The 56,603-nt window shown below is 64.3% G+C and carries 53 protein-coding genes, 2 pseudogenes and 1 riboswitch (1 of these 56 running past the window's edge); of the genes and pseudogenes, 23 read left to right on the forward strand and 32 right to left on the reverse strand.

From position 1 onward, the window contains the following. The 4 genes from FJ443_RS00005 to FJ443_RS00020 form a co-directional block, all read right to left on the reverse strand. A partial coding sequence (locus FJ443_RS00005; RefSeq protein WP_140662285.1) for a DUF680 domain-containing protein occupies nt 1-138 on the reverse strand: 138 nt, incomplete at its 3' end. Nucleotides 139-209: 71 nt separating this feature from the next. Then, nucleotides 210-416 (reverse strand): DUF680 domain-containing protein, encoded by a 207-nt coding sequence (locus tag FJ443_RS00010; protein WP_140501220.1) that lies wholly within the window; start codon nt 414-416, stop codon nt 210-212. Nucleotides 417-485: 69 nt separating this feature from the next. Then, nucleotides 486-692 (reverse strand): DUF680 domain-containing protein, encoded by a 207-nt coding sequence (locus FJ443_RS00015; protein ID WP_140501222.1) that lies wholly within the window; start codon nt 690-692, stop codon nt 486-488. A gap of 69 nt (nt 693-761) precedes the next feature. Continuing rightward, the gene (locus FJ443_RS00020) at nt 762-959 is read right to left on the reverse strand and encodes a DUF680 domain-containing protein (RefSeq protein WP_140643974.1); all 198 of its coding nucleotides are present in this window, start codon (nt 957-959) and stop codon (nt 762-764) included. Nucleotides 960-1,437: 478 nt separating this feature from the next. Further along, a riboswitch (cobalamin riboswitch) is annotated at nt 1,438-1,640 on the forward strand. A 130-nt stretch (nt 1,641-1,770) separates the two neighbouring features. On the opposite strand from FJ443_RS00020, the gene FJ443_RS00025 reads away from it, so the two are divergent. Further along, nucleotides 1,771-3,018 (forward strand): aromatic ring-hydroxylating dioxygenase subunit alpha, encoded by a 1,248-nt coding sequence (locus FJ443_RS00025; protein ID WP_140662287.1) that lies wholly within the window; start codon nt 1,771-1,773, stop codon nt 3,016-3,018. 19 nt (nt 3,019-3,037) lie between these two features. Beyond that, nucleotides 3,038-4,138, forward strand: a complete 1,101-nt coding sequence (locus tag FJ443_RS00030; RefSeq protein WP_140567874.1) for a hybrid-cluster NAD(P)-dependent oxidoreductase — start codon at nt 3,038-3,040, stop codon at nt 4,136-4,138. Between the two features lie 95 nt (nt 4,139-4,233). On the opposite strand, the gene FJ443_RS00035 is transcribed toward FJ443_RS00030, so the two are convergent. The 6 genes from FJ443_RS00035 to FJ443_RS00060 all read right to left on the reverse strand — a co-directional run bounded on the left by FJ443_RS00035 (nt 4,234) and on the right by FJ443_RS00060 (nt 9,600). Next, on the reverse strand, nt 4,234-4,632 hold the full coding sequence (locus FJ443_RS00035; RefSeq protein ID WP_140662289.1) for a type II toxin-antitoxin system VapC family toxin: 399 nt from the start codon (nt 4,630-4,632) through the stop codon (nt 4,234-4,236). Further along, nucleotides 4,629-4,862, reverse strand: coding sequence for an AbrB/MazE/SpoVT family DNA-binding domain-containing protein (locus tag FJ443_RS00040; protein WP_140662291.1), 234 nt, complete (start codon nt 4,860-4,862; stop codon nt 4,629-4,631). The genes FJ443_RS00035 and FJ443_RS00040 overlap by 4 nt, the downstream gene beginning before the upstream one ends. A 143-nt stretch (nt 4,863-5,005) precedes the next feature. Continuing rightward, nucleotides 5,006-6,550: a DegQ family serine endoprotease gene (locus FJ443_RS00045; protein ID WP_140558907.1), complete on the reverse strand. Its 1,545-nt coding sequence runs from the start codon at nt 6,548-6,550 to the stop codon at nt 5,006-5,008. A gap of 197 nt (nt 6,551-6,747) precedes the next feature. Next, nucleotides 6,748-7,467 (reverse strand): MBL fold metallo-hydrolase, encoded by a 720-nt coding sequence (locus tag FJ443_RS00050; RefSeq protein WP_140501235.1) that lies wholly within the window; start codon nt 7,465-7,467, stop codon nt 6,748-6,750. 88 nt (nt 7,468-7,555) lie between these two features. Then, nucleotides 7,556-8,722 carry a diphosphate--fructose-6-phosphate 1-phosphotransferase gene (locus FJ443_RS00055; protein WP_140558908.1) on the reverse strand — a complete coding sequence of 389 codons (1,167 nt, stop codon included), beginning with the start codon at nt 8,720-8,722 and terminating at the stop codon, nt 7,556-7,558. A gap of 110 nt (nt 8,723-8,832) precedes the next feature. Beyond that, nucleotides 8,833-9,600, reverse strand: a complete 768-nt coding sequence (locus FJ443_RS00060) for a L,D-transpeptidase (RefSeq protein WP_140517780.1) — start codon at nt 9,598-9,600, stop codon at nt 8,833-8,835. A gap of 389 nt (nt 9,601-9,989) precedes the next feature. Here FJ443_RS00060 and FJ443_RS00065 point away from each other — a divergent pair, with 389 nt between their 5' ends. Then, nucleotides 9,990-10,613, forward strand: a complete 624-nt coding sequence (locus tag FJ443_RS00065) for a LysE family translocator (protein ID WP_140517779.1) — start codon at nt 9,990-9,992, stop codon at nt 10,611-10,613. Between the two features lie 113 nt (nt 10,614-10,726). Here the strand turns inward: FJ443_RS00065 and FJ443_RS00070 are convergent, their stop codons facing one another. Beyond that, on the reverse strand, nt 10,727-13,429 hold the full coding sequence (locus FJ443_RS00070; protein WP_246681184.1) for an autotransporter outer membrane beta-barrel domain-containing protein: 2,703 nt from the start codon (nt 13,427-13,429) through the stop codon (nt 10,727-10,729). 440 nt (nt 13,430-13,869) lie between these two features. On the opposite strand from FJ443_RS00070, the gene xylB reads away from it, so the two are divergent. Then, on the forward strand, nt 13,870-15,324 hold the full coding sequence (gene xylB, locus FJ443_RS00075; protein WP_140563958.1) for a xylulokinase: 1,455 nt from the start codon (nt 13,870-13,872) through the stop codon (nt 15,322-15,324). Nucleotides 15,325-15,521: 197 nt separating this feature from the next. Here the strand turns inward: xylB and FJ443_RS00085 are convergent, their stop codons facing one another. Further along, nucleotides 15,522-15,884 (reverse strand): nuclear transport factor 2 family protein, encoded by a 363-nt coding sequence (locus tag FJ443_RS00085; protein ID WP_140525794.1) that lies wholly within the window; start codon nt 15,882-15,884, stop codon nt 15,522-15,524. A 110-nt stretch (nt 15,885-15,994) separates the two neighbouring features. Here FJ443_RS00085 and xylA point away from each other — a divergent pair, with 110 nt between their 5' ends. Both xylA and FJ443_RS00095 read left to right on the forward strand, forming a co-directional pair. After that, nucleotides 15,995-17,320 carry a xylose isomerase gene (gene xylA / locus FJ443_RS00090; protein ID WP_140491093.1) on the forward strand — a complete coding sequence of 442 codons (1,326 nt, stop codon included), beginning with the start codon at nt 15,995-15,997 and terminating at the stop codon, nt 17,318-17,320. A gap of 308 nt (nt 17,321-17,628) precedes the next feature. Beyond that, complete coding sequence (locus FJ443_RS00095; RefSeq protein ID WP_140491096.1) at nt 17,629-17,838, forward strand: hypothetical protein; 210 nt, start codon at nt 17,629-17,631, stop codon at nt 17,836-17,838. A gap of 57 nt (nt 17,839-17,895) precedes the next feature. On the opposite strand, the gene FJ443_RS00100 is transcribed toward FJ443_RS00095, so the two are convergent. Further along, on the reverse strand, nt 17,896-18,876 hold the full coding sequence (locus FJ443_RS00100) for a GlxA family transcriptional regulator (protein ID WP_140554542.1): 981 nt from the start codon (nt 18,874-18,876) through the stop codon (nt 17,896-17,898). A 79-nt stretch (nt 18,877-18,955) separates the two neighbouring features. Between FJ443_RS00100 and FJ443_RS00105 the strand changes: the two genes are divergently transcribed. From FJ443_RS00105 to FJ443_RS00140, 7 genes are all read left to right on the forward strand, one after another. Further along, complete coding sequence (locus FJ443_RS00105; protein ID WP_140491102.1) at nt 18,956-19,873, forward strand: 3-keto-5-aminohexanoate cleavage protein; 918 nt, start codon at nt 18,956-18,958, stop codon at nt 19,871-19,873. Nucleotides 19,874-19,888: 15 nt separating this feature from the next. Next, nucleotides 19,889-20,512, forward strand: a complete 624-nt coding sequence (locus tag FJ443_RS00110; protein WP_140662295.1) for an HD domain-containing protein — start codon at nt 19,889-19,891, stop codon at nt 20,510-20,512. A gap of 2 nt (nt 20,513-20,514) precedes the next feature. Continuing rightward, nucleotides 20,515-21,609, forward strand: a complete 1,095-nt coding sequence (locus FJ443_RS00115) for a 3-hydroxyacyl-CoA dehydrogenase NAD-binding domain-containing protein (protein WP_140662298.1) — start codon at nt 20,515-20,517, stop codon at nt 21,607-21,609. 4 nt (nt 21,610-21,613) lie between these two features. After that, nucleotides 21,614-22,777, forward strand: coding sequence for an acyl-CoA dehydrogenase (locus tag FJ443_RS00120; protein ID WP_140662300.1), 1,164 nt, complete (start codon nt 21,614-21,616; stop codon nt 22,775-22,777). 3 nt (nt 22,778-22,780) lie between these two features. Then, nucleotides 22,781-24,859 carry an acetate--CoA ligase family protein gene (locus FJ443_RS00125; protein ID WP_140662302.1) on the forward strand — a complete coding sequence of 693 codons (2,079 nt, stop codon included), beginning with the start codon at nt 22,781-22,783 and terminating at the stop codon, nt 24,857-24,859. Further along, nucleotides 24,852-25,634: a carnitinyl-CoA dehydratase gene (locus FJ443_RS00130; protein ID WP_140517770.1), complete on the forward strand. Its 783-nt coding sequence runs from the start codon at nt 24,852-24,854 to the stop codon at nt 25,632-25,634. The genes FJ443_RS00125 and FJ443_RS00130 overlap by 8 nt, the downstream gene beginning before the upstream one ends. Before the next feature lie 216 nt (nt 25,635-25,850). Further along, nucleotides 25,851-26,789, forward strand: a complete 939-nt coding sequence (locus FJ443_RS00140; protein WP_140662304.1) for an alpha/beta hydrolase — start codon at nt 25,851-25,853, stop codon at nt 26,787-26,789. Between the two features lie 64 nt (nt 26,790-26,853). Here the strand turns inward: FJ443_RS00140 and FJ443_RS00145 are convergent, their stop codons facing one another. The 5 genes from FJ443_RS00145 to FJ443_RS00165 form a co-directional block, all read right to left on the reverse strand. Beyond that, nucleotides 26,854-28,512 (reverse strand): FAD-binding dehydrogenase, encoded by a 1,659-nt coding sequence (locus FJ443_RS00145; protein WP_140662306.1) that lies wholly within the window; start codon nt 28,510-28,512, stop codon nt 26,854-26,856. A gap of 60 nt (nt 28,513-28,572) precedes the next feature. After that, a complete protein-coding gene (locus FJ443_RS00150) occupies nt 28,573-29,559 on the reverse strand; it encodes a Gfo/Idh/MocA family oxidoreductase (RefSeq protein ID WP_140625492.1) in 987 nt (328 codons plus the stop codon). Nucleotides 29,560-29,661: 102 nt separating this feature from the next. Further along, complete coding sequence (locus FJ443_RS00155; protein ID WP_140491123.1) at nt 29,662-30,237, reverse strand: YceI family protein; 576 nt, start codon at nt 30,235-30,237, stop codon at nt 29,662-29,664. Nucleotides 30,238-30,305: 68 nt separating this feature from the next. Further along, nucleotides 30,306-30,878 (reverse strand): cytochrome b, encoded by a 573-nt coding sequence (locus FJ443_RS00160; RefSeq protein WP_140625493.1) that lies wholly within the window; start codon nt 30,876-30,878, stop codon nt 30,306-30,308. A gap of 59 nt (nt 30,879-30,937) precedes the next feature. Beyond that, nucleotides 30,938-31,828 (reverse strand): LysR family transcriptional regulator, encoded by an 891-nt coding sequence (locus FJ443_RS00165; RefSeq protein WP_140517767.1) that lies wholly within the window; start codon nt 31,826-31,828, stop codon nt 30,938-30,940. Between the two features lie 96 nt (nt 31,829-31,924). Between FJ443_RS00165 and FJ443_RS00170 the strand changes: the two genes are divergently transcribed. After that, nucleotides 31,925-32,920, forward strand: coding sequence for an aldo/keto reductase (locus FJ443_RS00170; protein ID WP_140625494.1), 996 nt, complete (start codon nt 31,925-31,927; stop codon nt 32,918-32,920). 132 nt (nt 32,921-33,052) lie between these two features. Here FJ443_RS00170 and FJ443_RS00175 read toward each other — a convergent pair. From FJ443_RS00175 to infC, 8 genes and pseudogenes are all read right to left on the reverse strand, one after another. Beyond that, nucleotides 33,053-33,656, reverse strand: a pseudogene (locus FJ443_RS00175) (nucleotidyltransferase family protein). A 48-nt stretch (nt 33,657-33,704) separates the two neighbouring features. Continuing rightward, on the reverse strand, nt 33,705-36,113 hold the full coding sequence (pheT, locus tag FJ443_RS00180; RefSeq protein WP_140662308.1) for a phenylalanine--tRNA ligase subunit beta: 2,409 nt from the start codon (nt 36,111-36,113) through the stop codon (nt 33,705-33,707). Then, nucleotides 36,110-36,532: a GFA family protein gene (locus tag FJ443_RS00185; protein ID WP_140517763.1), complete on the reverse strand. Its 423-nt coding sequence runs from the start codon at nt 36,530-36,532 to the stop codon at nt 36,110-36,112. Before FJ443_RS00185 ends, pheT begins: the two co-directional genes overlap by 4 nt. After that, nucleotides 36,529-37,626, reverse strand: a complete 1,098-nt coding sequence (gene pheS / locus FJ443_RS00190; protein WP_140491135.1) for a phenylalanine--tRNA ligase subunit alpha — start codon at nt 37,624-37,626, stop codon at nt 36,529-36,531. Before pheS ends, FJ443_RS00185 begins: the two co-directional genes overlap by 4 nt. Nucleotides 37,627-37,768: 142 nt before the next feature. Next, complete coding sequence (gene rplT / locus FJ443_RS00195; RefSeq protein ID WP_006201247.1) at nt 37,769-38,170, reverse strand: 50S ribosomal protein L20; 402 nt, start codon at nt 38,168-38,170, stop codon at nt 37,769-37,771. 91 nt (nt 38,171-38,261) lie between these two features. Beyond that, the gene (rpmI, locus tag FJ443_RS00200) at nt 38,262-38,465 is read right to left on the reverse strand and encodes a 50S ribosomal protein L35 (RefSeq protein WP_006201248.1); all 204 of its coding nucleotides are present in this window, start codon (nt 38,463-38,465) and stop codon (nt 38,262-38,264) included. A gap of 206 nt (nt 38,466-38,671) precedes the next feature. After that, nucleotides 38,672-39,298 carry an isoprenylcysteine carboxylmethyltransferase family protein gene (locus FJ443_RS00205; protein ID WP_140524075.1) on the reverse strand — a complete coding sequence of 209 codons (627 nt, stop codon included), beginning with the start codon at nt 39,296-39,298 and terminating at the stop codon, nt 38,672-38,674. A 140-nt stretch (nt 39,299-39,438) separates the two neighbouring features. Next, on the reverse strand, nt 39,439-39,975 hold the full coding sequence (gene infC / locus FJ443_RS00210) for a translation initiation factor IF-3 (protein WP_140491142.1): 537 nt from the start codon (nt 39,973-39,975) through the stop codon (nt 39,439-39,441). A gap of 218 nt (nt 39,976-40,193) precedes the next feature. On the opposite strand from infC, the gene FJ443_RS00215 reads away from it, so the two are divergent. From FJ443_RS00215 to FJ443_RS00230, 4 genes are all read left to right on the forward strand, one after another. Then, nucleotides 40,194-40,964, forward strand: coding sequence for an alpha/beta hydrolase (locus FJ443_RS00215; protein WP_140662310.1), 771 nt, complete (start codon nt 40,194-40,196; stop codon nt 40,962-40,964). Nucleotides 40,965-40,966: 2 nt separating this feature from the next. Next, nucleotides 40,967-42,109, forward strand: a complete 1,143-nt coding sequence (locus FJ443_RS00220; protein ID WP_140662312.1) for a benzoate/H(+) symporter BenE family transporter — start codon at nt 40,967-40,969, stop codon at nt 42,107-42,109. A 117-nt stretch (nt 42,110-42,226) separates the two neighbouring features. Then, nucleotides 42,227-42,709 carry a DUF2852 domain-containing protein gene (locus tag FJ443_RS00225; RefSeq protein ID WP_140625497.1) on the forward strand — a complete coding sequence of 161 codons (483 nt, stop codon included), beginning with the start codon at nt 42,227-42,229 and terminating at the stop codon, nt 42,707-42,709. A 100-nt stretch (nt 42,710-42,809) separates the two neighbouring features. Next, entirely contained in the window at nt 42,810-43,568 is a 759-nt protein-coding gene (locus FJ443_RS00230) for a M48 family metallopeptidase (protein WP_140561794.1), read from the forward strand. A 101-nt stretch (nt 43,569-43,669) separates the two neighbouring features. On the opposite strand, the gene FJ443_RS00235 is transcribed toward FJ443_RS00230, so the two are convergent. After that, entirely contained in the window at nt 43,670-43,888 is a 219-nt protein-coding gene (locus tag FJ443_RS00235) for a hypothetical protein (protein ID WP_140662315.1), read from the reverse strand. 111 nt (nt 43,889-43,999) lie between these two features. Between FJ443_RS00235 and FJ443_RS00240 the strand changes: the two genes are divergently transcribed. The 5 genes from FJ443_RS00240 to FJ443_RS00260 all read left to right on the forward strand — a co-directional run bounded on the left by FJ443_RS00240 (nt 44,000) and on the right by FJ443_RS00260 (nt 49,335). Then, on the forward strand, nt 44,000-44,659 hold the full coding sequence (locus tag FJ443_RS00240) for a phosphoribosylanthranilate isomerase (RefSeq protein ID WP_140491154.1): 660 nt from the start codon (nt 44,000-44,002) through the stop codon (nt 44,657-44,659). Nucleotides 44,660-44,746: 87 nt separating this feature from the next. Next, on the forward strand, nt 44,747-45,997 hold the full coding sequence (gene trpB / locus FJ443_RS00245; RefSeq protein ID WP_140662317.1) for a tryptophan synthase subunit beta: 1,251 nt from the start codon (nt 44,747-44,749) through the stop codon (nt 45,995-45,997). A gap of 2 nt (nt 45,998-45,999) precedes the next feature. Next, on the forward strand, nt 46,000-46,839 hold the full coding sequence (gene trpA, locus FJ443_RS00250; RefSeq protein WP_140554555.1) for a tryptophan synthase subunit alpha: 840 nt from the start codon (nt 46,000-46,002) through the stop codon (nt 46,837-46,839). A 181-nt stretch (nt 46,840-47,020) separates the two neighbouring features. Then, complete coding sequence (gene accD, locus FJ443_RS00255; protein WP_140491161.1) at nt 47,021-47,947, forward strand: acetyl-CoA carboxylase, carboxyltransferase subunit beta; 927 nt, start codon at nt 47,021-47,023, stop codon at nt 47,945-47,947. A 62-nt stretch (nt 47,948-48,009) separates the two neighbouring features. Then, nucleotides 48,010-49,335, forward strand: a complete 1,326-nt coding sequence (locus tag FJ443_RS00260; RefSeq protein WP_140554556.1) for a folylpolyglutamate synthase/dihydrofolate synthase family protein — start codon at nt 48,010-48,012, stop codon at nt 49,333-49,335. A 105-nt stretch (nt 49,336-49,440) separates the two neighbouring features. Here FJ443_RS00260 and FJ443_RS00265 read toward each other — a convergent pair. The 5 genes and pseudogenes from FJ443_RS00265 to addB form a co-directional block, all read right to left on the reverse strand. Further along, a pseudogene (locus FJ443_RS00265) lies at nt 49,441-49,687 on the reverse strand (type II toxin-antitoxin system VapB family antitoxin). Between the two features lie 64 nt (nt 49,688-49,751). Beyond that, the gene (locus FJ443_RS00270) at nt 49,752-50,033 is read right to left on the reverse strand and encodes a cupin domain-containing protein (RefSeq protein ID WP_140524093.1); all 282 of its coding nucleotides are present in this window, start codon (nt 50,031-50,033) and stop codon (nt 49,752-49,754) included. Between the two features lie 134 nt (nt 50,034-50,167). After that, entirely contained in the window at nt 50,168-50,491 is a 324-nt protein-coding gene (gene trxA, locus FJ443_RS00275) for a thioredoxin (RefSeq protein WP_140491167.1), read from the reverse strand. 74 nt (nt 50,492-50,565) lie between these two features. Next, a complete protein-coding gene (addA, locus tag FJ443_RS00280; RefSeq protein ID WP_140662319.1) occupies nt 50,566-54,087 on the reverse strand; it encodes a double-strand break repair helicase AddA in 3,522 nt (1,173 codons plus the stop codon). Beyond that, on the reverse strand, nt 54,084-56,603 hold the 3' portion of the coding sequence (gene addB, locus FJ443_RS00285) for a double-strand break repair protein AddB (RefSeq protein ID WP_140662321.1). It continues 615 nt past the right edge of the window; 2,520 of the gene's 3,135 nt are visible here — the last part of the coding sequence; its start codon lies beyond the right edge, outside the window; its stop codon occupies nt 54,084-54,086. The genes addA and addB overlap by 4 nt, the downstream gene beginning before the upstream one ends.

Below are 56,603 nucleotides of genomic sequence, written 5' to 3' on the forward strand. Positions count from 1 at the left end.
GATCGAAGCCGTGTGCGCATTGTCGACCGAGGTGACGGCAGGCTGGTTGGCGCCATTGGAGCCATAGTTGTCGCTGCTGGCGAAAGCGCTGCCCGAAACGGCCAGGACGGCGGCGGCAGCAAGGATGATCTTTTTCATTTCAAGTCTCCTGAATTCTCAAATTCCACCGCAGAGGCGGGCTTGCCCGCCATCTGCTGCAGGATCGGCTGTTAGTTGTTGCCGAAGAGGTTATGGTCGGCACCCTGAACAGGTGCCTGGGCAGCCGGAGCCGACGTCTTGGTCGAAGCGGTGTATGAGCTGTCGGTCGAAGTGGCCGCGGGCTGGTTGGCGCCATTGGAGCCATAGTTGTCGCTGCCGGCGAAAGCGCTGCCCGAAACCGCCAGAACGGCGGCGGTAGCAAGGATGATCTTCTTCATTTCAAGTCTCCTGAATTTTCGAATTTCACCAGGACGGCGGAAGGCCCGCCGTCAACTGGAGATCGGCTGTTAGTTGTTGCCGAAGAGGTTGCGATCAGCACCCTGCACAGGCGCCTGGGCAGACGGCGCCGACTTCTGGACCGAAGCCGTGTGCGCGTTGTCAACCGAGGTGACGGCAGGCTGGTTGGCGCCATTGGAGCCATAGTTGTCGCTGCTGGCGAAAGCACTGCCCGAAACGGCCAGGACGGCGGCGGCAGCAAGAACGATCTTCTTCATTTCAAGTCTCCTGAATTCTCAAATTTCGCCAGGACGGCGGAAGGCCCGCCGTCAACTGGAGATCGGCTGTTAGTTGTTGCCGAAGAGGTTGCGATCGGCACCCTGGACAGGCGTCTGGGCAGCCGGTTCCGACTTCTTGGTCGAAGCGGTGTACGAGCTGTCGACGGCGGTGGCCGCAGGGGCATTCGAACCATAATGGTCGCTACCAGCGAAGGCGCTGCCGGAAACAGCCAGAAGGGCGGCGGCAGTGAGAATGATCTTTTTCATTTTTTGATACTCCAGTATTTTTCCGTCCGTCTAGCGGCGTGTCTTGGGAGGAAATCGCGTCGTTCGGACAGCCCCGATGTGGGAAAGCCATACCGCCATTTCCAATCACGAAGTTTTTCCGTGTGGACCAAGTTTCCACCACTTGAAATTGTGCCAGGGCCTTCTACATTCGTTTTTTCCATTTGTTATCAAATAGTTATTCTAACAGACCGCGCGATCACCAACTGTGTCGAAGGCCCAGTGTTCACACCGTCCTGCACGCATCGTCAACAGAAACGAACCGTTCGGTTCGATTTTAGAGGGCGCTAATAGTCACTTTTCGAAACCGTTAACCTTTTTGGGCTCCGCCACGAGACGGAATCCGAGGCGGCGACCTGAGGCTTTCTGCCCTGCAACGGCGGCCGCGCCGTTTCCAATGCGTGTCGCGCGGCATGGATGCGATGTCGTTTTCATGCCGACGACAAGTCGGCGATCATGGTTAGATCCTGCCATCTCAGGTGCCGCCGCGTGACGACGAGGCGGAGAATTGGGAAGCCGGTCAGAATCCGGCGCTGCCCCCGCAACGGTGGTGGAGTTCAGGTCGCAACGGGAGACCACTGGGCAAAGGCCTGGGAAGGTGTCGCGACAGTCCGCAAGGACAGCTCCAGAGCCCGGAAACCAGCCCGAGATGTTGGACTCGACTGATCGCGGCGGGCGGTCAAGAGGCGGATGGTGCATGTCCGGCGCAAGCCGGCGCGCGGCTTGATCCTTCCTCTCTCCCCTCCGTTCAGTCCTTCGATGCGAGGACAGGACTTCAATGCGAGGACAGGACATGGATGCGCGCAACGACATGCTGAAACGGCTGCAAGGCCGCAGGGACGGCTTCTCGCTCGAGCAGCCCTTCTATACCGATCCCGACTACTTCAAGCTCGACATGGAGCTGATCTGGTACCGCGACTGGCTGTTCATCGGCCATGATTGCGAACTGCCCCGGCCCGGCAGCTTCATCACCGTGCAGATCGGCGACTATCCTGTGGTGCTGGTGCATGACCAGAAGGGCAACATCAACGCCTTCCACAATTCTTGCCGCCATCGCGGCAGCCGCGTCTGCAACACAGACAAGGGCACGGCGGCGAAGCTCGTCTGCCCCTACCATCAGTGGACCTATGAACTGGACGGCAGGCTGCTGTTCGCCAGGCAGATGGCCGAGGGTTTCGACAAGAGCCAGTTCGGCCTGAAGCCGGTCGCCTGCGAAAGCGTCGGCGGCTACATCTTCATTTGCCTCGCCGACGAGCCGGCGGATTTCGCGCCGATGCGGACGATGATCGAACCCTATTTGCTGCCGCATCGGCTGCGCGAAGCAAAGGTCGCCTTCGAGAGCACCATCGTCGAGAAGGGCAATTGGAAGCTGGTCTGGGAAAACAACCGCGAATGCTATCATTGCGCCGGCAACCATCCGGAGCTCTGCAAGACCTTCCCGGAGGCGCCGACCGTGACTGGCGTGCAAGACGCCGACAGCGACCCGGAGATGCTGGTGCACTGGGCCAAGTGCGAGGCGGCAGGCCTGCCGAGCAGGTTCCGCATCGACCCGGCCGGACAGTACCGTGCCACCCGCGCGCCGCTGCTGCGCGATGCCGTCAGTTATACGATGACGGGAAAACGCGCGGTCAAGAAGAACCTGTCCGACGGCGTTGGCACCGACCGCATCGGCTCCTTGCTGCTCTATCACTATCCGACGACCTGGAACCACATCCTCGGCGACCACGCCGTCACGTTCCGCGTGCTGCCGATCAGCGCCACCGAGACTGCGGTGACGACCAAATGGCTGGTTCACAAGGACGCGGTCGAGGGCGTCGACTACGACCTCGCCGAACTCACCCATGTCTGGACCGAGACCAACGGCCAGGATCGTCGCATCGTCGAGGAAAACGCCTTCGGCATCCTGTCGCCGGCCTATGAACCCGGCCCCTATTCCGAACTGCACGAAGGCGGCGTCATCCAGTTCGTCGACTGGTACGCGCGTTTCATCGGTCCGCGCCTCGCCGAAGACGGCCGGCCGGCCCTGCGCAGCGTTGCTTGAGAGGTGAGGGATGAATGCGATGACGGATCTCGGCCTCTATCGCCATCTCGATCAGATGGCGCCCTGGAACGACAGGCTCCAGGTGCTGGAAGTGATCGGCGTGAGCGACGAGGCGCCTGATGTAAAGACTTTCACCTTCCGCTCCGACAACCAGACCTGGTTCCGCTACAAGCCGGGCCAGTTCGTGACGCTGGAACTGCCGACAGCGGATCGGTTGCTGATGCGCACCTACACGCTGTCGTCTTCGCCTTCACGGCCATTCTCGATCGCGGTGACGGTGAAGGCGCAGGCCGGCAGCACCGGCACACGCTGGATGTTCGACCATTTGAGGCCTGGTTCGCACGTCAAGGCGTATGGGCCGGCCGGAGACTTTTCGCTGCACAGCCACCCGGCGGCCAAATATCTGTTCATCTCGGCCGGCTCCGGCGTGACGCCGATGATGTCGATGCTGCGCTGGCTGAATGACTGCGCGCCATGGACCGATGTCGGCTTCGTCAACTGCGCACGCCGCCCCGAAGAGATCATCTTCCGCAAGGAGCTGGAATTGCTCGGCAGCCGCATGCCCGGCCTGTCGCTCGGTTTCATGATCGAGGAGCGGTCGAGCCGGGAAGGCTGGTTCGGCCATATGGGCCGCATCGACGCCATCCGGCTGCCGCTTCTGGCGCCCGATTTCCGAGAGCGCGAAATCTTCTGCTGCGGCCCCGACCCCTTCATGCGTGCCGTGCGCGGCATGCTCGAAGCCGCCGGCTTCGACATGGCGAGATACCATCAGGAGAGCTTTGCAGCGCCGCTGGTGGAGGAAATCCCGGCGCCGTTCGCCTCGCCGACTGGAGACGGCGCAGCCATTCCTGTCGAAGCCGCGACGCCGATCCGGTTCTCGATTTCGGATGTCGATGCCGCATGCGTCGCCGGCCAGACGGTGCTGCAGACGGCGCGCGCCTCGGGAGTCAGAATCCCCGCCGCGTGCGAATTCGGCCTGTGCGGAACCTGCAAGGTCAAGAAGCTCTCGGGCGAGGTCGAGATGAGCCACAATGGCGGCATCCTCGATCACGAGATCGAGGATGGCTTCATTCTCGCCTGCTGCTCCAAGCCGCTTTCGGCGCTTGAGATCGAGGCGTGACCGGCGGCTGGCTGCGAGCCTCCGACGCCGCTTAGTGAGCGTCGCCTGAGTCCGTTTCGCTGCGACACGCTTTTGGAGCGAAATCCGACGGCCATTCAGGGAGTGATCAGCTTCACAGAAGGGAAATAAGTCCGGTAGCGGCCGACATCACGCGTCAGCAGCGGAAGGCGTCCGACGGCTGCGTGGGCGCCGATGAAAAAGTCAGGCAGTACGCCGGTCCTGGATCCTCCCGATCTGCGATATTGTGTAAATGCTTTTCCGGCAAGGAAGAGGGCTGCTCTTGGCATCGGAACCATTTCTAGACCGGCCGCCTCGACAAACGCCTCCAGATCCTCGATGCGTGCGTAGCGGACGGCAAGCTCGGCATAGACCGCATCATTGATCAACAACGGCCCATCAAGGCTCGCTGCCTCGAGATGGGCGACCGACCAATCCGCCCAGCTCGAATCGTCCGTAACAACGTCGAGCAGAACGTTGGTGTCGACGAGCGTCACCGTTCGGAACGCGTCAGCGCCATGATCGCGTCCGTCGTGAGCCCCTCGCCGGCATGACCTCGCAACTTGGCGAAGCGGCTCGCCGGCTGCTTTTTGTCAGCACGGGTCAGCACCACGCTGCCATCGGCAGCGCGCCGGAAATCGACCTTGCTTCCCGGGACGATCTCCAGGAGATCGCGAACCGGTTTGGGGATGGTCACTTGTCCCTTCGCTGTAACGGTCGTCGTCATCTTCGTTCCTCGGTAATACCATGTCTCCCGAAGGTATTACCTTGCGGTCCGGATTTCAAGGCCTGAAGCGTCAATCCCCGGCCGGGAGGCGGGCTCGTCGACCGACAAGCCCGCCATCCCTGCATTCATGTCAACGCGATGTCTCAGCCATTGGCGAAGGGCACGGCGACATAGATCTGGGCATCGCCTCGTTCCACCAGCAGCAGCACCGATTTGCGGCCTGACTTGCCGGCCTGCGCGATCGCCTGCGTGGCCTGCCTGGCGCTCTTCACCGGCATCTGGTTGACGGCGATAATGATGTCGCCGGGCTGGACGCCGGAAGCCGCCGCCGCCTTGTTGGGATTGACCGCGGCGACCACCGCGCCACGCTGGTTGTCGGGGAGGTTCATCTGCTGGCGAATATCGGGCGTGATGTCCATCAGGCCGAGCCCGATCGCCGGCAGGCGGGCGCCCTGCCCGTTTCCCGGCGCGCCGGAATCACCAGATACCGACGCGGTCTGCGCATCGTCGCCATTGCGGCCGACGTCGACGGAAAGCTGCATGGTTTTGCCATTGCGCCAGACGTCGAGCGTTTCCTTCTTGCCGGGCGAGACATCGGCGACGGCACGCGACAGGTCCTTGGGGTCCTTTATCTCCTGGCCGGCGAAGCCGGTGATGAGGTCCCCCGTCTGGATGCCGGCCGCGGCCGCCGGCGAGCCCTCGGTGACCGAGGAGACCAATGCGCCGCCGGGGTGATCGAGACCTATGGCACTGGCAACGTCCGGGGTCACCGGCTGGATCTGGACGCCAAGATAGCCGTATTCGATTTCGCCGCCCTTCATCAGCTTGGCGACCACCTTTTGCGCCTGGTCGGACGGAATGGCGAAGCCAACGCCGACGCTGCCGCCATTCGGCGAATAGATCGCGGTGTTGATGCCCACGACGTTGCCGCTCACATCGACCAGCGGACCGCCAGAGTTGCCGTGGTTGATCGGCGCATCGATCTGGATGAAATCGTCGAACGGCCCGCTGTGGAGATCGCGGCCGCGCGCCGAGACGATACCTGAGGTGACCGTGGTGCCGATGCCGAACGGATTGCCGAAGGCCAGCACTTGATCGCCCGGCATCAACTTATCAGAATCTCCCCATTTTACCGTCGGCAGGGGCTTGTCGGCCTTGATCTTGATCACCGCAAGGTCGTTCTTGGCGTCGCGGCCGACCAGCTTGGCGGGAAGCTCTGAACCGTCGTCAAGCGTCACCTTGATCGAGCTCGCGCCGTCGATGACATGGTTGTTGGTGACGATGGTGCCGTCGGCGCCGACGATAAAGCCGGATCCGAGCGCTTCGGCGCGCTGCGACTGCTGCGGCGGCGCTTTCGGCCCGGGCATGCCCTGGTCGCCGAAGAACTGGCGGAAATAATCGTCGAAAGGCGAGCCGCCGCCGTCCAGGGGCGAGGCATCGCTCATGGCGTCCGGTTGCCCCTTCATGACGGTCGTAACCGTCACCACGGCCGGCTTGTCGGCTGCCACGATGGGGGCAAAGGAGCCGTTCGGGGCCGCTACGCCGGCTACGGGGGTCTGTGTCGTACCGACGGCGTTGTGGACCTCGTTCGGGCTTTCGGCGAAGGAGGCCACGATGGGAGAGATGATCAGCGCAGCGCCCAGCAGGGCCGCGACGCGATGTCTACGAAGAATGCTTATGGGTGACATGGTCGTTCTGTCCGGGCGAGAGTTGAACCTGGGCCGCGGATGGTTCGGGGGAAAACACCCGTCGGCTGTCGACAGCCGGATTGCCTGTCTCGCCGCGCATGGCAGCCGGCCGGATCGACAAACCAGCATCTAGGGCGCGGATTGGCCCGATTTAGGGTTTTCGGGCGACCTTACGAAGATTTAATTTTAGAGCCGGCTTATGGACCAGCCGCTCGGCTGAGATAGGCCGAGGCGATCTCGCGCATGCGCTCGCCGTCGAAGCTCGGGCCGTGACCGCCATGGCCGATGCGGATCGGCAGGTCGAGCAGACGCCGCATGGTGAGGCAATAGGCCGACTTGTCGGAGTCTGGCAGGTCGTCGATCAGCCGGTCGTCATAGATGGCGTCGCCGCTGAAGAACAGGCCGTCTGCTTCGTCGAACAGCGCGATCGAATCCGGCGAATGCCCGGGCAGATGCAGCACGCGGAAGCGGCGGTCGCCGAGATCGACGACATCACCCTCGTCGAGGGTGCGCGTCAGCGGCGCTGGCGGGATCTTGTAATCCGCAGCCTTCCAGCCCGGTGCCGGCAGTCGCGAGACGGCGCCGTCGAGGTCGTGGAACATGTAGGCGTAGGTCGCCGCCTCATCCATGTTCTCGAACTGCGCGGCACTCACCCTGGGTCCCGCGCGCAGCGCGAATTCATGCAGCGAGCCGACATGATCGAGATGGATGTGGGTGGCGACGACGATGAGCGGTTTGCCGGCCCGGGTTTCGATCTCCGGCGCCAGCGGGCAGATGCCCATGCCGGTATCGACCAAAAGGTCGGCGTCGCGGCCGGTGAGATGCCAGATGTTGGCGCGCACATAGTCATGCACGAACGGCTCGGTCAGCATCGTCGTCTTCTCGTCGACGATGCTCCTGCTGAACCAGTTCTCCATCAGAAGCGGCCCGGCATCAAGCGTGAGCCCGGCATCAGGTGTGAGCCTCGCATCAGGTGTGATCCTGGAATCAAGTATGGTCCCGACATCAGACGAAGGGCTTTCCGACCTTGTATTTTTCCGGCACCAGCCGCTTCAGGTAAGCCATGCCGGCGTCGGACAGATGGTTGGCGTCCGGCTTCATGAAGTTCTCGGGCATGTGACGGGTCTTGCCGGCCACGTTCTTCAGCGGCACCTTCTTCAGCACGGTTTTGGTGCCGTCATATTGCAGCGCCACGGAGCCGCCGCCCTGTTCGGCCACGGTGACCGCGAACGCTCCCGCGTCGAACGCCTCCTGCGCGTCGACGGCGCTGATGGCGCCGACATAGCCGCGCGGCATGTAGCCCAGCGCATCGACGCGGGCGCGCTTGCCCGGCAGCCCTTCGGCGAGCGCCCGCTCGAGTGCCGCCGGCAGGTCGCTGCCCGATAGCTTGACATTGCCATGCTGGTCGCGCTCCAGCTTCTCGGGCGGGACCAGGCTTTCAACCAGCGCCTTGCCGTCGGCGGTGCTCACCCCTTCCGAAACGGCGACGATGCAGCGCTTGTGGCGGTCGAGCGTGGCGCGCACGTCCTCGATGAAGGCTGTGGCCGAGAACGGCCGCTCCGGCACGTAGACGAGATGCGGACCACTGTCGGGATCGAGCTGCCAAGCCGCGGCCGCGGCCGTGAGGAAGCCGGCGTGCCGGCCCATGACGATGCCGACATAGATGCCGGGCAGAGCGCGGAAATCGAGATCGACGGACAGGAAAGCGCCGGCGACGAACTCGGCCGCCGAGATGAAACCCGGCGTGTGGTCGTTCTCCTCGAGATCATTGTCGATGGTTTTGGGCGCATGCACGAACGCGATCTTGCCCCCGGCGGCATCGGTCAGGATCTGCTGCGTGCCCGACGTGTCATTGCCGCCGATGTAGATGAAGGCATCCGCGCCGGCCTTCTTCAGGCCGTCGAGGACGACCTCGCAATAGGCTGCATCCGGTTTGTCGCGCGTCGAGCCAAGGGCCGCGCTCGGCGTTCCGGCGATCAGCCGCAGGCGGTCTTCCGGGACGGCGGAGAGGTCGATATAATTGCCGTCGCGGATACCGCGCACGCCGTGGATGGAGCCCAGGACCTTGGCGCCGGGATGCCGCTTGCGGATCTCCAGCGTCGCCCCGACCACGGTCTGGTTGATGACGGCCGTCGGGCCGCCGCCCTGCGCGATGACGAAAGTTCCGGCCATTGGTGAAATTCTCCCGGGCGATTGGATTTCAGGCACCTTCGCCTGTCTTTGGCCATCGCGCAACGGCAGAAACGACCGGCCGCGCCAGCGGCCGCGAGGTGAGGCTTGAGCTAGACGACGACGACCGGGTTCTTCTTGGAAACGCGGCTGTAGAGGTCGATGATGTCCTGGTTGATCAGGCGCACACAGCCCGACGACATGGCCTGGCCGATGCTCCACCATTCGGGCGAGCCATGGATGCGGTAGCCGGTGTCCTTGCCGTCCTGATAGATGTAGAGAGCGCGCGCCCCGAGCGGGTTGGTGAGGCCGCCGGGCTGGCCGCCCTGCCATTTTACCAATTCCGGCTTGCGGGCGATCATTTCCGGCGGCGGGGTCCAGGTCGGCCATTCCCGTCCGTACTGGATGTTGGCGCGGCCGGACCAGCGGAAGCCGTCCTTGCCGATGCCGACCCCGTAGCGGATGGCGTCGCCCCCCGGCTGGACGAGGTAGAGCATGCGCTCATTGAGATGAACGACGATGGTGCCGGGCGCTTCGCCCGTCTGGTCGACGACGATCTGGCGGCGGAATTCCGGCTTGATCTTGAGGTAGGGCACCTCGGGCACGTTGAAGCCGCCGTCGCTCAGGGACGCGTACATCAGGTCGGGGCTGGTGACGTTCTTGTCGACGCTGATGCTCGGCCGGATCGGCCGCACAGAGCCGGTGACCGTGTCGTCGAGCTCAAGCGCCGGCAGGCCGCCGCCCGAAGTCGAGCAGCCGGCGGCGCCAAGCAAGGCCAACGCCCCTGCCCCGGATAAAACGGCGCGGCGGGAGACAAGACTATCGGTTTCGATTGCGTCGCCGTTTCGCGGCGGCCTCAGACCTTGCGGCAACTCACGCATGTACCCAAACCCTACGCTGTCGGCGGGAAGCACGGTCCGGCCGGATGACGAGCATTTTCATCATTCATGGTTGATAAAGCGTGAAGGCCTTGCGCTGCCTGCATTTGCGAACAGGCTGGGCGCCATTGCGCCCTCTCCGGTATCGCCAACCAGCGTGCCCTGCACGAAATCACCTCGGGCGGGTCATGATCCCGGCGCCAGCGTGTCAAAAGCGGGGGCCCCCATGTGCAAGACCTGAAAGATCAACCTCGAGCTTCTCGCCGAGATCGTGAACCTGTCGGGCGGCTCGACTGACGCCGAACTGCCGTTGGCGGGGGTAGAAACAAACCGCTTTACATTCTCCTGGACCGAAGGATTTATCCTCTTCTTTGAGCTCAAAGGAGACGAGCATGTCCTTCGAAAACTGGGCCGCCTTCGCTGCCGCGTCGACCATCCTCCTAGTCATTCCGGGACCGACCATCCTTCTGGTCGTGTCCTATGCCCTCGGCCAGGGATGGCGCACCGCACTGCCGATGGCTGTCGGTGTGGCGCTGGGCGACTTCACGGCGATGACCTTGTCCATGCTGGGCATCGGCGCCCTGCTGGCAGCTTCGGCCACCGTCTTCACGATCCTGAAGCTGATCGGCGCTGCCTATCTGGTCTATCTCGGCGTAAAACTGTTCCGGGCCGGCGGCGCGCTCAAGGCCGAGCCGCGCACCGATGCCGTGTCCTCCGCCAGGATGATGGGGCATGCCTGGCTGGTCACCGCGCTCAACCCGAAAAGCATCACCTTCTTCGTCGCTTTCCTGCCGCAGTTTCTGGACCGGCACGCCGATTTCTGGACGCAGATGCTGATCTTCGAGACGACCTTCCTGGCGCTCGCCTTCGCCAACGCCTTCGGCTACGCACTGATCGCGTCGCGAGCGCGCAACCTTGTGCGCAACCCCAGGGCGATCCGCGTCTTCAACCGCACCGGCGGCACGCTGCTGGTTGGCGCCGGCATCGCCACAGTGGCGATGCGTTCAGGGAATTGAACAAGGGGAATTCGCTCAACGCACAGCGTTATCGCTGCCCCTCACCTGCCTGCCGGCGGATGAGGGGCAGCGCCGATTTTACGCACGAAAACAGCGCCGCAACCCTCCGCGTCTCACCACTTGATGCTGACGCCGAGATTGCCCTCAAGGATGCGCCGCTTGTCGCCGCCGAGATTGGTGGTGTAGTCGCCGGTGGCGAAGAGGCTGACCTTGTCCGTCACCTTGGCGATCACGCCGCCGCCGAATTCGAACGAGGTCGAGCGGCTTTCGGTCGAGATGTCGGTGGTGTCGAAGTTGACGTGATCCGTGCCACCGAAACCGTGCCAGAGATTGGCCTTGAGGTAAGGTTGCAGCGCGGTGCCGTTCAATTTCGTCTCGCCCTGCAGGCGCAGGCCGAGGCGTCCGGTGACGTTGTCGTCGAGATCGAAGGAAACCGACGCGAAGCGATCCTCGGCATCGTCGAGCGATAGATGCTGCCAAATCAGTTGCGCCTGCGGTTCGAGCGTCCAGCCTTGCGCCAGCGCGATCGGGTAGCCCCCTTCCAGCGAAGCGGTGACGCCGGTTCCCTTGACATCGATGCCGATGTCGCGGGTCGAGGTCGCATCGCCGCTGAAAAAAGTGGCCATGACGACCCCGTCCAGGTACCAGCCACCGGGACCGATACGGGTCCAGTAGCCGCCGACGCTGGTGCCGCCGAGATCGATGTCGCCGACGCCCAGATCGTTCTGCCCCAGCGCCTGGCCGCGCACATCGCCGTTCATGGTGGCATAGGCGATGAACAGGCCGGCACGATCGACGCCACCTGAAGCGGTTTCCTGGCCAAACACGTCGAAGCCGCCCTGGAACCCGAACAAGGTGCCGTCGAACGACGGCGAAACCGTTCCCGACCAGCCCATCTTCGCGTCCTGGCCGAAGATACGGCCCCAGACCGGAGAGAGTTCGGTGTTTGACAACAGGCTCTGTTCGCCTCGCCGTTCATGGAAAGTGCCAAGTGTCGTCATCGCCAGATGCTCGGCCACCGGCGGAACCGCCGAATAGACCGGGACCTCGACACGGTAGAGCAGGATCTCCTCCCCTGCCGCGGGCGTCGGAAGATCGGGTACCGCAGTCGGGACGGGCGGGGGCGGCGGTGGCGGATCAGCCGCCGGTGCCGCCGGCGGGGGTGGCGGGGGCTGGAGCTCCGGATCGCCGGCCTGCACCGGCGGCGTCGGATCGACCGGCGGATTGTTGACGTCGCCTTCGGACGGCACGGGCACGTGCGGCAGTTGGGAAGGCGGCGGCGGCGGCTCGGCTGCCGGAGGTTCGGGCTCGGGCGCCGCCGTCGGTCCGATCCCCGGCGGCGCTGCGGCCGGCGATGTCGGCGTTATCAACGACGAGCGCAGATACCAGTTCTCCGCGCTGCCTGCGGTGACGCCACCCTTGAACAGATAATATTCGAAGGCGCCCGCCGCGACCGGCGCGTCGAGCGCGAAGGCGCTGGCGCTGGAGGTGGCGCCATTGACCGCCTGGACGACCATGATGCCGTCCTGCGTCGTCTCGGCACCCGTGCCGCCGACATTGACCACCCCGATGCCGGTCGAGCCGGAAGCCGTGCCGCCCGACAGCACCAGCCTGTCCGAGGCCGAGGAATCATCGCCGAGTTCCGTCTGGATGAGCAGCAGGCCGCCAAGCCCGGTGTAATTGCCCGAAATCGTCAGCCGATCCATCGCGCCTGTACTGCCATTGGTCAGGTCGATGCGGCCGGCATTGACGACGTCCGCAAGCTGGCCCGCCGTAAAGGCCTGTATCGACGCGTTGAAGCCGCCGCCATAGAGCGTGCTTGCCGCATCGACGCTGAGCGAGCCCGTGCCGGTGCCGCTGTCTCCCAGCACCAGATTGCCGTCCAGCGTGAGTTCGGTGTCATTGGTGGCGTCGATGCTCTCCCAGTTCTGCACCCGGCTGATGCCTTTGAGCTTGACGTTGTCGAAACTCAGCGTGTCGGTGCCGAGGCCGCCATTCAGCGCGTCGGCGCCGCCCATATTGGAATTGGTCAGGTTGCTCAGCTTTGCCGTGTCGTTGTCGGCGCCGAGGTCGACGGCGCCATAGATGATGCCGCCGCCGTCCCAGACGAAACTGTCGGCGCCGAAGCTCATCAGCACGTCGCCGCCGACCGTGCCGCCGGTAATCGTCACGCTGTCATTGCCGCCGCTGACACTGATGTTGCCGCCGATCGTGCCGCCCGAAAGGATGATCGTGTCCTTGTCGAAGCCGGTGACCAGGTTGCGGTCGATGGTGCCGCCGGACATGTTGAAGTAGTTCTGGTCGAGCTTCATGTTGACGCGGCCGATGCGGCCGCCCGTCATCACCGCATGGTCGCCGTCGTCGAAGAAATCGACGATGCGTCCGTCCGTCATGGTGAAGGTGTCGAGGCCATCACCCTGGTTAAGTGAACCGATCTGGCCGCCGCTTATGTTGAAGTCGTCTATGCCCGAGCCCTGCTGCACATTGCCGATGACGGTGCCAGCGCCGATGGTGAAGAAATCGGCGCCACCGCCCTGGTCGACCGTGCCGGTGATGGTACCGGATTGCATGTCGATGCGGTCCGAACCAACGCCGAAGGTGACATTGCCGCTCACCTGGCCGGTGCCGCCGGCGGGAAAGGTGAGCGTGTTGTCGCCGTTCAGATCGTTGAGGCTGCCGCCCGAATCGCCGCTGTCGCAGATGAAGGTGTCGTTTCCGGCGGTCGGAACGAGCAGGCATGCGGCGAAGGCGGCGGAATTGGGCAGCAACGCCAGCGACGTCGCGGCAAAAACGCCAAGCATTCGAGGAAGAAACATCACCGGCATATGCCGTTTCAGAACAACTAATTTAGCGATGTCTTCCGAATCGCCATTCGGAAGCCTGTTTTCAAAGCGCCGCACCGCGTCCCTCCAAGATTCGCGATTGCAAGCCCCCACCCTACGCCGCAATGAAGACACAATTCGTTCCGTTTTACAAAGCCTAATCTGCCCGTCATGGTTGATGAACTGGAAAACGGGCCGGACAGAGCTGTGCTTTGATTGAGCCAGAATTGGTGCTTGGCGTGCGTCTCGCCAACCCTCCAAAGCGTGTTGGTGGCGGCGCGTACGCTGGCGCGGCCACACAGCCCGCCGTCGGCGTTGTTTTCGTGATGCGCGGCCGATTGTCAGAGAATTGACCCGCGGCGGATCTTGGCTTAAAAACTGCCTGGGCCAGATTTTTTCGAGTTCCGAAAAAAATAATGGCAAGGGAGGAAAACATGTATGTCGGCCTCGACCTTGGCACGTCGGGCGTCAAGGCGCTGCTGATCGATGCCGAACAGACCGTCATCGGTTCCGGCCATGGCGCGCTCGACGTTTCGCGGCCGCATCCCGGCTGGTCCGAACAGGATCCAGCCCACTGGCTACGCGCCTGCGAAGACGCGATTGCCGAACTGAAGGCCTCCCATCCCTGGCAGTTCGCGGCGGTGAAAGGCATTGGCCTATCCGGTCAGATGCATGGCGCCACCTTGCTCGATGCCTCTGACAAGGTGCTGCGCCCCTGCATTCTGTGGAACGATACGCGCAGCCATGCCGAGGCAGCCGCGCTCGACGCCGATCCGCGGTTTCGCGAGCTGACCGGCAACATCGTCTTTCCCGGTTTCACCGCGCCGAAGCTCGCCTGGGTGAAGAACAACGAACCCGCCATTTTCGCCAAAGTGGCCAAGGTGCTGCTGCCCAAGGATTTCCTGCGGCTGTGGCTGACCGGCGAACATATTTCGGAAATGTCGGACTCGGCTGGCACTTCCTGGCTCGACGTTGGGAAGCGGCGCTGGTCCGCCGACCTGCTCGCGGCCACGTCGCTCGACGAAAAGCACATGCCATCCCTGGTCGAGGGTACGCAGAAGGCCGGTGGGCTGCGCGGCGAGCTGGCGTCGAAATGGGGCGTCGAAGCCGGCATCCCGATTGCCGGCGGCGCCGGCGACAATGCGGCTTCCGCCTGCGGCATGGGCACGGTCCGTGCCGGCCATGCGTTCGTGTCTCTGGGCACGTCAGGCGTGCTGTTTGCCGCCAATGCCTCCTATCTGCCCAACCCGGCAAGCGCGGTCCACACTTTCTGCCATGCGCTGCCTGACACCTGGCATCAGATGGGCGTCATCCTGTCGGCCACCGATTCGCTCAATTGGCTGTCCGAGATTACCGGCAAGGGCGCAGGCGAGTTGACATCGGAACTGGGCGATACACTGAAGGCGCCGACCGGCGTGTCCTTCCTGCCCTATCTCTCGGGCGAGCGCACGCCACACAATGATTCCGTCATTCGCGGCTCCTTTACCGGACTGGCGCATGAATCGAGCCGCGCCGTCCTGACCCAGGCCGTGCTGGAAGGCGTGGCCTTCGCCTTTCGCGACAGCCTCGAGGCGTTGAAGACTGCGGGCACGAGCTTGATGCGTGTGACGGCGATCGGCGGCGGCTCGCGCTCGCGCTACTGGCTGAAGGCCATCGCCACCGCGCTTCAGCTGCCTGTCGACATTCCCGCCGACGGCGATTTCGGCGCCGCCTTCGGCGCCGCCCGGCTCGGCCTGATCGCAGCGACGGACACTGATCCGCTCGATGTCTGCACGGCGCCGAGGACCGATGCAACGATCGAACCGGATGCCGGCTTGGATGGTGCATTTGCCGATGCCTACCAGCGCTACCGCGGGCTTTATCCGGCGATCAGGGCGGCAACGGCGTGAGCAGGCGCCACGCGCCCCCCTCTGCCCTGCCGGGCATCTCCCCCTCTAGGGGGAAGATCGGCAGCTTTGGCGGCTACGCTAGCCTTGCAAGGCCGGAGGTTGGCGAAGGTATAAAAATCAGCCAATCTCCCCCCTTGAGGGGGAGATTGCCGGCAGGCCAGAGGGGGGCGCCTGGCGCCTACCTTAGCCGTGAAGCCTCACTGCGCCGGCACCTTGTCGAGGAAGCCGGTGATGCTCTTCAGGCGGCCGTTCTCGATGACGCCGATATCGGTGCCTTCGATGATGGACGGTGTGCCCTCCGGGCCGAGGTTCCAGGAAAAGCGGATTTTGTCGGCAAACCCGTCCGGTGTGCCTTTCAGCGAGAAGCGGAAGCCGGCAAAGCGCTGCTGCACGCCGTCGATCAGCGCCGCGACGCCTTCATGGCCGTCGCCCTGCATGATGGGATCGCGATAGCTGACGTCTTCGGTGAAAGTCGCCTTGAGCAGCGCCTGACGGCGCGCGGCGTCGCTCTCGTTCCAGGCGGTGATGTAGCTTTCGGCGATCTTGTTGAGATCGGTCATGATCTGTCTCCTTCGTTGGCTTTGACATGACCCTTTTCACCCAACGGACGAACGGAACCAATTACGCCTGAGGTAATCAGGCGGAGCCATTTCGGAGAGGAAGGAAATCCATGAGCAGCGGCTTTTTCGGCGACATCCAGAAGATCAAATATGAGGGGCCGGATTCGGCCAATCCGCTGGCTTACCGGTTCTACAACCCGGACGAGCTGGTGGCCGGCAAGCGGCTGGAAGACCATCTGCGCTTCGCCGTCGCCTACTGGCATTCTTTCGCCTGGCCGGGCGGCGATCCGTTCGGCGGCCAGACCTTCGATCGGCCGTGGTTCCCCAAGGCCGGCGGCATCGACACGATGGAACTGGCAAAACTGAAAGCAGACGTCGCCTTCGAGATGTTCTCGCTGCTCGGCGCGCCCTATTTCTGCTTCCACGATGCCGACGTGCGGCCCGAAGGCAAGGATTTTTCGGAAAGTTCCGCGCGCCTCGACGAGATCGCGGACTATTTCGCCACCAAGATGAAGCAGACTGGCGTCAAGCTCTTGTGGGGCACGGCGAACCTGTTCTCGCACCGCCGTTTCATGTCGGGTGCCGCGACAAACCCCGATCCGGATGTGTTTGCCTATGCGGCGGCGACGGTGAAGAGCTGCATCGACGTCACCAAGCGGCTGAAGGGCGAGAATTATGTGCTTTGGGGCGGACGCGAGGGCTATGAGACGCTGCTCAACACCGACCTTGCCCGCGAGCAGGAGCAGGCCGGCCGTTTCCTCAACCTCGTCGTCGACTACAAGCACAAAATCGGCTTCAAAGGCACGATCCTGATCGAGCCGAAGCCGCAGGAACCCACAAAACACCAGTACGACTACGATGTCGCGACCGTCTATGGCTTCCTCAAGCGCTTCGGCCTGGAGAAGGAGGTCAAGCTCAACATCGAGCAGGGCCACGCCATCCTCGCCGGCCATTCCTTCGAGCACGAGCTGGCGTTGGCCAATGCGCTCGGCATCTTCGGCTCGATCGACATGAACCGCAACGACTACCAGTCGGGCTGGGACACCGACCAGTTCCCCAACAATGTGCCGGAGATGGCCCTGGCCTATTACCAGGTCCTGCAGGCGGGCGGCTTCAAGACCGGCGGCACCAATTTCGACGCCAAGCTGCGCCGCCAGTCGCTCGATCCGCAGGACCTGCTGATCGGCCATATCGGCGGCATGGATGCCTGCGCGCGCGGCCTGAAGGCAGCCGCCAAGATGGTCGAAGACAAGGCGCTGTCGGCTCCACTCGCCGAGCGCTACGCAGGCTGGAACAGCGGCGAGGCCAAGGCGATGCTTGCCGGCAAGCGCACGCTGGAGGACATCGCCGAGCGCGTGGTGAAGAAGAAGATCGAACCGCAGCCGCGCTCCGGCCGTCAGGAACTGCTCGAAAACATCGTCAACCGCTACGTGTAAGGGATGAAAGGCGGGCGGCGGCTTGTTCAGCCGCCGCTCCGCTTACCCACGCCGCTTCGCGGGGAGAAGTTCCCGGCGTCGCGCTTATTTGCCTGCCGCCCTGTTCGCCATTGAACGGAAAAGGTGCCGGCGGGCGGACGAGGGTGGCGCCGAGACCGGGTGAAAGGGCTTTGCGCCAGTGCGGAATCGACGACAAGGTTTTGCCCACTGACGCCCCTCAATCGCCTCTCTCTTGCCTTCAAACTGCCGTCACGAATCTCCTATAAGAAGGTGCTCGTGGCGGGAGAGGAAGAAGGAGGCGAACCGATATGCAGAACGAACGTGAAATCGACGCCCTGCTCTCAAATGGCGAGGCCGGGTCGATTATCGACCGGCTGATGGCAATGCCGCATCCGAAGGATGGTGCGCGCCGCTCCAACGAATGGGACCGCGCCGTTGCCAGCCGTTTCGAGACCCATCTGGCAAGACAGATGCGCTCGCAGATCGATAGTGGCGGCGACCGGCAGAACGCTGCCTGATCAACCGCTTCCCACCCTCGGGTCAAGCCCGTGGGCATGCTTTGGACGACATGTACATCAACCCCGGCGTAGCCTGACCGGGGCTTCACCGAAAGTTCTTGAAAACGCCCTCGAAAATGCCGCGGCGGATGAAAATCCGGTCCGCCCGGCAATGTCGGCCATGGCCACTCTGGTGTCGATCACCAGCCGCCGCGCAGCGCCCAGGCGCAGCCTGAGATAGTAGGCGCCGGGCGTCTCGCCGATCGACTTGCGGAAGATGCTCTCCAGTGTCCGTGCCGTAACCCCGGCGCGCTTTGCCACGGCGGCGACCGTCAACGGCTGGTCGACATGCGCTTCCATCAGCCGGATGGCTTGCGCCAGGCGCGGATCATAGCCGTCGAGCCGGCCAAGCGAGACCAGGGGCTGAGCGTCGGTGGCCGCACGGGCCTGATCGTAGATGAAGACGCTGGCCACATCGAGCGCCACGGCCATGCCGAGGCGGGTGCGAACGAGGTGCAGCATCAGGTCGAAGGTGGGCGAGGCGCCACCGGAGGTGAAGACCGGCCCGTCGATGACGTAACGGTCCGGGCGGACGTCGACGCCCGGAAAGGCCGACGAGAAATCCTCCATGTCTTCCCAGTGGGTGGTGGCGCTGCGGCCTTCGAGCAAGCCGGCCCGCGCGACCAGCCATGTACCGGCCTCGACGCCGCCGCAGGCGCGCGCCGAACGGGCGGCGCGGCGCAGGCCCGAGAGCAGAGCCGACGTCGCATAATTCTGCGTGCCGAAACCGGCGACGACGACAAGAACGTCGGTCGGCTCGGCCGCATCGAAGCGGCCGCTGACAGCCACTGGCAGGCCGCAAGTGGTGACCGGCGCCTCGCCGGTTACGGAAACCAGCTTGAAATCGAACAATGTCTCGCCGGAGATGCGGTTGGCGGCGCGCAGCGGGTCGACCGCCGAGGCCACGCACATGATGGACGAGCCGGAAAACACCAGCATCGTCACCTTGAGCGGCAGACGCTCGGCGCGAAAGATCGTCAGTTTTTCGCCTTTAGTCATGGAAGCTTCGTAAAACGCAAAGCAGTTTTCGGCAAGTCGGGCGATGCTTGGCGCCTGTTTCGACTGGGAGGAGAGTTCCATGCCGCTTGCGATGAACCGTGAGGTTTTCATTACCTGTGCCGTGACCGGGTCCGGCGGCACGCAGGACCGCAGCCCGCATGTGCCGCGCTCGCCCAAAGAGATCGCTGATTCGGCCATCGACGCGGCCAAGGCGGGGGCGGCGATCGTGCATTGCCATGTGCGCGATCCCGAGACCGGCAAGCCCAGGCGCGACGTTCATCTCTACCGCGAGGTGACCGAGCGCATCCGCGAGGCAGACGTCGACGTGGTGCTGAACCTCACCGCCGGTATGGGTGGCGACATGGTGTTCGGCTCGCCCGAAGCGCCGCTGCCGCTGAATGAAAAGGGCACCGACATGGGCGGCGCCACCAACCGCATGGAGCATGTGCGCCAGTGCCTGCCGGAGATCTGCACGCTCGACTGCGGCACCATGAACTTCGCCGAGGCCGACTATGTCATGACCAACACGCCCGGCATGCTGCGTGCCATGGGCGGCATGATGACCGCGCTCGGCGTCAAGCCGGAGATCGAGGCCTTCGACACAGGCCATCTGTGGTTCGCCAAGCAGTTGGTCGAGGAACAGGTTCTGAAGCCGGATGCGCTTGTGCAGCTTTGCATGGGCGTGCCATGGGGGGCGCCTGACGACCTCAACACCTTCATGGCCATGGTCAACAACGTGCCGTCGACCTGGAGCTGGTCGGCCTTTTCGATCGGCCGCAACCAGATGGCCTATGCCGCCGCCGCGGTGCTGGCCGGCGGCAATGTCCGCGTCGGTCTCGAAGACAATCTCTGGCTCGACAAGGGCGTGCTTGCCACCAACGCGCAGCTGGTCGAACGTGCCGCCAGCATCGTCACCAATCTCGGCGCCAGGATTCTGGGGCCGGAGGAAGTGCGCAGGAAGCTCAACCTCACCAAGCGGCCGCCGATCGCGGCATAGAGAGGGGAGCTTCAGATGGCCACCGTCAAATTCACCGCAATGAAGGATGGCGACAAGGACGACTACGAATTCCTGACCGCCCATGAAATCGACTATGCCGCCAAAACCGGTGATCGGTTGCTGGAAGCCCTGGTTCAACTCGACGAGGGCCTTTCCGGCTACAAGATCACCCGGCTCGGCCATTCGCTGCAGGCGGCAACACGCGCCTGGCGCGACGGCGCCGACACCGACTGGATCGCCTGCGCGTTGCTGCACGACATCGGCGACATCTACGCACCCTACAACCACGACGAATACGCCGCGTCGATCCTGAAGCCTTTCGTGCGCGAACAATGCACCTGGGTGGTGGAGAAGCACGGCGATTTCCAGCGCCTCTACTATGCCCATCATCTTGGCGGCAACCGCCATGCGCGTGACCGCTTCGCCGGTCATGCCTATTTCGACGATTGCGACCAGTTCTGCGAGCGCTGGGACCAGTCGAGCTTCGACCCAGACTACGAGACGCTGCCGATCGAGTTCTTCAGGCCATTCGCGCTCGAAGTCTTTGCCCGCAGGGCCTACGACCCCGCCATTATCCGCGCCGGCGAGCGCGTGCCGCTCACCGATCCCGAAACAGCCAAGACAAGAACCGGAGCCTGACCATGAGCATCATCAACAAGGCGGCCGCCATCGGCGGCGGTGTCATCGGCGCAGGCTGGGTGGCGCGCCTGCTCTTGAATGGCATCGACGTGTCGATCTTCGACCCTGATCCCGAGGCCTCGCGCAAGGTCTCAGAAGTGATGAAGGGCGCGCGCCGCGCCTACAAGCAGATGGTTCCGGGCGGCCTGCCGAAAGAAGGCAGGCTGACCTTCGCCAAGACCATCGCCGAGGCGGTGGCCGATGCCGATTTCATCCAGGAGAGCGTGCCGGAACGGCTCGCCCTCAAGCATAAGGTCCTGTCCGAGATCGATATCCACGCGCCGGCCAACGCCATCGTCGGCTCGTCCACATCAGGCATCAAGCCGACCGACATGCAGGTGGCGATGAAAAAACACCCGGAGCGGCTTGTCGTCGGTCACCCGTTCAACCCGGTCTATCTCCTGCCGCTGGTGGAAATCGTCGGCGGTGACCAGACATTCCCCGAGGCGGTCGAGGTCGCCAAGGAGATCTATGCCTCGATCGGCATGAAGCCTGTCGTCATCCGCAAGGAGATTGAAGCCTTCGTCGGCGACCGCCTGCTGGAAGCCGCCTGGCGCGAGGCGCTGTGGCTGATCAAGGACGGCATCTGCACCGTCGAGGAACTGGACGACATCATGCGCTATGGCTTTGGCCTGCGCTGGGCACAGATGGGCATGTTCCAGGTCTATCGCGTCGCCGGCGGCGAAGCCGGCATGCGCCACTTCATGGCGCAGTTCGGCCCCTGCCTGAAATGGCCGTGGACCAAGCTGATGGACGTACCGGAGTTCAACGACGAACTGGTCGACCTGATCGCCACGCAGTCGGACGACCAGGCGCATGGCCTGTCGATCCGCGAACTGGAAAAGATCCGCGACGACAATCTGGTCGCCATCATGGATGCGCTCTCGAAGCAGAACAAGGGCAAGGGCTGGGGAGCCGGCGCCCTGCACAGGGACTATACGAAGCAGTTGGCCAAGCTGGCGGCGAAAAAGCCGGCCGCCTCCAAGGCGGCCGAGAAGGCGAAGGCATCGAAGCCGGTGAAGAAAGCCGAAAAACCGAAGAAAAAGAAGAAAGGCTGAGACCATGGATTTCGGTCTGTCAGAGGAACAGAAGCTCATTGTCGAGACGACGCGCGCCTTCGTCGAGAATGAGCTTTACCCCCATGAGCGCGAGGTCGAGCGCACCGGCGTGCTGCGCCGCGAACTGATCGAGGAGCTAAAGGCCAAGGCGATCGAAGCCGGTCTCTATGCCGCCAACATGCCGGCCGATGTCGGCGGCGCGGGGCTCGATACGGTGACCTGGCTGCTCTACGAGAAGGAACTCGGCCGCGCCAACTACGCGCTGCACTGGACCTGCGTCGCGCGCCCCTCCAACATCCTTTTGGCCGGCACGCCGGAGCAGCGCGAAAAATATCTGTTCCCGTGCATCCGTGGCGAGAAATGGGATTGCTTGGCGATGACCGAGCCGGGCGCCGGCTCCGATCTGCGCGGCATGAAGGCGACCGCCGTGCAGGACGGCGACGACTGGGTATTGAACGGCACCAAGCACTTTATCTCCCACGCCGACCTCGCCGACTTTGCCATCGTCTTCATGGCCTCGGGCGAAGAGGATTCGCCGCGCGGCAAACGCAAGAAGATCACCGCCTTCTTCGTCGACAAGGGCACCAAGGGTTTCACGGTGCGCGAGGGCTATCGCAACGTCTCGCATCGCGGTTACACCAACGCCATCCTCGAATTCGACGATTGCCGCCTTCCGGCAAGCCAGGTGTTGGGTGAAGTCCACAAGGGTTTCGACGTCGCCAATTCCTGGCTCGGCGCCACCCGCCTGCAGGTCGGCGCCACCTGTCTCGGCCGCGCGGAACGCGCGCTCGGTCACGCGGTCGAGTACGCCGCGCAGCGGCAGCAGTTCGGCCAGCAGATCGGCAAGTTTCAAGGCGTGTCGTTCAAGCTCGCCGACATGGCGACGGAGCTCAAGGCCGCCGACCTGATGGTGTTCGAAGCCGGCTGGAAGTACGATCAGGGCACCGTCACCGACCAGGACATGGCCATGGCCAAGCTGAAGGCCACCGAAATGCTCGCCTTCGTCGCCGATGAGGCGATCCAGATCCATGGCGGCATGGGGCTGATGGACGACCTGCCGCTGGAGCGCATCTGGCGCGATGCGCGCGTCGAGCGTATCTGGGAAGGCACATCGGAAATCCAGCGCCACATCATTTCGCGAGCGCTGCTGCGCCCGTTCGGGGCCTGATCCATGCATAAACTCGAACGTCTCCTGCGCCCTAAATCGATCGCCGTGTTCGGCGGCGCGCAGGCCGCCGCGGTCGTGGCGCAGTCGATCAAGATGGGCTTTGCCGGCGAGATCTGGCCGGTGCACCCGAGCAAGGACGAGGTCGCCGGCCGCAAGGCCTATCGTTCGGTCGCCGACCTGCCCGGCGCACCGGACGCCGCCTTTGTCGGCGTCAACCGACACTTGACCATTGACGTGATCAAGGCCCTGGCCGAACGCGGCGCTGGCGGCGCGGTCTGCTTTGCCGCTGGTTTTCTCGAAACCGAAGCCTATGACGCGGATGGCGAGCGCCTGCAGGCCGAACTCGTCGCCGCCGCCGGCGAGATGCCGATCATCGGGCCGAACTGTTACGGCCTGATCAACTATGCCGACGGCGCGCTTTTGTGGCCCGACCAGCATGGCGGCATAAGATTGGCCGACGGCGGCAAAGGGGTGGCCATTATTACCCAGTCGTCCAACATCGCCATCAACATGACGATGCAGAAGCGCGGCCTGCCGATCGCCTTCCTGATGACCGCCGGCAATCAGGCGCAGACCGGCCTCTCCGAAATGGCGCTCGGCCTGATCGAGGACGAGCGCGTCAGCTCGCTCGGCCTGCACATCGAGGCTTTCGATTCGGTAGCCGGCTTCGAGCGGCTGGCGGCACGGGCGAGGGAATTGAAAAAGCCGATCATCGCCATGAAGGTCGGCCGCTCCGAACAGGCCAGGCAAGCGACCGTCTCGCACACCGCGTCGCTCGCCGGCTCGGACGCAGCGTCCGGGGCCTTCCTGAAACGGCTCGGCATCGCGCGCGTCGATTCCATCCCCGCCTTCATCGAGGCGCTGAAGCTGCTGCATGTCACCGGCCCGCTGCCCGGTTACCGCCTGTCGTCGATGAGCTGTTCGGGCGGCGAGGCTTCGGTCATGGCCGACAGCGCCGAAGGCCGCTGGGTCAACTTCCCGGTGCTGACGGAAGAACACCGTGCCCACGTCAAGTCGACGCTCGGGCCGCTGGTCGCGGTCGCCAACCCATTGGACTACCACACCTTCATCTGGAACAACGAGCCGGCGATGACCGCCACCTTCACCGCCATGGTGTCGGGCGGCTTCGACCTCAATATGCTGGTACTCGACTTCCCGCGCCCGGACCGCTGCTCGGTGACCGACTGGTGGGCGACGCTGCGCGCCTTCGAATCGGCGCTCAAGACCAACAAGGCGCATGGCGCGATCGTCTCGTCGCTGCCCGAGAACCTGCCCGAGGAATACACCGCCGAGCTGATGGCGCGGGGCATGGTGCCGCTGTTCGGCATTTCCGAAGCGATGGATGCCGCCCAGGCGGCCGCCTTCATCGGCTGGGCCTGGCGCGAGCCGCAGGCGCAGCCGGTCGACACCTCCGCTTCCGGCGCTGCCGGCGGCGAGCATGTCACGCCTGACGAGGCGCAAGCCAAGGCGCGGCTGATCAAGGCCGGGCTGCCGGTGCCCAAGGGCGAGCGCGCCGACAGTGCCGTCGAGGCGGTGATCTCGTCCATGGCGCTCGGCTTCCCGGTGGCGCTGAAGGCCCTGGGTGTCACCCACAAATCCGAGGTCGGCGCTGTCAGGCTCAACCTCAGGGACGCCGAATCCGTCAGCACCGCCGCGCACGACCTTTTGCCGCTCGGCACCGGCCTTTATGTCGAGCGCATGGTGCGCGACGGCGTCGCCGAGCTGATCGTCGGCTTCACCCGCGATCCGATGTTCGGCGCTGTCATGACGCTGGGCACCGGCGGCGTGCTGGTCGAATTGCTGCGCGACAGCGTCACCTTGATGCTGCCGGCGACCCGCGACGACATCGAGGCAGCACTTCGCGGTCTCAAACTGTTCCCGCTGCTCGAAGGCTATCGCGGTCGGCCGAAGGCCGACGTCCAAGCTGCCATCGACGCCATCGCGGGCATTGCTGCCTTCGTGCAGACGAATGCCGGCGAGATCGAGGAACTCGACATCAATCCGCTGATCGTCTGCAGCGAGGGCAAGGGCGCCTGGATCGCCGATGCGCTTTTGGTGCTGGGAGAGAACAAGAATGCCTGACGTCGTTTCGACCCGCCGTGAAGGCTCGATCCTCGAGGTCACGCTCGATCGGCCCAAGGCCAACGCCATCGACCTGAAGACCTCTCGGCTGATGGGCGAGACCTTCAAGGCGTTTCGCGACGACCCCGGCTTGCGCGTCGCCATCGTCAAGACCGCCGGCGACAAGTTCTTCTGCGCCGGCTGGGACCTGAAGGCCGCCGCCGGCGGCGACGCCGTCGACGGCGACTATGGCGTCGGCGGCTTTGCCGGGCTGCAGGAACTGCGCGACTTGAACAAGCCTGTCATCGCGTGCGTAAACGGTATGGCGGTGGGGGGCGGCTTCGAGCTGGCGCTGTCCTGCGATCTCATCTACGCCTCCGATCACTCCTCCTTCGCATTGCCCGAGATCCGCGCCGGCACGCTTGCCGACGCCGCGACCATCAAGCTGCCGAAGCGCATTCCCTATCATGTCGCCATGGACCTTTTGCTCACTGGCCGCTGGATGGACGTTGCCGAGGCGCATCGCTGGGGCCTGGTCAACGAGGTGCTGCCGAAGGAGAAGCTGGAGGACCGCGTCTGGGAGATCGCCCGCCTGCTCGCCAGCGGCCCGCCGCTTGTCTTCGCCGCGATCAAGGAAACCGCGCGGGTGGCCGAAGCGCTGACTTTCCAGGACGCGATGAACAGGGTGACGCGCCGGCAGTTGCCGACGGTCGATGCGCTGTACGGTTCCGAGGACAATATGGAAGGGTTCCGGGCTTTTGCGGAGAAGCGGGAACCGGTGTGGAAGGGGAAGTAAAGCAATGCCAGAGATGACGGCGCGAGGCACCCCCCTCTGGCCTGCCGGCCATCTCCCCCGCAAGGGGGGAGATTGGATGTCATTTCCGCTTTCGCCAATCGTCAACGCTGCAATAAGGGCGATGTCGATTGAACTGCCAATCTCCCCCCTTGCGGGGGAGATGTCCGGCAGGACAGAGGGGGGTGCCTGGGCTCGCCGTTCACAGTCGGCGCGGCCATGACCGACTACAGCAAACTCATTGATGCCGAGACCCGGGCCTTCATCGAGCGGACCAATTCCTATTACCCGCCGGATACGATCGACTACACGATTGCCGAGCAGCGCGAGATCTACGCCCGCATGTGCCGGGAGTTCTTTGCCGGCTATCCCGAGGGGGTGACAGCGGAAACCACCGCTATTGCCGCACAGGCGTGCAATATCCCGATCCGCATCTATCGCAGCGCCCCGCAGGCAGTGGCAACGGTGCTCTATTACCACGGCGGCGGGTTCATCCTTGGCGGGCTCGACAGCCATGACGACGTTTGCGCCGAGCTTTGCGGCCGCACCGGCTATGACGTCCTCTCGGTCGACTACCGGCTGGCGCCGGAGCATCTGCATCCGGCTGCGTTTGACGATGCGATGAACGCCTTCGAGTGGGCGGCAGCCACCCGCGATCATCCCGTCCTGCTCTGCGGCGACAGCGCCGGTGGCAATCTCTGCGCCGCAGTCAGCCATGCGACGCGCGGCCATGCGAAGAAACCGATCGGGCAGGTGCTGATCTATCCCGGGCTCGGCGGCGACCGTTCGCGTGGCTCCTATCTGAAGCATGCCGAAGCGCCTATGCTGACCACGCGCGACCTCGAATTCTACAAGCACATCCGTACCGGCGGCGTGGACCAGACCGGCGACATCACGCTTCAGCCGCTGGCCGACGCCGATTTCGCCAACCTGCCGCCGACCGTGCTGATCACCGCCGAGTGCGATCCGCTGTCGTCGGACGGCGAGGCCTATCGCGACCGCATCGTGGCGGGCGGCGGGCGAGCCACTTGGTTCGAGGAAAAAGGGCTTGTGCACGGCTATCTCAGGGCGAGGCACACGGTCGGCCGCGCCCGCGCCAGCTTTACCCGCATCGTCGAGGCGGTGTCGGCGCTCGGCAAAAGCGAGTGGATCTGGTGAGGGCCTCCTCGCATGACAATCGACAGAAGATGATCAACCCAGCGACTGCCAAGCCGTTCGGCGCTCAGCCTACCGAACGAGCCGCCGCCCGGCCGGCGCTGCGGCCGGAGAAGATACAGCCGCCCAGGAACGTGCCTTCGAGCGCCGCATAGCCATGCACGCCGCCGCCGCCGAAACCGGCGGCTTCGCCGACCGCATAGAGGCCCTGAACCGGCTCGCCATTGCTCCCCAGCACGCGGCTTTCGAGATCGGTCCGCAGGCCACCCAGCGTCTTGCGGGTCAGGATGTTGAGGCGAACCGCGATCAGCGGGCCGTTCGCGGGATCGAGCATCTTGTGCGGCCTGGCCGTGCGGATCAGCCGGTCGCCGAGATAGGCCCGCGCTCCGCGCAGCGCGGTGACCTGCATGTCCTTGGAGAAGGGATTGTCGAGTTGCCGGTCGCGGGCGCGGATCTCGCGCTCGACATGGGCGACGTCGAGCAGCGGTTCGCCGCCGGCCAGCTTGTTCATGCGCGCCACCAGATCGGGCAGTTCGGCCTCGATGATGAAATCCTCGCCCTTCTCCATGAACGCCTTGACCGGGCCCGGAATGCCCGACGTGGCGCGGCCGAGCACCTGGCGCCAGCTCTTGCCGGTCAGGTCCGGGTTCTGCTCGGAGCCCGAGAGCGCGAACTCCTTCTGGATGATTTTTTTGGTCAGGATGAACCAGGAATAGTCGAAGCCGGTGCTCATGATGTGGCTGAGCGTGCCGAGCGTGTCGAAACCGGGGTAAAGCGGCACCGGCAGGCGCTTGCCCCTGGCGTCGAGCCACAGCGACGACGGACCGGGCAGGATGCGGATGGCATGATCGGTCCAGATCGGCGCCCAGTTCCTGATGCCCTCGACATAGTGCCACATGCGGTCGCGATTGATGACGCTGCCGCCGGCCTGTTCCGTGATCGCCAGCATGCGGCCGTCGACATGGTCGGGCACGCCGGTGATCATGGACTTCGGCGCCGCGCCCAGACGCTTCGGCCAGTTTTCCCGGACCAGCTGGTGGTTGCCGCCGATGCCGCCGGAGGCGACGATCACGGCCTGCGCATGAACCTCGAAATCACCTGATATCTCACGCGAACTCTTGTGGCCGCGCTCGACGGTGCTTGGTTGCAGGATGTCGCCGCGCACCCCGTCGATCCTCGTGCCGGTGCGGATCAATTCGTTGACGCGGTGGCGGAACTTGAAGCGGATCAATCCGCGCTTCTCGGCCTCGCGCACGCGCAGCACGAAGGGCTCGAGCACGCCGGGACCGGTGCCCCAGGTGATGTGAAAGCGGGGCACGGAATTGCCATGGCCAATGGCATTGCCGCCGCCGCGCTCGGCCCATCCGACCACGGGAAAGAATTTCATCCCGCGCTCCAGCAGCCAGGAGCGCTTCTCGCCGGCGGCGAAGCCGACATAGGCCTCGGCCCATTTGCGCGGCCAGTGATCCTCCGGCCGGTCGAAAGCGGCGGTGCCCAGCCAGTCCTCGAGCGCCAGCTCGTGCGAATCGCGGATGCGCATGCGCCGCTGCTCGGGCGAATCGACGAGGAACAGACCGCCGAACGACCAGAAGGCCTGGCCGCCCAGCGACTGCTCCGGTTCCTGGTCGACGATGACGATCTTCTTGCCGGCCTCGGCCAGTTCGGCGGCGGCGACCAGCCCGGCAAGGCCGGCGCCGACGATGATGACATCCGCGTCGTCAGCCAATTTCCCCTCCCGTTAGCTGGCTACCGTATGAATCTCGAACCGGAATTATATCAATGATGGTCAGACCGCCTCCCAGCCGTCCTTGCCGCCGGCGCGGAAGATGGCGTCGATGACCTTCTGGTTGAGCACGGATTCCTCCAGCGTAAAAACGCGCTCCTTGCCGCCCTGGGCCGCCCGCGCGAAGGTCTCGACCTCGAGCCGGTACTGCTGCGTACCGGGAAAGCGGAACACCTGCGCCTCCGTGTGGTTCTGATTGTGCAACTCGACGCGGTGGTGATCGTAGAGCCCGGCATTGAACGGCGAAAACACCTCGATGAACCCGTTCTCGCCATGGAACACCATCACCTGGCGCGCGGCCATCTGGGTCGAGAGATAGAAGGACAGTTCGAAGTCGCCGAAATCGGCGCGGATCGAGGAATAGATGTCGGTGCCGAATTTTTTGCCGCGCTCGATCGTCGCCTGCACGCGCAGCGGCTCCTTGCCGGTGGAAAAGCGCGTCGACACGGTCGGGTAGACGCCGATGTCGGGCAGCGCGCCGCCGCCAAGGTCGAGCTGGTTGCGCATGTTGTTGGGATCGACATTGTAATAGGAGAACGCGCCCTGCACATGGCGCAGCCGGCCGATGACGCCGCTGGCGATCAGGTCGCGCACCTTGATCCATTGCGGATGGTAGACGACCATGAAGGCTTCGCAGACCAACACCTTGCTGGCATCGCGCAGCTTGATCAGCGGCGGAATGTCCTTGGCGTCGAGCGCCAACGGCTTTTCGACCAGCACATGTTTTCCCGCCTGAATGGCCTTGGCCGTCCATTCGACATGCTGCGATGTCGGCAGCGGGATATAGACGCCGTCGACCTCGTTCGAGGCGAGCAACTCCTCATAGGAACCGAAAGCATGCGGCGCGCCGAAGCGATCGGCCAACCCACGGGCCTTCGACTGATCGCGGCTGGCGATTGCGGACAGCACGCCATTTTCCGCCTCCACGATCGCAGGTAAAAGCTGCTCGCGACCGATCTTGGCCGTCGATAACACACCCCATCGGAACATCAGGCTTCTCCTCTCGATTACAGGCGAGGAGGTTTGCCTGAAATCGGGGCAAAAGCCAATGCGGGGGCCAAGTTCCTCGCCCCACGAGCGGGGAGCGATGGCTCAACCCCTCTTCCCCGTCAGCCTCATGTCGAAACCGACGACGTTGGAATAGATCGGCGTGCCGACATCCATTCCGTAGCGCGACCGCAGCACCTTGCCGGTGACGTGGAACCCGATCGTGCCGGACTTCAGGCCATCGAGCTCGGCGGTGAACTTTTCCGCAAACGTCTTGCCGCGCGCCGTCAGCCGGCCGGTGACAAGCGCCGTCGTATCGCCGGTGCGGGTCACGCTGGTCGAGCGGAACTGGATTTCGGGGCTGTTGGCCGCATCGAACACGGCGTCTGAACGCAGGAAAGCGTCGATGCGGCCCTGGCCGGTGCCGACGCTTTCGGGAAAAATGGTGAGGTTGACCTTCGAGCGGCTGACGTCGTCATTGTCGATGCGGATCGTGCCCTTGAAGTGAGCAAACGCACCATCGAAACCGCCGCCGCCGGCCTTGCCGATGGTGAAGCGGATCGAGGAGTCAGCCTGGCTGATCGTGTAACTGCCGGCGGCATCATCGAGGACAACTGCTGCCCAGACAGGCACGGCAAGGCAAGCGGCAAGGGCCGCCGATCCGAGGAGTCGCGCATACATGAGATTATTTCCTTCTTCGGAGGCAACGCTCTTCGCGTCCTCGCTTACAAACGAGGCCGAACCCCGTTCTATTCCCCGCCTGAGGAAGGCGTGACGATGCGTGTAAGCACATTGTCCCTCAGTCGGAAATGATGGCGCAGTGCCGCCGTGACATGCAGCGCCACAAGTGCTGCGCCGGCATAGGCAAGGTACCAGTGCGCTGCCGCCCAAAAACTCTCGGCGGCATGGGATTCCGCAAGCGGCAGGTTGGGCATCACGAACAGGTTGAACGGCATGCTTGGAATTTCCAGCGTCGAGACCGAAACCAGCGCCCAGCCGGACAGAGGCAAAGCGATCTGGAAGGCATAGAGCGCCAGGTGAGCGAGCGGCGCCGCCCGGCGCTCCAGGGATCCGACCGAGGATGGCAAGGCCGGCGCGGCATTGCCGAGCCGCCAGGCGATGCGCAGGATGATCAGGCCGAGCAGCAGGAAGCCCAGCGATTTGTGCAGCTGGATGAGCTCGAAAGCCGTGCGCTGGCTGCTGATGCGGACCATCGCGAAACCGAGCGCGAACTGGCCGATGAAGGCAAGGCCGATCAGCCAATGAAGCAGGATTGCCGCCCAACCGTAGCGGGTCGGGGTATTTATGATCGAAGCTCGCATGGAAGGTGAACGAATGTCGCGTCGGCTTTCTTCCACCCTCCCACAAGGGAGAGGGCAGCCTATCCGCTCACCCTGAAGAAATCGATGAAGGCCCTGAGCGCAGGCCGCATCTGGCGGCGACTCGGATAGTAGACGAAGAAACCCTCGAAGGACGGACACCAATCCTCCAGCACGCGGATCAGCCGGCCATCGCGGAGCGGCTCGCGGACATAATCCTCGAAGACGAAGGCAAGCCCGGCCCCGTCGACCGCCGCCTGGGCGATCAGATGGTCTTCGTCGAGAATCAATGGTCCTTGCGCGGCAATCTCGATCTCCTCGCCATCCCTGGCGAATTCCCAGCGGTAGAGGATGCCGCTGGAGAAGCGGAAGCGGATGCAGCGATGGTCGGACAGGTCACGCGGGTGGCGAGGCCTCGGCATGGTGTCGAAATAGGAGGGCGAGCCGACCACGGCGCCGCGGATATCGGGCCCGATGCGCAGCGCGATCATGTCGCGCTGCAGGCTTTCGCCAAGCCGCACGCCGGCGTCGAAACCGCCTTCCACGACGTCGGTGAAGCGGTCCTCGATGACGATCTCCAGCACGATATCGGGGTAAGCCGCGGCAAAGGCGCCGAGCCGCGGGGTCAGCACCAGATGGGCTGCCGTGCGCGGCACGCTGAGCCGCAGATTGCCGGCCGGCCGGTCGCGCGCCTCGACCGCCGTCTCCAGTGCCAGGTCGATCTCCGACAGCGCCGGCCGCAATCGTTCCAGCAACCGCGCGCCCTCTTCGGTCGGGGCAACGCTGCGGGTGCTGCGTGCCAACAGCCGCACGCCAAGCCGCGCCTCAAGGCTGGACACGGCATGGCTGACCGCCGACGGCGCGATCGCCAGTTCCCTGGCCGCGCCGCGAAAGCTGCCGCATTGGGCAACAGTTGCCAGCACCGCAAGCTGTGAAAGATGTGCTCGGTTCATTGATCTATTTTCTAGAACGCCCCGTGCACAGATGAGCCGATTATCGAACATAAGGCAAGGCGCTATTTCCTGGGCATCGCAACAAGGAGACGCGTGATGAAAACCCGCAAACTCGGTACTGAACTGGAAGTTTTCCCGGTCGGCCTCGGCTGCATGGGCATGAGCTTTGGCTATGGGGGCCAGCCGGAAGCCGAGGCGATCGCCACCTTGCGCCGCGCCGTCGAGATCGGCGTCAATTTCTTCGACACGGCAGAGGTCTACGGGCCCTACGAGAACGAGATCCTGCTCGGCAAGGCGCTGAAGCCGGTGCGCGATCAGGTGACGATCGCAACCAAGTTCGGCTTCAAGATCCTGGAGGAAGGCACCGGCACCGACCGCATGGCGGGCGTCGACAGCCGCCCCGAACACGTCAAGGCCGTCGCAGAGGCGTCACTGAAGCGGCTGGGCACCGACGTGATCGATCTCTATTACCAGCACCGCGTCGACCCGAACGTGCCGATCGAGGACACGGTCGGCGCCATGGCCGAGCTGGTGCGCGAGGGCAAAGTGCGCGCGCTCGGCCTTTCGGAAGCAAGTGTCGCCACCATCCGCCGGGCACATGCCGTACATCCGATCGCGGCGGTCCAGAGCGAATATTCACTGTGGAGCCGTGACCCGGAAGACGAGGTGTTCGCCGTCTGCCGCGAACTCGGCATCGGTTTCGTTCCCTATAGCCCGCTCGGCCGTGGCCTCTTGACCGGCACGATCGCCAAGCCCGAGACGCTTGATGACGACGACTGGCGCCGCACCTTGCCGCGCTTCCAGGCCGACGCCATGGAAGCCAATGCCAAAGTCGTGGCCACGCTGGAAAAACTGGCGACCGAAAAGGGAGTGACCTCGGCACAGCTGGCGCTCGCCTGGGTACTGCACCAGGACGATTTCATTGTCCCCATCCCGGGCGCCCGAAAGATCCGCCATCTGGAGCAGAACACGGCGGCGGCTGATATCGAGCTGAGTGCCGCAGAGGTACAGACCATCGGCGATGCACTGTCGCCTGATAAGGTCATGGGCAAGCGCTACACAGAGGAGCTGCTGGCGCTGGTGAATGGGTGAGCTTTCACCCTCCCCTGTGCGGAGGTCGGCTCGCTGTCGCAGCGAAGCGAAGACAGGGTGGGGTGGCGATGCGCGATACAGAAGATCACGGGTGTCCGCGCGAGGCACCCCCCTCTGTCCTGCCGACATTTCCTACCATGGCACGACCGTAATCTCCGGCCAGTAATCCCGCGCCCGCTGGCCCTTCGCCTCATGCGTCCGCTGATTGTCCATCGCCCGGTTCGGCGTGACGCGGAATGAGAAGACGTCGTCGAGACCGAACGGCGCCAGCAGTTCCAGTTGACAATCCGCGTCGTATCGCACCCCGACCGCATGTGTCTTCGACGCAAAAAAACCGGACCGACTCGCTCGAACTCGTGTAGCGCGGACAGGGCCGCCCGAACTTCTGCGGGTACCACAAATGCACCCGCGCTTGGTTGCGCACCTCGACCGGCAGGGGCAGCCCCTGGAAATGCTTCGCCGCCCGGCGGATGACGGCGTCCTCGGCCTCGTAGGACAGGTCGCTATCGTCGAAATAGAACAGGTCGACATCCTTGATGCCATAACCCGACGGCTTCCCCGTCAGATGGTTCCAGACCGAGTTATAGAGCACGCCGGAGACCACCAGCCAGTCCGGAAGATCGAGCGTGCGGGCACATACCAGCGCCTGGCGCACGAGCGCATCCGACAGCAGGATGTCGAGAAACGCAGCGCGTTGTGCTTCGAACGGGAGCCCGGAATAGTGCAAATGGTCCATCGCCCTTTGGAGGGCGATTCGCCGTGCTCCCGCAATCCCGGAAAGAGGCTATGCCCTGAGCACGCCTCCAGTCTGCTTGCCGACATTCTCGACGACGCGCCTGGCCAACGCCTCGAAATCCTCGTCGGTCAGCGTCTTCTCGACCGGCTGGATCGACACTTCGATGGCGATGGACTTCCTGCCCTCGCCGAGCGCCGCACCTTCGAAAACATCAAAGACCGAGACGCCGGTGACCAGCTTCTTGTCCGCGGCGAGCGCCGCGCGTACCAGCGTGCCGGCCTCGACCGCCTTGTCGACGACGAAGGCGAAGTCGCGCTTCACCGCCTGGAAGGCGGAGAGATCCAGCCTGGGCTTGGTTTTCGTCGGCTTTGCCTTGGGCTCGGGCACGGCATCGACATACACTTCGAAGCCGCAGAGCGGGCCGGAGACGTCGAGCCCTTCCAGCGTTTTTGGATGAAATTCACCGAACGTGCCGAGCACCGTCTTCGGTCCGAGCTTGATCGTTCCGGAACGACCAGGATGGTACCAGGACGGGCCGCCGGCCTCGATCTGCAGCCGCTCGACCGGCGCGCCGCAGGCTTCGAGTGCGGCGATGGCATCAGCCTTGGCGTCGAACACGCCGACCGGACCGGAATTGCCAGCCCAGTTGCGGCCGGAACCGTCGAGCTTGGCGGTGCCGCGCCGCACGCCGGCGGCAACGCGCCGTTGCTGGTCGGCGCCGTCGCCCTCATAGGTGCCGGAGACCTCGAACAACGCCACGTCGCCAATGCCCTTGTCGGCATTGCGCTGGGCGGCTGCGATCAGGCCGGGCAGCAGTGAGGGCCGCATGTCGGACATGTCGGCGGCGATCGGGTTGGCGAGCTTGAGCGAAGCCTGCCCGCCGCCGAACAGTTCGGCGTGCCTGGCGGGGATGAACGACCAGGTGACTGCCTCCATCATGCCGCGCACGGCCAGCGCCCGCTTGGCCGCGCGGGTGCGGATCTGCAGCGTCGTCAGGATCTTGCCGTTGACCGCGTCATGCGCGCCGAGCGGCTGCGAAGCGATGTTGTCGACGCCGTGGATGCGCATCACCTCCTCGACCAGGTCGGCCTTGCCGTCGACATCGGGACGCCAGGACGGCACGGCGATTTCGACGACATCGCCCGAACCCTCAGGCTTGAAGCCGAGGCGCGTGAGAATATCGAGGCTTTCCGCCTTCGGCACTTCTATGCCGGTCAGCCGCTTCACTTCCGACAGCGGGAAGGAGACGATCTTGGGCTGATGGCCGGCATAGCCGGCCACCTCGATTTCCGTCGGCGTGCCGCCGCAGAAATCAAGCACCAGCCGGGTCGCAAGCTCAACGCCCGGCACCATGAATTCGGGGTCGACCCCGCGCTCGAAACGATAGCGGGCATCGGTGATGATGCCGAGCGCGCGCCCGGTGCGGGCCGTGGTGATCGGGTCCCAGAGTGCGGATTCGATCAGCACGTCGGTCGTGTTCTCGTCGCAGCCGGAACGCTCGCCGCCCATGATGCCGGCGATCGATTCCACGCCATTGTCATCGGCGATGACGCACATCTCCGGCGTCAACGTGTATTCGCGGCCGTCGAGCGCCAGTACCTTTTCGCCATCCCTGGCGCGACGCACGACAAGATTGCCGGCGACCTTGCCGGCATCGAAGACATGCAGCGGCCTGCCACGATCGAAGGTGACGTAGTTGGTGATATCGACCAGCGCGCTGATGGGCCTCAGCCCAATGGCGATCAGCCGCTGCTGGAGCCATTTCGGGGACGGGCCGTTCTTGACGCCGCTGACCAGATTGAGCGCGAAGCCGGGGCAGAGTTCCGGCGCTTCGATCGTCACCTTGACGGGGCACATTCCATTGCCGACATGCGGCATGATCGCGCCGCCGACGAGGCGGCCGAGACCGCTCGCCGCGAGATCCCGGGCGATGCCGTAAACGCTGGTGGCATCAGGCCGGTTTGGCGTCAGATTGATCTCGATGACCGGATCGTCGAGATGCGCGTAAGCGGCGAAGCTGGTGCCGACCGGCGCATCTTCGGGCAGGTCGATGATGCCGTTGTGCTCGTCGGAAAGTTCCAGCTCGCGCTCGGAACACATCATGCCGTGGCTTTCGACGCCCCTGATCTTGCCAACCGTCAGCGTCACATCGATGCCGGGCACATAAGTGCCGGGCGCGGCGAAGGCGCCGATCATGCCCGCCCGCGCATTGGGTGCGCCACAGACGACCTGCACCGGCGGCTTGCCGTCGCCGGTGTCGACGGTCAGCACCCGCAGCCGGTCGGCGTCGGGATGCTGCACCGCCGTCAGCACCCTGGCGATGACGAAGGGTTTCAGGCTCGCCTTGTCGTCGACATGCTCGACCTCGAGGCCGATCGAGGTCAGCCGCTCGACGATCTCGTCGAGCGAGGCGTCGGTCTCGAGATGATCCTTGAGCCAGGAGAGGGTGAATTTCATGATGCTGTTCCGTCTGGTCTTTTGACGCTTGTTTTCAGATGTCTCGGCAGGTCGTCGGACATGTGCAGGAAGGGAAGCTGCTCGCTGAGATAGGCATGCAGCGTCGGCTTGAAATCGGCCGGAATGTCCATGGCGCCGAGCATGAAATAGATGTCGTCCTCCAGCCGCTCGTCGACATAGGCGATGGGTGAGCCGCAGACGCCGCAGAACGAGCGCGTCACCGGCCCGTTCTCGAACATCTTCAGCGCCTTGCCGGTGAACGCGACCTGGCCGGCAGGGAAGCCGACAAAGGCCGACACCGGCGCGCCGGTCGCCCGCCGGCAATCGCCGCAATGACAATAACTGACGTGGTGCGGTTCGACTGACGCCTCGAACCGCACGGCGCCGCAGCGGCAGCCGCCGGCGTGGGGCGCTGTCATGCGCTCAGGCCTCCGAACAGCGTCGGCATGTCGAGCGGCCGGAAGCCGTAATGCGACAGCCAGCGCACATCGGCGTCGAAGAAGGCGCGCAGGTCCGGCATGCCGTATTTCAGCATGGCGATGCGGTCGATGCCCATGCCCCAGGCAAAGCCCTGATATTCATCGGGATCGAGCCCGCCAGCGCGCAGAACGTTGGGGTGCACCATGCCGCAGCCAAGGATCTCCATCCAGTCCGAGCCTTCGCCGAAGCGCACCTCGCCTGGCCGCGAGCGGTCGCACTGGATATCGACCTCGAGGCTTGGCTCGGTGAACGGGAAGAAGGACGGCCGGAAGCGCATCTTGACCGACGGCACCTCGAAAAAGGCCTTGCAGAACTCTTCCAGCACCCACTTCATGTTGGCGACGTTGGCCGATTTGTCGATCACCAGCCCTTCGACCTGATGGAACATCGGCGAGTGGGTGGCGTCGGAATCCTGCCGGTAGGTCTTGCCCGGAATGACGATGCGGATCGGCGGCTTCTGCTTCTCCATGGTGCGGATCTGCACCGGCGAGGTGTGGGTGCGCAGAAGCTTGCGCTCGCCCTTCTCGTCCGGCTGGAAGAAGAAGGTGTCATGCATCTCGCGCGCCGGATGGCCTTCCGGGAAATTCAGCGCGGTGAAATTGTAATAGTCGGTCTCGATGTCGGGCCCTTCGGCGATGGCGAAGCCGAGATCGCCGAAGATCGCCGCGATCTCGTCGATGACCTGGCTGATCGGATGAATGCGGCCGCGCTCGGCCGGCGACTGCCGCACCGGCAGCGTCACGTCGACCTTCTCCGCGGCGAGGCGGGCAGTGATGGCAACATCCCTGAGTTCCGCCTTGCGCGCGGTGAGCGCATCGGTGACGCGGTTCTTGAGGCCGTTGATGGCGGGGCCTTTGACCTGGCGCTCCTCAGCGCTCATCGAGCCGAGCGTCTTCAGCATTTCCGAGATCGACCCCTTCTTGCCAAGGGCTGCCACGCGCACGGCTTCTATCGCGGCCTCGTCAGCAGCCGACGCTATGTCGGCGAGCAGCGAAGCTTCCAGGCTTTCAAGATTTCCAGCGGTGGCGTTCACGGCGAAACTCTCTCGATCGGGCAACCCACCATCACCGGGCGTGTCACCAATTTGGTTACATCAGGCATAAGAAAAACCCGCGCCAGCCGTGCCAGCGCGGGTTCCCCAAATCAGAATTTCGAATGCTTGGGAAGCGCTGGTCTTAGGCGACAGCGCTTTCAAAAGCATTCGGGGTGGTGTTCTTGAGGTACTCAAGAGCAACCTTGGCCTTGGCCACGAGCGCGGCGAAAGCCTGCGGCTCGTGGATGGCCATATCCGACAGGATCTTGCGATCGATCTCGATGCCAGCCTTGTTGAGGCCGTCGATGAAACGGCCATAGGTCAGGCCGTGCTCGTGCGTCGCGGCGTTGATGCGCTGGATCCACAGCGCGCGGAACGAGCGCTTGCGGTTCTTGCGGTCGCGATAGGCGTATTGCAGCGACTTTTCCACCGCCTGCTTGGCGATGCGGATGGTGTTCTTGCGGCGGCCGTAGAAGCCTTTCGCGGCTTTCAGGACCTTCTTGTGCTTGGCGTGCGAGGTGACGCCTCTTTTTACGCGTGCCATGTCATGATCTCCTTAAAAGCAATTCCAGGAAAAGTGCCTTGCGGTCTTCCGTTCGGAATTGCGTAAAACAAATTCGTGTCCGGCCGAATGCTCAGAGGCCGTTCGGCAGAAAATTCTTGATGACCTTCTTGCCATCCGGTTCAGCCAGAACCATCGTGCCGCGGGCATTTCGAATGAACTTGTTGGAACGCTTGATCATGCCGTGACGCTTGCCGGCCGCAGCCGACAGGACTTTACCCGTACCGGTGATCTTGAACCGCTTCTTGGCGGCCGATTTGGTCTTCATCTTGGGCATTTTGCTACTCCGTATTGTGGCGCACCATCGCGCTTCTTGTTCGCTTCGGGCCGACCAAAGCCCGAAAAGCAAATGAAACCGCCACGGCATGCCCTGCCGGGCGGTTTTCTTGGAACGGCGGTCCTATACGTCAAAGCAGGCGACTGTGCAACACCCACCGCGCCGCGCGTTTCCCCGAACGCCCGGATGCGGCGCCCGGTCCTTCATCAGGGGAGCGTAAACAACACCGGCAACATACCCGACTGCTGGGCGCCGTCGATCAGTTCGAAGGCCGGCAGCGCGATGAGGAACACCAGGCCGTCGAGAAGCGTGGTCAACAGCAGGCGCGGCTTGAAGCTGCCGGTGTCGCCTTCCTGGTAGAGGGAAAGCTTCGGAAAGAAGCGCGGCACTCTTGCCAGATAGGCCTGATAGGGCTCGCCGAGCGCTTCCTTGAGGAATTTCTCCTCGCGCAGGATGACGATATGGAAGGCGCCCGCACACAGGACAGCGAACAGAATGATGCCGGAGAACGAGCCGATCTGCGCGCCGACGCCGGCCGCGGCCACAGTCGAGAACACATAGAGCGGGTTGCGGGTGATCGAATAAGGCCCGCCCGTCACAACTTCGGAAGATTTGCGCCCACCTATGTAGAGCGTCGACCAAAGGCGGCCGCAGATACCCAGGAAAATCAGCAGCACGCCGAACATCTCGATCGTTTCATGCATCGCCGTATCAGGCGGAAAGCTCGATTGCCCGAACAGCAGGGCTGCGAACAGCACCACCACGAGCACGGCAAGCACCAGCCTGCGCGTGCGCTGGTAGCTACCCAGCCCGTATTTGAGTTTTTTGTCCAAGGGAGGAATCCGATCGTCGAGAACTTAGCCGGCGACCGCAGCTATGGCCGAGAAATGGGCGTCCCGCCGATCGCCGGGACGCCCTGTAGCACAATTCAGGCGGAATTGGAGCGCGTCGGTCGCGCTAACCTTATCGTGATCTAGCGCGGCGCCAGCACCATCATCATCTGGCGGCCTTCGAGCTTCGGCTCCGCCTCGACCTTGGCGATGGTAGCCACTTCCTCACGCACCTTGTTCAGAAGCTGCATGCCAAGCTCCATATGCGCCATCTCGCGGCCACGGAAGCGCAATGTCAGCTTGACCTTGTCGCCTTCCTCGAAGAAGCGGCGCACCGCCTTCATCTTGGTCTCGTAGTCGTGGCTGTCGATGTTCGGGCGCATCTTGATCTCCTTGATCTCGATGACCTTCTGGTTCTTGCGCGCCTCGGCCGCCTTCTTCTGGTTGGCGTATTTCAACTTGCCGAGATCGAGGATTTTTACGACGGGCGGCTGCGCGTTGGGCGATATCTCGACGAGATCGAGCCCTGCCTCTTCGGCGAGCAGCAATGCGTCGTTGATGGAAACATCGCCACGGTTCTGGCCTTCGGCGTCGATAAGCTGGACCCGGGGAACCCGGATGTCACGATTGGAGCGCGGCCCATCCTTGGTCGGCGCCGCTGCTTTGAAAGGTCTGCGAATGGTCGTGGTCTCCTTGGCCGTTTCGTTCTGGATTTGCAGGTGTTGATATGTGGACGCGCCAATGTGGTGAGCGCGCGGGCGGAGTCAATAGCACAGCATTGACAGAAAATCACCTGATCGCTGCCTGCACCAAACAAAGAAAGATCACGAGCACTTTTCGCCACACCACCGGCTGTGTCACAAGACCTGCGCTGAAAGACGGCGCGAGGAAAAAAGCCATGACTGCCACACCGCCAACCTTTCTGGATGTCGACGGATTGAGCATCGCGGTGCGCCATATTGCGGGCGCGACGCCTGGCATCGTCTGGCTCGGCGGCTACAAATCCGACATGCTGGGCACCAAGGCCGAAACGCTTTCGGACTGGGCGGCAAAAGAAGGACGTGCCTTCCTGCGCCACGATTATTCCGGCCACGGCGAATCCGGCGGCGCCTTTGCCGACGGCACGATCTCAAAATGGCTTTCGCAAAGCCTGGCCGTGTTCCGGCATTTCACCAGCGGCAGCCAGATCCTGGTCGGCTCGTCGATGGGCGCCTGGATCGCCCTGCGCATGGTGCAGGAATTGCGCAAGGCAGGCGACGCAAGCGTCGTCGGTCTGGTGCTTCTGGCGCCGGCGCCGGATTTTACCGCAGAACTGGTCGAACCGGTGCTGACCAAAGCGCAGAAGCGCGACCTTGCCAAAAAAGGCTTCTTCGAGGAGCCGTCGGACTATTCCACCGAGCCCTACATCTACACGCGCGCGCTGATCGAGGATGGGCGCGACAACCTGGTCATGACAGGCCCGCTCGACACGCACTGCCCCGTACACGTCTTGCAGGGCCTGGCCGATCGGGACGTGCCGTCGAGCCATGCGCTGAAGCTGGTCAGCCTGCTGCCGGCCGACGATGTCACGCTGTCGCTGATCCCGGACGGCGACCACCGGCTGTCGCGGCCGCAGGATCTCGACATGCTGGTGCGGGCGGTCGGCGACATGGCTGCGCGGGGCAAGTGACGATGCGCCTTTCCATCCCGATCTCAGCCTTCGTCGCGGCCATCGTCGGCTTCGGCGGCACGCTGGCCATCGTCATTGCCGCCGCCCACGCGGTCGAGGCCACGCAAATTCAGACCGCGAGTTGGGTGACCACGATCTGCCTGGCCATGGCGGTCGAAAGCCTGTGGCTGTCCTGGCGAACGAAAATGCCGGTCATCACCGCCTGGTCGACGCCGGGCCTGGCGCTGATGGCGGCGTCGAGCGGTTTTTCGATCGGCGAGGCCGTCGCCGCCTTCATCGTTACCGGCATTCTTTTGGTCGCCACCGGGCTGTTCCGGCCGCTGACGAAACTGATCTCGGGGATACCGCCCTCGGTCGCTTCAGGAATGCTGGCCGGCATTGTCGTCACCTTCGCGCTTAATGCGGTCAAAACTGTTCCCGCCGATCCCTGGCTGATCCTGCCGTTGATCGCCGCCTTCTTCGTCATCCGCCTGTTCAATCCGGCGCTGTCGGTGCTGGCAGTGCTGGTCGGCGGCGGTCTCGCCGCGTTTCTCACCGGCCGCGTCGGCGGTTTGCCCACTCCTGAACTGTCGACGCTCACTCTGATCGCGCCTGTGTTCACCGCCAAGGCGATAATCGGCCTGGCAGTACCGCTCTACCTGGTCACCATGGCTTCGCAGAACCTGTCGGGCCTCGCCGTGCTGCGCGCCGCCGGCTACCACCCGGAACCCGGTCCGCTGATCGGCATCACCGGCCTGTTTTCGCTGCTTTCGGCGCCGTTCGGCGGCTCGACCACCAATCTGGCGGCAATTTCGGCGGCTATCTGCACCGGGCCCGACGTTCATCCAGACCCCACCGAGCGCTGGAAGACAGGGCCGTTCTATGCCCTTGCCTACCTGATCTTCGCGATTTTCGGCGCCTCCCTGGTGGCGATCTTCGCCGTCCTGCCGCAGAGCCTGATCGTGCTGGTTGCGGGTCTTGCGCTGATGGCCTCGCTGGCCAACGCGCTGGCGATCGCGCTCAAGGACGAAAGCGAGCGCATGGCCGCCACCGTCACTTTTGTCGTCACCGCCTCCGGGCTGACCTTGTTCGGCGTCGGCGCCGCATTCTGGGGACTGATTGCCGGGCTGGTCGTGCTTTTCCTCGATATGCTCAAAAAGCGATAATCATTTCAGCAGCTTGTCCGGTTTTAGCCGACATTGTCTTGAATCGCCGTTTTTGCCTTCCCATTTCGATTCCACGCAGCCGGTCCTGGCTGTCTCCAACCGAAGGAATGGGAGAAAATGAACACATCTGCATTGATCCGCCCGGCCTGGACGCCGGCAACCATCGCGTTGATGGTGATCGGCTTCATGGTGTTCTGGCCGCTCGGCTTCGCCATGCTCGCCTACATCATCTGGGGCGACCGGCTCGAGGGCTTCAAGCGTGACGTCAACCGCGCGACCGACGGCATCTTCGCCGGCTGCCGCCGCGGTTCCGACAAAGCCGCGCGCTGGGGCCACGGCTCCGCCCGGACCGGCAACGTCGCGTTTGACGACTGGCGCGAAAAGGAGCTTGAACGCCTGGCCGAGGAACGCCGCAAGCTCGACGATATGTTGACCGAGTTCGACGACTACGCCCGCGAATTGCGTCGCGCCAAGGACCAGGACGAGTTCGATCGCTTCATGGCGAACCGCAACAAGTCGACCGCTCCGGCAAAGAGCGACCCGAGCACAGGCACGACCTCCACCAAGCGTGGCAAAGGCTCGAACCTGCTTGACGACTGAGGCCGAGCGACAGGCCCGATCGTGAAAAAACGGCGTCGCGCGAGCGGCGCCGTTTCTTTTTTGTTCTATTCGTTTTTCTCGAATCGCGTATCGTCCGGCCATGACCCTCGGATTCTTCCGCAATCTGACGAAGCCCAAGCCCACGCCTGTCGTGGAGCGAGAATACTGCGTTGCCGGCCGCACGCTGCCGCTCAAGATCGTCGAGAGCGCCAGGGCGCGGCGTCTGACGCTGCGCATCGATTCCGGCGGCCAGGGCCTGCGTATCACCGTGCCGCCGGGCCTGCGCCGCGGCGAGGTGGAGCGGTTCCTCGATCGTCATCAGGACTGGCTGGAGCAGCGGCTGGCCAAGGTGCCAACGCGGCCGCAGGTACGGCCCGGCATCAAGATCCCCATACGCGGCGTGCCGCACCGCATCGTGCATGAGCCGTCAAGGCGCGGCACCGTCACCGTGTCGCGCGACGAACGCGGCCCGCTGCTGATCGTGCATGGCGAGCGCATCCACCTGCCGCGCCGCATCGCCGATTTTTTGAAGCGCGAGGCCAAGAAGGAGATCGAGAAGCTGGTGGCCAGGCACACCGAGGCGCTTGGCAAGCGCGCCAAGGCGATCCGCTACAAGGACACGTCCAGCCGCTGGGGCTCGTGCACTTCCGAAGGCAATTTGTCCTTTTCCTGGCGCATCATGATGGCGCCGCCACCCGTCATCAACTACCTCGTCGCGCATGAAGTAGCGCATCTGAAAGAGATGAACCACGGCCCGAAATTCTGGAAATTGTGCGAAAAGCTCTGTCCCGACACCGACCGCTGCAAGGACTGGCTGAAGCGCAATGGCGGCGCCCTGCAGGCGATCGTTTTCGAGTAGCGCAATGAAGCGTCGTACGGCGCCAGAAAATAAGCTTTTCCGCGGTGATGCTTCACACCTCCGGTCCCGCCAGCGTCTACGTTCTTACTGGGCGCACGAACTCAATCGTCATTCGCGGCGTTGAGTTCTTCAGGCCGCAGCCCTTCTTCGCCATGATGCGGCCACGGTAAAAAATTCCGGTCGAAGGCGTCGGTGTCGAAGTAGTCGAGCGCCCGATGCGCCTCGGCGCCGTTGAAGGCGGCCTTGTCCATCAAATGCGCGATCACCTCGCGCGCCTGCGCGATCTTCTGCCTGAGTTCGGCAACGGTTCTGTCAGTCATGATGTTCTCCCGCCTTGCATGCTTTCCCATGATAGGTAGCGCCTTTGGCCCTGCCGGCAAACAACATGCTTTTTCTCGACTCTGCCTCGATTTCATGTCAATTCCCGCGCCATGGCACTCGACGTCAAAATCTGCGGCTTGAAGACCGACCAGGCAATGGCCGCGGCGCTGGCCGGCGGCGCCAGCCATGTCGGCTTCATTTTCTTTGCCAAGAGCCCGCGTTACATCGAACCGGCTGCAGCCGGGCGGTTGCGCGAAGCGGCGCGCGGCAAGGCTTTGGCGGTTGCCGTTACCGTCGACGCCAACGACACCTTCCTGGACGACATCATCGACAGCATGCGCCCGGACATGCTGCAGCTGCACGGCTCGGAAACGCCCGAACGGGTGGCCGAACTGAAAGCCCGCTATGACCTGCCGGTCATGAAGGCGCTGCCGCTCAGCGAAGCCGCCGATCTCGAGCGCATCAAACCGTTCGTCGGGGTCGCGGACCGGTTCCTGTTCGACGCCAAGCCGCCGAAGGGCTCCGAGTTGCCGGGCGGCAATGGCGTTGCGTTCGACTGGCGCATCCTGACCGGCCTTGACGCCGGGCTCGATTACATGCTTTCCGGTGGGCTCAACGCCGCCAATATCGGCGATGCCCTTCGGCTTGCCAGCCCGCCCGGAATTGATATTTCCTCCGGCGTGGAAAGCGCGCCGGGCATCAAGGATCCGGCGCTGATCGAGCAGTTTTTCCGGGCCGTCAAGGCAGCGCGAGACGACCGCGCCGCCTGACCGGCTCAAACCCGAGCATGTCCCGAAAGTGGAAAACGGCTTTCGACAGGACATGCTTAAGAAAATCGAGATGCCAGGAGATCGGCGATGAACAAGCCGGCGACACTCAATTCCTTCCGCACCGGACCCGACGAACAGGGCATGTTTGGCATTTTCGGCGGTCGTTTCGTGGCCGAAACGCTGATGCCGCTGATCCTCGACCTCGAACGGCACTGGAACGAGGTCAAGGACGATCCGGATTTCAGGGCCGAGCTCACCGATCTTTCGACCCATTATGCGGGGCGGCCGTCGAAGCTTTATTTCGCCGAAGGACTGACCAGGCATCTTCGTGAAGTTTCCTCGGCGAAGGGCCTCGGGGGCGGCGCAAAAGTCTATTTCAAGCGCGAGGACCTGAACCATACCGGTTCGCACAAGATCAACAATTGCCTCGGCCAGATCCTGCTGGCCAAGCGCATGGGCAAGACGCGTATCATCGCCGAGACCGGCGCCGGCCAGCATGGCGTGGCCTCAGCCACGGTCGCTGCCCGTTTCGGCTTTCCCTGCGTCGTCTACATGGGTGCCACCGACGTTGCCCGCCAAAGCCCCAACGTGTTCCGCATGAAACTGCTCGGCGCCGAAGTGCGGCCGGTGACCGCTGGCCACGGCACGCTGAAGGACGCCATGAACGAAGCCCTTCGTGATTGGGTGACCAATGTCGAGGACACTTATTACCTGATCGGCACCGCGGCCGGCCCGCACCCTTATCCGGAGCTGGTGCGCGACTTCCAGTCAGTGATCGGTTCGGAGGCGCGCGCGCAGATTCTCGAACAGGAGGGCCAGCTGCCCGACACCATCATCGCCGCCGTCGGCGGCGGTTCCAATGCCATCGGCCTGTTCCATCCGTTCCTCGACGACAAGGATGTCCGTATCATCGGCGTCGAGGCTGGGGGGCGTGGCCTCGACGGCATCGAGCACTGCGCCTCGATGAACGCCGGCGCGCCGGGCGTGCTGCATGGCAACCGCACTTATCTCCTGCAAAATGCCGACGGCCAGATCATGGACGGCCATTCGATCTCGGCCGGCCTCGATTATCCCGGCGTCGGCCCGGAGCATTCCTGGCTGCGCGATTCTGGCCGCGTCGAATATGTGCCGATCCTCGACGACGAGGCGCTGGAGGCCTTCAAGCTGACCACACGCGTCGAAGGCATCATCCCGGCGCTCGAATCGGCGCACGCTATCGCCCATGCGGTGAAGATCGTGCCCGCCATGGACAAGGACCAGATCGTCATCGTCAACCTGTCCGGCCGCGGCGACAAGGACGTGCATACGGTGGCTTCGATGCTGGGCATGGAGATCTGATCATGGTGACCCGCATCGATCGCCGCATGGCAAAGCTCAAGAACGAAGGCCGCCCGGCGCTCGTCACCTATTTCATGGGCGGCGACCCGGACTATCAGACCTCACTGTCGATCATGAAGGCGCTGCCAATGGCCGGCGCGGACATCATCGAACTCGGCATGCCGTTCTCCGATCCGATGGCCGATGGCCCGGCGATCCAGGCCGCGGGCTTGAGAGCACTGAGAGGCGGCCAGACGCTGGTCAAGACGCTCAAGATGGCGGCTGACTTCCGCACCGGCGACAATGAGACGCCGATCGTTCTGATGGGCTACTACAACCCGATCTACATCTACGGCGTCGACCGCTTTCTCAAGGACGCATTGGCCAGCGGCATCGACGGGCTGATCGTCGTCGACCTGCCGCCTGAGATGGACGAGGAGCTGTGCATCCCGGCGCTGAAAGCCGGCATCAACTTCATCCGGCTGGCGACGCCGACCACCGACGACAAGCGCCTGCCCAAGGTGCTGCAGAACACGTCCGGCTTCGTCTATTACGTGTCGATGACCGGCATCACCGGTTCCGCGCTGGCCGACACCGGCAAGGTGGCTGCGGCGGTCAAGCGCATCAAGGGCCATACCGATCTGCCGGTCTGCGTCGGCTTCGGCGTCAAGACCGCCGAACAGGCGCGCGTCATCGGCGCCAATGCCGACGGCGTCGTCGTCGGCACCGCGATCGTCAATGCGGTCGCCAATGTGCTGGGGCCGAAGGGCGAAAAGACCGCCGACCCGGCCGAGGCCGTCGCCACGCTGGTCAGCGGCCTCGCGCAGGGCGTGCGGTCGGCCCGCCTTGCTGCCGCCGAATAGTTTTCCTACCTCAGGTCTTGTGCACGTCGCCATCCCGGGCGGCATGCGCTGGATCGGTTTGCCGTTTCACGGAAACGCCGAACCGCTCTATCTTTTTGCTTTATCGCAATTCCGGTCGGAAAACCGGTTCACACTTTTCCTGGAATTGCTCTAACTCTTCGTCAGGACAGGAGCCGAAGCGATGAACTGGATCACCAACTACGTTCGCCCGAAGATCAATTCGATGCTCGGCCGGCGCACCGACATGCCCGAGAACCTGTGGATCAAGGATCCCGAGACCGGGGAGATGGTGTTCCACAAGGATCTGGAATCCAACCAGTTCGTCATCCCGTCTTCGGGCCATCACATGAAGATCTCGGCCAAGGAGCGGCTGAAATACTTCCTCGACGACGGCAAATACGAACAGCTCGAAAATCCCAAGGTCATGCTGGACCCGCTGAAATTCCGCGACGAGAAGCGCTACACCGACCGGTTGAAGGACGCCAAGGCCAAGACCGGCCTGGAAGATGCCATCGTCAACGCGCTGGGCACCGTAGAAGGCCTGCCGGTGGTGGTGACGGTGCAGGATTTTGCCTTCATGGGCGGTTCGCTCGGCATGGCCGCGGGCGACGCCATCGTTCATGCCTTCGAGGTGGCCGTGCAGCGCAAGCGGCCGCTGATCCTGTTTGCCGCTTCCGGCGGCGCGCGCATGCAGGAAGGCATCCTGTCGCTGATGCAATTGCCGCGCACCACGGTTGGCGTCGACCGGCTGAAGGAAGCCGGCCTTCCCTACATCGTCGTGCTGACCAATCCGACGACCGGCGGCGTCACTGCCTCCTACGCCATGCTGGGCGACGTGCATATAGCCGAGCCCGGCGCACTGATCGGCTTCGCCGGACCGCGCGTCATCGAGCAGACCATCCGGGAAAAACTGCCGGACGGCTTCCAGCGCTCCGAATATCTGATGGAGCACGGCATGGTCGACATGGTGGTGTCGCGACTGGAGATGCGCCGGACCATCGCGCGGCTCTTGAAGATGCTGCTCAAGATGCCGGAAGAGCACAAGCCCCTGGAGCCGGAAATCCTGCCGCCGGCGGTGGTCGCGACGGAAGCACGGCCGCAGGCCTGACGCGACACTCTTTGCCGCGAACCGCGATTGCGCGCGATCCATCGCGCGCTTAGGACTCTTACATGACCACGCTTGCCGCCGACCGTGAAATCGAAGCGCTGATGGCGCTTCACCCGAAAGGCTTCGATCTTTCGCTCGACCGCATTTCACGGCTGCTGGAGCGGCTGGGCAATCCTCAGGACTTGCTGCCGCCGGTGATCCATATCGCCGGCACCAACGGCAAGGGCTCTTGCGCCGCCTTCTCGCGGGCGCTTCTGGAAGCGTCCGGCCGGCTCGTGCACGTGCACACCTCGCCGCATCTGGTCAGCTGGCACGAGCGCTACCGGCTGGCGGCCGATGGCGGCGGCAGGCTGGTCGAGGACGATATCTTCGCCGAGGCCATCGCCCGCGTCGCCAAGGCCAATGGCGGCGAGAAGATCACCGTTTTCGAGATCCTCACCGCCGTCACCTTCATCCTGTTTTCGGAGCATCCGGCCGATGCCGCCATCGTCGAGGTCGGTCTCGGCGGCCGCTTCGACGCCACCAATGTCATCGCCAGGCCGGCTGTCTCGGTGATCATGCCGGTGTCGATGGACCACGAAGCCTATCTCGGCGACCGCGTCGAACTGATCGCCGCCGAGAAGGCCGGCATCATCAAGCGCGGCTGCCCGGTGGTCATCGGGGCGCAGGAAACCGAGGCGGCGCAGCAGGTGCTGATCGAAACCGCCGAGCGGCTCGGCTGCCCGACCCTGGTCTATGGACAGGATTTCCTCGCCTTCGAGGAGAACGGCCGCATGGTCTATCAGGACGATGATGGCTTGATGGATCTGCCGCCGCCGCGGCTGCCCGGGCGCCACCAGTTCGCCAACGCGGCCGCCGCGATCGCCGCCGTCAAGGCAGCCGGCTTCGAGATCAGCCACCGTGCCGCCGAGAAGGCGATGACCACTGTCGCCTGGCCGGGGCGGATGCAGAAGCTGTCGCAAGGCAGGCTGACGGAACTGGCGCCGAAGGGCGCCGACATCTGGCTCGACGGCGGCCACAATCCGGGCGCCGGCGTGGTCGTCGCCGAGGCGCTGGCCGAGCAGGAAGAGAAGAACCCCAGGCCGCTTTTTCTCATCTCCGGCATGATCAACACCAAGGACCAGAGCGGCTATTTCCGCGCCTTCAATGGCCTCGCCCGGCACGTCTATACGGTGCCGGTGAGCCTGAGCGACGCCAGCGTGCCGAACGACGAACTGGCGGCCCGCGCCACGGAGGCCGGGCTTACGGCCGAGCCGGTGAGTTCCGTCGCCAGCGCGCTGATGTTGCTGCGCGACACCTGGGACGGCCCGCCGCCGCGAATCCTGATCGGCGGCTCGCTCTATCTGGCTGGCGCGGTGTTGGCGGAGAACGGCACGCCGCCGACGTGACGCTTCCAGTATCTGCGCCTAACTAACCGGTCCAAGCCGCCGCTCAGAAGTCCCAACGCGAGATCATATCAGGCCGGTGGTGCCAGGTCGTTGGTACGGCGAAAATCAAACTTCAGGTCCTGTATGAGCCTGACGGCCTTCTCGGACGATTTCTCCAGATCGATGTCGGTGCCACTGCTTGCGCCAGGTGGGCATAGAATGTGGGCGCGGGTTCGCGACCTGCTTCACGAATCTCGTAGGATTCAAGCGCTCGCTCGACGACATCTGCTATCGAGCGATTTTCGCGACGAGCAAGTCTATGAGCCAGGTCGCGTGCTTTTGCGCTACGGACCGAGAGCTGAGGTTCGGCCATCTCAAACTCCGTTGTTGGAAGACATATATACCGGTTTCCGCTGCGGTATTCGAGGCGAACGCCGCTATTTCAGCTCGATCTCAATGAAGGCATATTCGCCCTCATTGGCGCTGATGACGTCGTGCTCGACGCCTTCCCTGCGGAAATAGGGCGCGCCTTTCTTCATTTCGGCGAAGGATTCGCCGTCCTTGGTCAGAAGCTTTACCTTGCCGTCCATCAGCGGCACGACAACATAGTCGTGGCCATGGCGGTGCCAGCCGGTGTTGTCGCCCGGCTGAAAGCGGTATTCCGTGACGATGACGCGCTCATTGTCGATGAAGACGGTGGCCTTGGCGGATCCGGTCATTTTTCCTCTCCCTGCATCTGCTTCCAGCAGAAGACATGGAGGCCCCGGACGTCAGGGCCAGAGCGGGCGACCAATGACGCCAACAAAAAGCCCGGCGCGATCGGCCGGGCTTGATGTCAGGAATTTCGGATTGATCAGGCGAGATTACCGTTGATCCAGTGCGACAGCGCGGTCTTGGGCGCGGCGCCAACCTTCACATCGGCTCTTTCGCCGCCCTTGAAGATCATCAGCGTCGGGATCGAGCGCACGCCGAATTCCGCTGCCAGTTCGGGATTCTCGTCGATGTTGAGCTTGGCGATCTTCACCTTGCTGCCGAGCTCATTGGCGATGTCTTCCAGCGCCGGCGCGATCATCTTGCAGGGACCGCACCATTCCGCCCAGAAATCCACCACGACCGGCTCCTTGGCGTCGAGCACAGCGGTCTGGAAATTGTTCTTGTCGACTTTGACGGTAGCCATGCGGAAATCCTTTCGAAATTTTTCGTCGCACCAAATGTGGTGGTTGCCGCGCCCTTCTTCAAGCAGTTCTTGTGTCACGCTCGCGTGAGTCGGGCAAGAGCGTCATCCATGGCCCGAGCCGGTAGTTCGATCAGCCGCGGCGCCTCCGTGAACAGCAAGGCCGCCGTGACTTCGCGGCCGGGATAGAGCGGCCGCAGCAAGGCGCGATAGAGCGCGAGCTGCAGCAGATAGGCGGGCGGAACCTCGCCCAGCGAGGCGGGCGCCGGCCGATTGGTCTTGTAATCGATGATGGATACGCGGTCCGGCGTCACCGCCACCCTGTCGATCTTGCCGGAAATCGAGCGTTTCGTGCCCTTGACGTCGAGGCTGCCCATGACCGCCACTTCGGCGCGCGAAGAGGGTCCGAAAAGCGGCGCGAAACGCGGATCGGCAAGGATCGCCATCACCGAGGCGACCGCCTTTTCGCACTCGCCGGCCGGCCATTGCGCGCCGGCGCGGGCGAGATAGCGTTCGGCTGCGCCCTGGCGTTCGTTTTGCGCCACGCCGGGCAGCATCTGCAGCAGTTTGTGCAGCGCCAGGCCTCGCATGACGGCGAAGCCGGGTTCGGCGTCGCCATCCAGCACTGGCGAGCCGGTGTCGATGACGCTTTCCTTGCCCTCGTCGATCAGGGCGGAGGCTCCGGATGGCGACAGCGGGCGCGGCAGGTCCTCGTATGGCGGCAGCGGCTTGAACAAGATTTCGGGCGGCGGCCCGAAGTCCCGCGTCTGCCTGGCTTCGCTCTCGGCGACCGGTGCAAACGGCGGCAATCCGGTCACCTGGAAGCGATGCACTGAGACGCCGCCGCCGGCCGGATGCGGATACTCGGCACTCTCCGGCGCCCCGACCAGGGCACGGCTGACGAGCGAATGCCAGGTGCCGGTGTTCGGCGCGCGCTTGCCATGATAACCGCAGACGATCAGCCTGTCCTCGGCCCGGGTCATGCCGACATAGAGCAGCCGCCGGTACTCGTCATCGGCGAGATCGCGCGCCCTGGCCGCGGCAGCCTTCGAAATCCCGTTGGCGACGTCGCTGGTCGAACGCCAGAGAAAGCCCTTGCCGCTCCAGTTCAGCCCCGAACCCTCGAAAGGCATCAGGCGCGGCAGGTGCTGATCGCTGAACGGAGCCGAACCGCCATCGACCAGGAAGACGACAGGCGCCTCGAGCCCCTTGGCTGCATGCACGGTCATGACGCGAACCTCGTCGCGGGTCTGGTCCATCTCGCGCTTGATTTCTGGGCCGGCGCTCTCCAGCGTCGACAGGAAGGCTTCCAGCCCGGGCAAGCCGGTCCGCTCCTCGGCAAGGCAGAAACTCAGGAATTCGTCGAGAATGTCCCCGGCTTCCGGCCCGAGCCGCGCAACCATCTTGCGGCGCACGCCACCGCGTGCCAGCAGGCCGGCATAGAATTCGAACACCGGCTTGAAGACGGCCTCGTTGGCCCAGATGTCGAGTTGAGCGGCGACCGCCGCGAGCGCTTCGCTTTGGCTGGCATGCTGGCGCAGGGACCCGGCCAGCGACAGGCCGGGTGGTCTTTGCGCGGCCAGTGTGAAAAGCATCTCTTCCGACAGATCGAAGATCGGGCTCCGCAGCACGGCGGCGAGCGACAGATCGTCCTGCGGCTGGATCAGGAAATGGCCGAGCGCGATCAGGTCCTTGACCGCGATGTGGCCGGGCAGGCTCAACCGGTCCGCGCCGGCGACCGGGATGTCACGACGTTTCAGGGCACGCGTCAGTGCATGAACGAAGCGATCGCGCTTGCGCACCAGCACCAGCACGTCGCCAGGGCGCAGCCTCTTGCCGCGGCCTTCGATGACCTCGCCATTGCCGATCCAGCCGGCAATGGTGGCGGCGACGTTTTCGGCAACCCGAACCGCCGGCGCGCGGGCATGGTCGACCGCCTGCGTCCAGTCGTCCGGCTCGTCGACGACATCGGCGCCGATGGATGGCCAGACCTCGACATAGCCCGGCGCATCGGTGCGTATCGCCTTGTGGCTCAGCGGGTCGGGGTCATGGCTGATGCCGCGCCGCACGACCGGATCGGCGAAGACACGGTCGACGGCGGCCAGAACATCGTCGGTCGAGCGGAACGACCAGGTGAGCTTCAGATCGGCGAAGGGCGCATCGGCGTCGCGCACCTTGCTTGCAAACAGGAGCCTGCTGTCGGCGAAGGAATCCGGCGCCGCTCCCTGGAAGGAATAGATCGACTGTTTTTCGTCGCCGACAGCGAAGATCGTCCGATGCGCGGTGGCTCGGGCGCCGATGCCGGCAAAGAATTCCTCGGCCAGCCGCTTCACCACCTCCCATTGGTCGGGGCTGGTGTCCTGCGCCTCGTCGAGCAGGATGTGGTCGATGCCCTGGTCGAGCTTGTATTGCACCCACGGGCCGGCATCGGGCCTGGCCAGGAGACTGACGGTGCGGGTGATCAGGTCGTTGAAGTCGAGGAACCCGCGGCCACGCTTCAACTGCTCGTAGCGGGCGACCAGCCAGTCGGCCAGCGTCAGCGCGGCGCGCGTGCCCTCCAGCATCCGGAACAGGGCGAGCCGGTCGACCGTCTCGACGATTGCGGTGGTCGCCGAGAGATAGCGCTCCGCCAGGTCCGGCAGCCGGTCGAGCAGCGCCTTCTTGAAGGCCTTGGCTGGATCGTAGACGTCGCCGTCGGCCTTCAGGAAAGCCCGCGAAAGCAGCTGCAGGCGGCGCACGGGGTCGGTTTCCGCGAAAGCCAGGCGCGCATGAGGCAAGATGTTGTTGAGCACCGTCCTGGCGTCGGCGGCCTCCGCCGCCTGGGCGAAGCCGGCAAAATAATCCGGCAGGAAGCCGGGCAGCGGCCAGATGGCGGCCGCTATGCCTTCGGCGGTCTGGCCGGGGCGGAATTGGAATTCGTCGAACAGCGTCTGGAAGTTCGGGCCGCCTCGATCGATTTCACCGATGAAGGCGCCCAGTTCGTCGCGCTTGCGGACGATCTCACCCAGCAAGGCGTCGAGCCCGGCCTCGCCACCGCGCTCGAGCACGGCGGCGAAAGCTTCGGCGAGGTTCGGCCGATCCGCCGCGCTGCCCGAAATCATTTCACGGCGCGCGGCGGCGAACAACGATGCCTCCATCTGTGGGTCGAGCATCTCGAAATGCGCGGGGATGTTGGCTTCCAGCGGGAACTGGTGCAGCACCGATTCGCAGAAGGCATGAATGGTCTGGATCTTCAGCCCGCCGGGCGTTTCCAGCGCCTCCGCAAACAGGCGGCGGGCGCGGCGCATGGTTTCGCGGTCGGGCCGGCGGCCATCGAGCGCCTCGACCCTCACCGCCAGTTCGGCATCGCCGAGCGCGGTCCATTCCGACAGGGTCGAGAACACCCGGTTCGACATGTTGGCGGCGGCGGCACGCGTATAGGTCAGGCACAGTATCTTCGACGGATCGGTGCCGCGAAGCAGGAGCCGGATGACGCGCTGGGCCAGCACATGGGTCTTGCCGGACCCGGCATTGGCCGACACCCAGGCGGAATTCCTCGGATCCGAGGCGCTGGCCTGCCTGGCGGCGGTTTCGCCGGGGATGGGATAGGCTTTCTTCATGCCTCCCCTCCCTCATCGTCCGCATCGCCGCCCGCCGACCATTCGAGCACGCGGGCGAGATGGTCGTAGTTGCCGTCGGTCTCGCCTTCGCGGAACGGCAGTGCCCGCGACAGATAGCCGGCCGCCGGATCGGCATAGTGGATGAGCAATTTCTCCAGCCGCGCCCAGGCCTCCTCGGCGAGGTCCGTGGCGGTGCGTGGCTGCCGGTTGTATTCGAGGATCGATTCCTCGAAAACCTCGCCATTCGGCTTCAGCCTGACGAAAGCCAATTGCGAGGGCTCGCGCGCGCCGAGTTCCTGGAAAGCGCCGCGCCTGAGCAACGCGCCCTCCAGCGCCAGTTGCGGCGACAGCAGCGTGTGCGCCTGGGCCTTGGAAGGCGAGGAGCCGGTCTTGTAGTCCAATATGTCGGCCATGCCGCCATGGAGAAGATCGACCCGGTCGGCATAGCCCGACAGGGTGATCCCGGATTGGCCGACCACGGTCTTGGCCGCTCGCGCCTCGGCGTGGCGCCGGGCCACGGCCCCAGCGCGGCCGCGTTCCCATTCGATGATGCTGGCGGCGAGCTTTTCGAAACGCGGCCACCAGACCGCCTCGACATCGGCGGGGAGTGCTGCCTCGGCGAAGCAGGTTCGGCCGGCGGCGAGCAGGCCGGCCAGCGCATCGGGAGCACGCGGATCGGCCACGCTGCCCGAGAACAGATGCAGGATGGCGTGGAACAGCGTGCCGCGCTCGGCCGCACCCGGGTCGCGGATGACCGGGTCGAGCGGCAGCAGGCCGAGGATGCGCCTGGCATAGACGGCGTAGGGATCGCGACGCAGCGTCTCGATCTCGGTGACCGAGAAATGGGTTGGACGCAGCGCGACCGGCGGCTTCGGCTGCGGGCGCGGCGCGAAATCCCGCCGCGGGCCGGTATCGAGCGCGCGCGCCCAGGCGATGAGCTCGTCGCCGCGTTCGGCAAGCCTGGCTGCCTGGTCCTTGCCGATATAAGTGAGAATGCGCTGCAGCCAGCGCGAGGGCACGGCGGGCGCGTCACCGGCGCGTGCGGAGCGCGACAGCACCACCTTCGCCGCCCCCATGGCCATCTGGAAATCATGCGCGGCAAGCCCAATGCGCCGTTCGGGCGGCTCCAGGTCGATGCCGGTCTTCATCAGCCGCGACATGAAGCGATCGCTTTCGGGTTTGCGCGGCCACACGCCTTCGTTCATGCCGCCGATGACCAGCGTGTCGACATTCTGCAAGCGGGCTTCCAGCGCCCCCCAGATGGCGATGTTCCTGTCTGTGCCTTGCGCCGGCTTGACCGTCTCGGGCGCGATCAGCGCGTCCATGACGTCGGGCCATTCGTCGGCGGCAAACGACAGCGGCACGGGCGCCGCGACCAGTCCACGCAACAGGTCGGCGAGCTTCTCGCCGGCATCGCCGGCATAGAGCGCGCCAAGCCCGCCATCGGCCGCACGGCCGAGATTTTCCAGCACCACGACGCTGGCCCCGACCAGCGCCACAAGACCGGCGTCGGCCTGACGGCGAAAGGCGGCAAGCGGCGCCAGCGCTTCGTTGAGACGTCCGAGCAAATTCCGCGCGCCTTCGATGGCGCGCACGGTCAGCCGGGTAAACCAGAAAGGCCGCCTGCTGTCGGCGCCGAGGTCAACCAGGCGGGCTTCGAACAGGTCCGGCAGCGACGCGATGTCGGGGCGGCCGGTGCCGCCGCGCAGCGCCACCAGTTCGATCAGTTCCGCCGCATGGCGAACGCTCGTCCGGTCCAGGCCAAGGGCAAGCAGGGGATGCTTGAGCAGCGACAGCAGGCCGACCGGGTCACCGGGACGGAACACCGCCTGCAACGCCAGGCCAAGCAGGCCGGCGGCGGGCGTGTTGGAAAGCGGCACACCACCGGAATCGTCGGCGACGACGCCGAAGCGAGCGAGCTCGACCGACACGCGGCGCGCCAGCGCACGGTCACCGGTAACGAGGGCCGCTCTTTGGCAGGGCTGCTCGACTGCGCGCTTGAGCGCGACGGCGATCCCCACGGCTTCATCGCGTTCGCTGGCTGCCTCCAGCAGGCTCACGCCGGAGAACGCCTGCTCGATGTCGGAGGGGGAAAAGCCGCTGCGCGTCTCGGCCCACAATTCGGTGGTCTCGGCCGGCCGCAGCGCTTCGCCGACGAGGGCGGCGCGAAGCGCGAGTTCATGTCCGGCCGCGCCGATCTCCTCGACATCGCCGCGCAGCACACCGATGGTGCCGATCAGCTTGGCGAGGCCGTATTGCGGATGGCCGAGCACGGCCGGACGTGCGCCCGGCGCCGTGATGGCCTGGAAAGACGGCTCATCCATCGTCCGGTCGAGGCCTGGCAGCACGATGGCTCCTCCCGCCAAGCGGGCGATTGCGGCCAGCAGCTCTGCCGTGGCGGGGATGGAGCCGGTGGAACCGGCGGCGATAACCGGCCCGGCGGGCGGATTGCGCCGCAGCCGCGCCGCTTCCAGCCGGATCAGGGCGCTGCGATGCGCGGCCGGGTTGGAGAGGTT

The sequence above is a fragment of the Mesorhizobium sp. B2-6-1 genome (assembly GCF_006440475.1).
Lineage (GTDB): Bacteria > Pseudomonadota > Alphaproteobacteria > Rhizobiales > Rhizobiaceae > Mesorhizobium.

Coding starts and splice junctions, on each gene's coding strand:
- FJ443_RS00010 (WP_140501220.1), bottom strand. CDS start 416: ATGAAGAAGATCATCCTTGCTACCGCCGCCGTTCTGGCGGTTTCGGGC.
- FJ443_RS00015 (WP_140501222.1), bottom strand. CDS start 692: ATGAAGAAGATCGTTCTTGCTGCCGCCGCCGTCCTGGCCGTTTCGGGC.
- FJ443_RS00020 (WP_140643974.1), bottom strand. CDS start 959: ATGAAAAAGATCATTCTCACTGCCGCCGCCCTTCTGGCTGTTTCCGGC.
- FJ443_RS00025 (WP_140662287.1), top strand. CDS start 1,771: ATGGATGCGCGCAACGACATGCTGAAACGGCTGCAAGGCCGCAGGGAC.
- FJ443_RS00030 (WP_140567874.1), top strand. CDS start 3,038: ATGACGGATCTCGGCCTCTATCGCCATCTCGATCAGATGGCGCCCTGG.
- FJ443_RS00040 (WP_140662291.1), bottom strand. CDS start 4,862: ATGACGACGACCGTTACAGCGAAGGGACAAGTGACCATCCCCAAACCG.
- FJ443_RS00045 (WP_140558907.1), bottom strand. CDS start 6,550: ATGTCACCCATAAGCATTCTTCGTAGACATCGCGTCGCGGCCCTGCTG.
- FJ443_RS00050 (WP_140501235.1), bottom strand. CDS start 7,467: ATGGAGAACTGGTTCAGCAGGAGCATCGTCGACGAGAAGACGACGATG.
- FJ443_RS00055 (WP_140558908.1), bottom strand. CDS start 8,722: ATGGCCGGAACTTTCGTCATCGCGCAGGGCGGCGGCCCGACGGCCGTC.
- FJ443_RS00060 (WP_140517780.1), bottom strand. CDS start 9,600: ATGCGTGAGTTGCCGCAAGGTCTGAGGCCGCCGCGAAACGGCGACGCA.
- FJ443_RS00065 (WP_140517779.1), top strand. CDS start 9,990: ATGTCCTTCGAAAACTGGGCCGCCTTCGCTGCCGCGTCGACCATCCTC.
- FJ443_RS00070 (WP_246681184.1), bottom strand. CDS start 13,429: ATGTTTCTTCCTCGAATGCTTGGCGTTTTTGCCGCGACGTCGCTGGCG.
- xylB (WP_140563958.1), top strand. CDS start 13,870: ATGTATGTCGGCCTCGACCTTGGCACGTCGGGCGTCAAGGCGCTGCTG.
- FJ443_RS00085 (WP_140525794.1), bottom strand. CDS start 15,884: ATGACCGATCTCAACAAGATCGCCGAAAGCTACATCACCGCCTGGAAC.
- xylA (WP_140491093.1), top strand. CDS start 15,995: ATGAGCAGCGGCTTTTTCGGCGACATCCAGAAGATCAAATATGAGGGG.
- FJ443_RS00095 (WP_140491096.1), top strand. CDS start 17,629: ATGCAGAACGAACGTGAAATCGACGCCCTGCTCTCAAATGGCGAGGCC.
- FJ443_RS00100 (WP_140554542.1), bottom strand. CDS start 18,876: ATGACTAAAGGCGAAAAACTGACGATCTTTCGCGCCGAGCGTCTGCCG.
- FJ443_RS00105 (WP_140491102.1), top strand. CDS start 18,956: ATGCCGCTTGCGATGAACCGTGAGGTTTTCATTACCTGTGCCGTGACC.
- FJ443_RS00110 (WP_140662295.1), top strand. CDS start 19,889: ATGGCCACCGTCAAATTCACCGCAATGAAGGATGGCGACAAGGACGAC.
- FJ443_RS00115 (WP_140662298.1), top strand. CDS start 20,515: ATGAGCATCATCAACAAGGCGGCCGCCATCGGCGGCGGTGTCATCGGC.
- FJ443_RS00120 (WP_140662300.1), top strand. CDS start 21,614: ATGGATTTCGGTCTGTCAGAGGAACAGAAGCTCATTGTCGAGACGACG.
- FJ443_RS00125 (WP_140662302.1), top strand. CDS start 22,781: ATGCATAAACTCGAACGTCTCCTGCGCCCTAAATCGATCGCCGTGTTC.
- FJ443_RS00130 (WP_140517770.1), top strand. CDS start 24,852: ATGCCTGACGTCGTTTCGACCCGCCGTGAAGGCTCGATCCTCGAGGTC.
- FJ443_RS00140 (WP_140662304.1), top strand. CDS start 25,851: ATGACCGACTACAGCAAACTCATTGATGCCGAGACCCGGGCCTTCATC.
- FJ443_RS00150 (WP_140625492.1), bottom strand. CDS start 29,559: ATGTTCCGATGGGGTGTGTTATCGACGGCCAAGATCGGTCGCGAGCAG.
- FJ443_RS00155 (WP_140491123.1), bottom strand. CDS start 30,237: ATGTATGCGCGACTCCTCGGATCGGCGGCCCTTGCCGCTTGCCTTGCC.
- FJ443_RS00160 (WP_140625493.1), bottom strand. CDS start 30,878: ATGCGAGCTTCGATCATAAATACCCCGACCCGCTACGGTTGGGCGGCA.
- FJ443_RS00165 (WP_140517767.1), bottom strand. CDS start 31,828: ATGAACCGAGCACATCTTTCACAGCTTGCGGTGCTGGCAACTGTTGCC.
- FJ443_RS00170 (WP_140625494.1), top strand. CDS start 31,925: ATGAAAACCCGCAAACTCGGTACTGAACTGGAAGTTTTCCCGGTCGGC.
- pheT (WP_140662308.1), bottom strand. CDS start 36,113: ATGAAATTCACCCTCTCCTGGCTCAAGGATCATCTCGAGACCGACGCC.
- FJ443_RS00185 (WP_140517763.1), bottom strand. CDS start 36,532: ATGACAGCGCCCCACGCCGGCGGCTGCCGCTGCGGCGCCGTGCGGTTC.
- rplT (WP_006201247.1), bottom strand. CDS start 38,170: ATGGCACGCGTAAAAAGAGGCGTCACCTCGCACGCCAAGCACAAGAAG.
- rpmI (WP_006201248.1), bottom strand. CDS start 38,465: ATGCCCAAGATGAAGACCAAATCGGCCGCCAAGAAGCGGTTCAAGATC.
- FJ443_RS00215 (WP_140662310.1), top strand. CDS start 40,194: ATGACTGCCACACCGCCAACCTTTCTGGATGTCGACGGATTGAGCATC.
- FJ443_RS00220 (WP_140662312.1), top strand. CDS start 40,967: ATGCGCCTTTCCATCCCGATCTCAGCCTTCGTCGCGGCCATCGTCGGC.
- FJ443_RS00225 (WP_140625497.1), top strand. CDS start 42,227: ATGAACACATCTGCATTGATCCGCCCGGCCTGGACGCCGGCAACCATC.
- FJ443_RS00230 (WP_140561794.1), top strand. CDS start 42,810: ATGACCCTCGGATTCTTCCGCAATCTGACGAAGCCCAAGCCCACGCCT.
- FJ443_RS00235 (WP_140662315.1), bottom strand. CDS start 43,888: ATGACTGACAGAACCGTTGCCGAACTCAGGCAGAAGATCGCGCAGGCG.
- FJ443_RS00240 (WP_140491154.1), top strand. CDS start 44,000: ATGGCACTCGACGTCAAAATCTGCGGCTTGAAGACCGACCAGGCAATG.
- trpB (WP_140662317.1), top strand. CDS start 44,747: ATGAACAAGCCGGCGACACTCAATTCCTTCCGCACCGGACCCGACGAA.
- trpA (WP_140554555.1), top strand. CDS start 46,000: ATGGTGACCCGCATCGATCGCCGCATGGCAAAGCTCAAGAACGAAGGC.
- accD (WP_140491161.1), top strand. CDS start 47,021: ATGAACTGGATCACCAACTACGTTCGCCCGAAGATCAATTCGATGCTC.
- FJ443_RS00260 (WP_140554556.1), top strand. CDS start 48,010: ATGACCACGCTTGCCGCCGACCGTGAAATCGAAGCGCTGATGGCGCTT.
- FJ443_RS00270 (WP_140524093.1), bottom strand. CDS start 50,033: ATGACCGGATCCGCCAAGGCCACCGTCTTCATCGACAATGAGCGCGTC.
- trxA (WP_140491167.1), bottom strand. CDS start 50,491: ATGGCTACCGTCAAAGTCGACAAGAACAATTTCCAGACCGCTGTGCTC.
- addA (WP_140662319.1), bottom strand. CDS start 54,087: ATGAAGAAAGCCTATCCCATCCCCGGCGAAACCGCCGCCAGGCAGGCC.